This is a genomic window from Vibrio sp. S9_S30 (genome assembly GCF_014694455.1).
In the GTDB taxonomy this organism is placed as follows: Bacteria; Pseudomonadota; Gammaproteobacteria; order Enterobacterales; family Vibrionaceae; genus Vibrio.
This window is the reverse complement of the sequence record NZ_JAAUWT010000003.1, coordinates 230,686-288,356: the sequence shown is the minus strand read 5'-3', so window position 1 is coordinate 288,356 and position 57,671 is coordinate 230,686. Positions and strand designations below refer to the sequence as shown.

At 46.5% G+C, this 57,671-nt stretch carries 45 protein-coding genes (2 of these 45 only partly in view); 21 read left to right on the top strand and 24 right to left on the bottom strand.

What is annotated here, in order from left to right; all coding sequences use genetic code 11:
* Window positions 1–629: the 5' portion of a carbohydrate ABC transporter permease gene (locus HC752_RS05275; RefSeq protein WP_190334074.1), read on the bottom strand. 268 nt of this gene lie to the left of the window's left edge; 629 of the gene's 897 nt are visible here — the first part of the coding sequence; its start codon is at window positions 627–629; its stop codon lies beyond the left edge, outside the window.
* Between the two features lie 295 nt (window positions 630–924).
* Here HC752_RS05275 and HC752_RS05270 point away from each other — a divergent pair, with 295 nt between their 5' ends.
* From HC752_RS05270 to HC752_RS05240, 7 genes are all read left to right on the top strand, one after another.
* Complete coding sequence (locus HC752_RS05270; RefSeq protein WP_190334073.1) at window positions 925–1,677, top strand: glucose-6-phosphate isomerase; 753 nt, start codon at window positions 925–927, stop codon at window positions 1,675–1,677.
* The gene (locus HC752_RS05265; protein ID WP_190334072.1) at window positions 1,674–2,657 is read left to right on the top strand and encodes a shikimate dehydrogenase family protein; all 984 of its coding nucleotides are present in this window, start codon (window positions 1,674–1,676) and stop codon (window positions 2,655–2,657) included. Before HC752_RS05270 ends, HC752_RS05265 begins: the two co-directional genes overlap by 4 nt.
* Window positions 2,644–3,588: a phosphoglycerate dehydrogenase gene (locus HC752_RS05260; RefSeq protein ID WP_190334071.1), complete on the top strand. Its 945-nt coding sequence runs from the start codon at window positions 2,644–2,646 to the stop codon at window positions 3,586–3,588. The genes HC752_RS05265 and HC752_RS05260 overlap by 14 nt, the downstream gene beginning before the upstream one ends.
* Before the next feature lie 32 nt (window positions 3,589–3,620).
* The gene (locus tag HC752_RS05255; protein ID WP_190334070.1) at window positions 3,621–4,625 is read left to right on the top strand and encodes an MBL fold metallo-hydrolase; all 1,005 of its coding nucleotides are present in this window, start codon (window positions 3,621–3,623) and stop codon (window positions 4,623–4,625) included.
* Entirely contained in the window at window positions 4,592–5,464 is an 873-nt protein-coding gene (locus HC752_RS05250; RefSeq protein ID WP_190334069.1) for an SIS domain-containing protein, read from the top strand. The genes HC752_RS05255 and HC752_RS05250 overlap by 34 nt, the downstream gene beginning before the upstream one ends.
* A gap of 200 nt (window positions 5,465–5,664) precedes the next feature.
* Complete coding sequence (locus tag HC752_RS05245) at window positions 5,665–7,713, top strand: prolyl oligopeptidase family serine peptidase (protein WP_190334068.1); 2,049 nt, start codon at window positions 5,665–5,667, stop codon at window positions 7,711–7,713.
* 223 nt (window positions 7,714–7,936) lie between these two features.
* The gene (locus HC752_RS05240) at window positions 7,937–9,949 is read left to right on the top strand and encodes a methyl-accepting chemotaxis protein (RefSeq protein WP_190334067.1); all 2,013 of its coding nucleotides are present in this window, start codon (window positions 7,937–7,939) and stop codon (window positions 9,947–9,949) included.
* 100 nt (window positions 9,950–10,049) lie between these two features.
* On the opposite strand, the gene HC752_RS05235 is transcribed toward HC752_RS05240, so the two are convergent.
* From HC752_RS05235 to deoD, 11 genes are all read right to left on the bottom strand, one after another.
* Entirely contained in the window at window positions 10,050–11,417 is a 1,368-nt protein-coding gene (locus tag HC752_RS05235) for a YjiH family protein (protein WP_190334066.1), read from the bottom strand.
* 253 nt (window positions 11,418–11,670) lie between these two features.
* On the bottom strand, window positions 11,671–12,054 hold the full coding sequence (locus HC752_RS05230; RefSeq protein WP_190334065.1) for a thiol-disulfide oxidoreductase DCC family protein: 384 nt from the start codon (window positions 12,052–12,054) through the stop codon (window positions 11,671–11,673).
* A gap of 232 nt (window positions 12,055–12,286) precedes the next feature.
* Window positions 12,287–14,458 (bottom strand): prolyl oligopeptidase family serine peptidase, encoded by a 2,172-nt coding sequence (locus HC752_RS05225; RefSeq protein ID WP_190334064.1) that lies wholly within the window; start codon window positions 14,456–14,458, stop codon window positions 12,287–12,289.
* A gap of 293 nt (window positions 14,459–14,751) precedes the next feature.
* On the bottom strand, window positions 14,752–15,060 hold the full coding sequence (locus HC752_RS05220) for a ribbon-helix-helix domain-containing protein (RefSeq protein WP_190334063.1): 309 nt from the start codon (window positions 15,058–15,060) through the stop codon (window positions 14,752–14,754).
* A gap of 332 nt (window positions 15,061–15,392) precedes the next feature.
* A complete protein-coding gene (locus tag HC752_RS05215) occupies window positions 15,393–15,956 on the bottom strand; it encodes a DJ-1/PfpI family protein (protein WP_190334062.1) in 564 nt (187 codons plus the stop codon).
* A 307-nt stretch (window positions 15,957–16,263) separates the two neighbouring features.
* Window positions 16,264–17,808: a sensor domain-containing diguanylate cyclase gene (locus tag HC752_RS05210; protein WP_190334061.1), complete on the bottom strand. Its 1,545-nt coding sequence runs from the start codon at window positions 17,806–17,808 to the stop codon at window positions 16,264–16,266.
* Window positions 17,809–17,951: 143 nt separating this feature from the next.
* On the bottom strand, window positions 17,952–19,304 hold the full coding sequence (locus HC752_RS05205; RefSeq protein ID WP_190334060.1) for a sensor domain-containing diguanylate cyclase: 1,353 nt from the start codon (window positions 19,302–19,304) through the stop codon (window positions 17,952–17,954).
* Window positions 19,305–20,251: 947 nt separating this feature from the next.
* A complete protein-coding gene (locus HC752_RS05200) occupies window positions 20,252–21,835 on the bottom strand; it encodes a GGDEF domain-containing protein (RefSeq protein ID WP_190334059.1) in 1,584 nt (527 codons plus the stop codon).
* Window positions 21,835–23,307 (bottom strand): hypothetical protein, encoded by a 1,473-nt coding sequence (locus HC752_RS05195; RefSeq protein WP_190334058.1) that lies wholly within the window; start codon window positions 23,305–23,307, stop codon window positions 21,835–21,837. The genes HC752_RS05200 and HC752_RS05195 overlap by 1 nt, the downstream gene beginning before the upstream one ends.
* A gap of 205 nt (window positions 23,308–23,512) precedes the next feature.
* On the bottom strand, window positions 23,513–24,982 hold the full coding sequence (locus HC752_RS05190; RefSeq protein ID WP_190334057.1) for an IS1 family transposase: 1,470 nt from the start codon (window positions 24,980–24,982) through the stop codon (window positions 23,513–23,515).
* Between the two features lie 339 nt (window positions 24,983–25,321).
* The gene (gene deoD / locus HC752_RS05185) at window positions 25,322–26,032 is read right to left on the bottom strand and encodes a purine-nucleoside phosphorylase (RefSeq protein WP_190334056.1); all 711 of its coding nucleotides are present in this window, start codon (window positions 26,030–26,032) and stop codon (window positions 25,322–25,324) included.
* Window positions 26,033–26,449: 417 nt separating this feature from the next.
* Between deoD and HC752_RS05180 the strand changes: the two genes are divergently transcribed.
* From HC752_RS05180 to HC752_RS05135, 10 genes are all read left to right on the top strand, one after another.
* Complete coding sequence (locus HC752_RS05180) at window positions 26,450–27,481, top strand: LacI family DNA-binding transcriptional regulator (RefSeq protein WP_190334055.1); 1,032 nt, start codon at window positions 26,450–26,452, stop codon at window positions 27,479–27,481.
* Window positions 27,482–27,869: 388 nt separating this feature from the next.
* Complete coding sequence (locus HC752_RS05175; protein ID WP_190334054.1) at window positions 27,870–28,955, top strand: ABC transporter substrate-binding protein; 1,086 nt, start codon at window positions 27,870–27,872, stop codon at window positions 28,953–28,955.
* Between the two features lie 222 nt (window positions 28,956–29,177).
* Window positions 29,178–30,044: an ATP-binding cassette domain-containing protein gene (locus HC752_RS05170; RefSeq protein ID WP_190334053.1), complete on the top strand. Its 867-nt coding sequence runs from the start codon at window positions 29,178–29,180 to the stop codon at window positions 30,042–30,044.
* Complete coding sequence (locus HC752_RS05165; RefSeq protein ID WP_190334052.1) at window positions 30,041–31,300, top strand: sugar ABC transporter permease; 1,260 nt, start codon at window positions 30,041–30,043, stop codon at window positions 31,298–31,300. The genes HC752_RS05170 and HC752_RS05165 overlap by 4 nt, the downstream gene beginning before the upstream one ends.
* Before the next feature lie 52 nt (window positions 31,301–31,352).
* Window positions 31,353–32,084, top strand: a complete 732-nt coding sequence (locus HC752_RS05160; protein ID WP_190334051.1) for an SDR family oxidoreductase — start codon at window positions 31,353–31,355, stop codon at window positions 32,082–32,084.
* Window positions 32,085–32,139: 55 nt separating this feature from the next.
* A complete protein-coding gene (locus tag HC752_RS05155) occupies window positions 32,140–33,783 on the top strand; it encodes an FGGY-family carbohydrate kinase (protein WP_190334050.1) in 1,644 nt (547 codons plus the stop codon).
* Between the two features lie 172 nt (window positions 33,784–33,955).
* On the top strand, window positions 33,956–34,909 hold the full coding sequence (locus HC752_RS05150; RefSeq protein ID WP_190334165.1) for a YbgA family protein: 954 nt from the start codon (window positions 33,956–33,958) through the stop codon (window positions 34,907–34,909).
* A gap of 12 nt (window positions 34,910–34,921) precedes the next feature.
* Entirely contained in the window at window positions 34,922–35,758 is an 837-nt protein-coding gene (locus HC752_RS05145; RefSeq protein ID WP_190334049.1) for a MerR family transcriptional regulator, read from the top strand.
* Between the two features lie 7 nt (window positions 35,759–35,765).
* On the top strand, window positions 35,766–37,211 hold the full coding sequence (phrB, locus tag HC752_RS05140; RefSeq protein WP_190334048.1) for a deoxyribodipyrimidine photo-lyase: 1,446 nt from the start codon (window positions 35,766–35,768) through the stop codon (window positions 37,209–37,211).
* 68 nt (window positions 37,212–37,279) lie between these two features.
* Complete coding sequence (locus HC752_RS05135; protein ID WP_190334047.1) at window positions 37,280–38,179, top strand: L,D-transpeptidase family protein; 900 nt, start codon at window positions 37,280–37,282, stop codon at window positions 38,177–38,179.
* 84 nt (window positions 38,180–38,263) lie between these two features.
* Here the strand turns inward: HC752_RS05135 and HC752_RS05130 are convergent, their stop codons facing one another.
* A complete protein-coding gene (locus HC752_RS05130; protein WP_190334046.1) occupies window positions 38,264–38,554 on the bottom strand; it encodes an Lpp/OprI family alanine-zipper lipoprotein in 291 nt (96 codons plus the stop codon).
* A gap of 381 nt (window positions 38,555–38,935) precedes the next feature.
* On the opposite strand from HC752_RS05130, the gene HC752_RS05125 reads away from it, so the two are divergent.
* Window positions 38,936–40,282, top strand: a complete 1,347-nt coding sequence (locus HC752_RS05125) for a DEAD/DEAH box helicase (protein ID WP_190334045.1) — start codon at window positions 38,936–38,938, stop codon at window positions 40,280–40,282.
* Window positions 40,283–40,620: 338 nt separating this feature from the next.
* Here the strand turns inward: HC752_RS05125 and HC752_RS05120 are convergent, their stop codons facing one another.
* The 4 genes from HC752_RS05120 to HC752_RS05105 form a co-directional block, all read right to left on the bottom strand.
* A complete protein-coding gene (locus HC752_RS05120; protein WP_190334044.1) occupies window positions 40,621–41,574 on the bottom strand; it encodes a protein phosphatase 2C domain-containing protein in 954 nt (317 codons plus the stop codon).
* A 24-nt stretch (window positions 41,575–41,598) separates the two neighbouring features.
* Window positions 41,599–43,287 (bottom strand): ABC transporter permease, encoded by a 1,689-nt coding sequence (locus HC752_RS05115; RefSeq protein ID WP_190334043.1) that lies wholly within the window; start codon window positions 43,285–43,287, stop codon window positions 41,599–41,601.
* The gene (locus HC752_RS05110; RefSeq protein WP_190334042.1) at window positions 43,284–44,369 is read right to left on the bottom strand and encodes an ABC transporter ATP-binding protein; all 1,086 of its coding nucleotides are present in this window, start codon (window positions 44,367–44,369) and stop codon (window positions 43,284–43,286) included. Before HC752_RS05110 ends, HC752_RS05115 begins: the two co-directional genes overlap by 4 nt.
* An 80-nt stretch (window positions 44,370–44,449) precedes the next feature.
* Window positions 44,450–45,442 carry an extracellular solute-binding protein gene (locus HC752_RS05105; protein WP_190334041.1) on the bottom strand — a complete coding sequence of 331 codons (993 nt, stop codon included), beginning with the start codon at window positions 45,440–45,442 and terminating at the stop codon, window positions 44,450–44,452.
* 218 nt (window positions 45,443–45,660) lie between these two features.
* Here HC752_RS05105 and HC752_RS05100 point away from each other — a divergent pair, with 218 nt between their 5' ends.
* Window positions 45,661–46,803: an ROK family transcriptional regulator gene (locus HC752_RS05100; protein ID WP_190334040.1), complete on the top strand. Its 1,143-nt coding sequence runs from the start codon at window positions 45,661–45,663 to the stop codon at window positions 46,801–46,803.
* Between the two features lie 393 nt (window positions 46,804–47,196).
* Here HC752_RS05100 and HC752_RS05095 read toward each other — a convergent pair whose 3' ends face one another.
* The 6 genes from HC752_RS05095 to HC752_RS05070 form a co-directional block, all read right to left on the bottom strand.
* Window positions 47,197–48,918, bottom strand: a complete 1,722-nt coding sequence (locus HC752_RS05095) for an ABC transporter substrate-binding protein (RefSeq protein ID WP_190334039.1) — start codon at window positions 48,916–48,918, stop codon at window positions 47,197–47,199.
* An 80-nt stretch (window positions 48,919–48,998) separates the two neighbouring features.
* Window positions 48,999–49,271: a DUF2160 domain-containing protein gene (locus HC752_RS05090; RefSeq protein ID WP_190334038.1), complete on the bottom strand. Its 273-nt coding sequence runs from the start codon at window positions 49,269–49,271 to the stop codon at window positions 48,999–49,001.
* A gap of 11 nt (window positions 49,272–49,282) precedes the next feature.
* Window positions 49,283–50,083, bottom strand: a complete 801-nt coding sequence (locus HC752_RS05085; RefSeq protein ID WP_190334037.1) for a carbohydrate ABC transporter permease — start codon at window positions 50,081–50,083, stop codon at window positions 49,283–49,285.
* A gap of 11 nt (window positions 50,084–50,094) precedes the next feature.
* Entirely contained in the window at window positions 50,095–50,958 is an 864-nt protein-coding gene (locus tag HC752_RS05080) for a carbohydrate ABC transporter permease (RefSeq protein ID WP_190334036.1), read from the bottom strand.
* A complete protein-coding gene (locus HC752_RS05075; RefSeq protein WP_190334035.1) occupies window positions 50,955–52,058 on the bottom strand; it encodes an ABC transporter ATP-binding protein in 1,104 nt (367 codons plus the stop codon). The genes HC752_RS05080 and HC752_RS05075 overlap by 4 nt, the downstream gene beginning before the upstream one ends.
* Before the next feature lie 5 nt (window positions 52,059–52,063).
* Window positions 52,064–53,152 (bottom strand): ATP-binding cassette domain-containing protein, encoded by a 1,089-nt coding sequence (locus HC752_RS05070; protein WP_190334034.1) that lies wholly within the window; start codon window positions 53,150–53,152, stop codon window positions 52,064–52,066.
* Window positions 53,153–53,517: 365 nt separating this feature from the next.
* Between HC752_RS05070 and HC752_RS05065 the strand changes: the two genes are divergently transcribed.
* On the top strand, window positions 53,518–55,416 hold the full coding sequence (locus HC752_RS05065) for a sigma-54-dependent Fis family transcriptional regulator (protein ID WP_190334033.1): 1,899 nt from the start codon (window positions 53,518–53,520) through the stop codon (window positions 55,414–55,416).
* A gap of 118 nt (window positions 55,417–55,534) precedes the next feature.
* Here the strand turns inward: HC752_RS05065 and glpD are convergent, their stop codons facing one another.
* Window positions 55,535–57,133 (bottom strand): glycerol-3-phosphate dehydrogenase, encoded by a 1,599-nt coding sequence (glpD, locus tag HC752_RS05060; RefSeq protein ID WP_190334032.1) that lies wholly within the window; start codon window positions 57,131–57,133, stop codon window positions 55,535–55,537.
* 294 nt (window positions 57,134–57,427) lie between these two features.
* Here glpD and glpK point away from each other — a divergent pair, with 294 nt between their 5' ends.
* Window positions 57,428–57,671 carry the 5' end (the start) of a glycerol kinase GlpK gene (glpK, locus tag HC752_RS05055; RefSeq protein ID WP_190334031.1) on the top strand. 1,247 nt of this gene lie beyond the right edge of the window, so 244 of the gene's 1,491 nt are visible here — the first part of the coding sequence; its start codon is at window positions 57,428–57,430; the stop codon falls past the right edge of the window.

Genomic DNA, 57,671 nt, shown 5'->3' with positions numbered 1-57,671 from the left:
GTGATGTCCCAGAATTGTCGCCACGGCGGCACATTTTCGAGCGCCGCCGCTTCATACACATCCCTTGGCAAGCCTTGTAGCCCAGCCAGCATCAGCAGGGTGACAAAAGGGGTCCACTGCCAAACTTCAACAGTAACCAACACGCCTAGTGACCAACGGGTTTCCGTTAGAAAGGGAAGGTTTTCAAACCCGATCAAGCTAAAGAAATCGTTCACAGGGCCCAGGGCGGAATGGAACATCATTCGGGCGACCAGAGCGACAGCAATAGGCGCCATAAACATAGGCAGTAAAAAGACGACTCGAAACAGCTTTTCACCCGGGACTTTTATGTACAGCGCCAGCGCAAGTAGAAAGCCCACAACGTATTGAATAAATACAGAGGTGAAAACGATAAAAAGGGTAGTAAAGACAGACTGCCAAAAGCGAGAAGACTCCAGCAGAGTTTGATAGTTGTCGAAGCCAACAAACTTGACGGGCAAGGGGGGGATCAAACGCACAGATTGAAAGCTGACCGTTAGCGCATAGATCAGCGGGAACAGTGTGACCAGCAGCACGACAAATAATGCCGGCCAGACAAACAGATATTTGATTGAATCCGTTTGTTTGGGATTTCTTGCCCTTATCGACATTCACCACTCCTTTGTATGAATCGGCCCTTTGGTCGTTTTACTTTCCAATTCATCATCATGAAATAGGAATAAATGTATTTTTAATACATAAAATCACAATGTCAATCTAAAATATCACAGTTTATTAACATTATTTGATTAAATTAGCGTCAATTTTTGTCTTTAAACCGGTTGATCTTTTTATTTTGTGTAGTATTAATACTAAATAAGCCGAACCTTTAGGTCACACAACGGGTTAAAAAACGGGGGTGCTCTGAACAAAGCGTAGGCAATCAAAATGGAGAGTGAGGGAACAATGATGCCACTTATGGATCCAGTAAGCTGCCAAGTTGACGTGTTTTCAGGCAGCTTGGTAGGGAACGGTCAACATTACGAAAAACGCTTTAATGATTTAAAGGGATTGTATTTGGATGCGAAAGCATTTGAAGCCTTAAACCGCGAAATGGGGGAAGAGGTCGTCTACGAAGTGACGGATTATCACCCTGGGAGCCGGTGTCAGGATATGATTTTTGGGGTGACGAATATGAAGCCAGGTAAGGTTGGGGCGGAGTATTTTATGACACGAGGGCACATTCATGCCATTGCGGATCGCCCTGAAGTGTACATCGGGAAGAAAGGCAAAGGTTTGATGTTACTAGAGTCACCAGAAGGGGAAACCCAAGTGGTGGACATCTTGCCCAACACGGTGTGCTACGTGCCGCCATTTTGGATTCATCGAAGTGTCAATACGGGGGATGAAGAGTTAGTGATGTTCTTTTGCTACCCCGCCGACAGTGGGCAAGACTACGGCATTATTGAGCGCGCTGGTGGTATGCGTTATCGCGTGATGTCGGAAGGACAAGGTGGCTGGAAGCTTGAAGAAAATGCCCATTACCAACCTCGTAGCCAAGCCGAGGTGTCCCGTTTATACGGCAATGAAAATAGAGATGGCAATAAGCATAGGGTTGAGGAGAGAAAAAGGGGGGGCGAGAAAAATAGGGGGGGCGAGAAAAATAGGGTTGAAAAGAAAAAAGGGGATGACAAGAAACACGAAGGGGAGCGGGAATGAACCTTGTACCGGCTAACAAGCCCACGTTTTACTTTATTGGCGTGTCTACGTTGCAAAGTTCGATCATGACTGTGTTCCCTGCTTGGGCGGAATTTCTGGGGTTGGGCGACGTCCAAATCCGAGGGATCGATTTGCCTCTAAATGCGCCAGCAGAGCAATACCAGCTGGTGACCTCCTTCATAAAGCATGATCCTCTATCGCTTGGTGCACTCGTCACAACACATAAAATTCACCTTTACCAAGCCTGCGTCGACCTGTTTGATGAGGTGGACCCGCATGCGCGAAAAATGCACGAAACCAGTTGCCTTTATAAACGCGAAGCCAACTTCTGTTGCAGCGCGAAAGACCCGATCACTTCGGGTTTTGCTCTGGAATACATCGTGCCTCCTCATTTTTTTTCGACGCACCGTGGCAATGTCTTTGTCATGGGGGCGGGTGGCAGCGCGACGGCCATTATTTGGTTTCTCTCGCACGCCGAAAAACAAAAAGATCGTCCAGCTAAGGTCGTGGTTTCAGATGTCTCTCAGTGTCGGCTTGATGAATTGGATAAAGTATTAAAAAGATACGGCGTAGACGTCGAGTGTGAGTATGTATTGGTGAGTACCGATTCAACCAACGATGAAGCTTTGGCATCGCTGCCTCCGTATTCGTTGGTCATCAACGCGACTGGACTCGGAAAAGACGCACCGGGATCGCCGTTGTCGCAAACCGCACAATTTCCTAGGCACAGCGTCGTTTGGGAACTCAATTATCGAGGTGAGCTGGAATTTTACCAGCAGGCGAAAGCCCAAGAGGCGCGTTCACATCTGTCGATTCATGATGGTTGGGTTTATTTTCTTTACGGTTGGACACGAGTGATGGCGGACGTCTTCGATGTGGACATTCCGGTCAAGGGCGAACGTTTCGAAGCCATGTCGCGCATTGCTGCTCGTTCCGGCAAGCCGTTAAGCCATAAGAGTGGAAGCGATGAAGAAAGGTAAGATTTTAGTGACGCCTCGATCATTGTCTTTACATGGTCACCCCGTTTTCGAATCCCTTACACACCTAGGGTATGAGATGGTGTTTTGTCAGCCTGGAAAGTCACCGACAGAAGAAGAACTGCTGGCCATTGTGCCCGAATGCGTAGGATGGATTGCTGGCGTAGAACCCGTGTCTGAAAGGGTGATCAGCTCAGCCAAGCAGCTGAAAGTGATCAGCCGAAATGGCACCGGCGTCGACAACTTGCCTCTAGCTTGTATTGAGCAAGCAGGGATCGTGGTGTGCCGAGCGGAAGGGGCGAATGCTCGTGGTGTGGCGGAATTGGCGATCGCGATGATGTTGGCGGGGCTGCGCCATATACCCGAAACGGCAGAAGGGCTTAAGTTGGGTCTGTGGCCCCGTGCATTAGGTCAGGAAATACAAGGAAAGCGAGTGGGCGTTATCGGCATGGGGGCGATTGGTCGGCAGGTGGCTCAGATGGCATTGGGGTTGGGGACGCAGGTGTTGGCGTTCGACCCAATATTGAAAGGGCAATTGGTGCTCAATGATGACTTTCAGTTTACCGAAGTCAGTCGGTTACTTGCACAGGCGGATATTGTTACGTTTCACTGCCCCGCTCCGTTAGATGGCCGACCCATAATCTGTGCAACCACGCTTGAATCGATGAAAGACGGGGTGGTTATCATCAATACAGCCCGAGCATCCTTGGTGGACCACGATGTGATTTATAAGGGCTTATGCAGCGGAAAAATCTCGGTGTATGCGGTGGATGTGTACGATACCGAGCCCCCTGCCAGCCACCCGCTTTGGCAACATGAACGGTGCATTGCCACCAGCCATATTGGCGGCTTCACCCAAGAAAGCGTCAATAAAGCCACTCTTGCCGCGGTCAGCAACCTGTTGTCGATATTAGAACACGGCAACACTCAATGAGCCTTTATTCAAACATCGGGGATTCAAAACGTATGGCTTCTACAACCACGCTCGCAGAAAGCCAAACCTTGCCTCGTGTTTGCGTAACCAGCATCGACTTTAATGGTCAGTTGGTGGATAGGATTTCTGCACAGCCACCATCGAGTGATGACGTGTTGCTGTATTGGTTGGGGCAAGCGGGCTTTTTGGTTCGAACAAAACAAGCGAGCTGGCTCATTGACCCGTATTTGTCGGATTCACTGGCAGAGAAATACCAAGGTAAGCACTACCCTCATATTCGTATGATGCCAGCGCCGATCACTGTTGAGGATTTGGCTTTTGTTCATGGTGTACTTTGCACGCACAAGCATACCGATCACATGGATGCCAGCACGCTGATTCCCCTGTTCCAACACCCCTTAAACGCGCAAGCGTTCATGCTGGCACCCCGAGCAGAGAAACAAGAAGCCCTCGCTCGAAGCGGGCTTCCGAACGAGCGTATCCGGTGGATTTCGGACGGTGAAGAGGTTGATTTGTCAGAGTCTCTTTCTGTTCACGCCACGCTGGCGGCACATGAAGGGGTTGAACGCGATGATCAGGGAAACAGCCGTTTTCTGGGGTACATTCTTAAAGTGGCATTGCAGGCGGACAGTCAAGAAAAGCATGCGAGCACTCAAAATAAGAAGACGCTGACCATTTGGCATTCTGGCGATTGCGTGCCTTATGACGGGTTAGTTGATACCTTGATCGAGCATCAACCTGATGTGGCATTGCTTCCGGTCAACGGACGGGATGAACGTCGTGCCAGCCATGGCATTCCGGGGAATTTCCATTTAGAAGAAGCGGTGTCTCTGTGCAAGCAGACCGGAATTAAGCACCTGATCGCACACCATTTTGATTTATTTGAGTTTAATACGATTGATCCGCAAAAAATTCTTCTAACAGCTCAGCAAAACGCTGATAGTATTTCTATCGTCGCGGCGAGGTTACATGTCGAATATCGTTTGAGGTTAAGGAGTGAGTATTGCAACAGAAGCAACCTAATGTCATTGAGATGATCACCCGTTCACTGGATAAGCTTCGCAAATCCGACCGCAAGGTAGCGGAATGGGTGTTGTCCGATCCTCAAAAAGCCATCAACAGTACATTGGTGGAAACCGCGAAAGCGGCAGGCGTCAGTGAACCTACCGTAATGCGTTTCTCAACCGCGGTGGGGTGCGGTGGCTTTCAAGATTTGAAAATTCGCTTGGCGCAGAGCATTGCACTTGGGGTAACCCCGACCCACGCGGCTCTTCAAGATGGCGACAGCACTCAGGTGATTTCACGTAAGTTGTTTGATTTTACACTCACCAGTTTGGATTGGGCGCGTCAGCACGTCGATATTGACGTCATGGACGCTGCGGTGGAGGTGCTGTCCCATGCCCGACAAATCGATTTCTACGGTTTTGGCGCATCGGGCATTGTCGCGTTGGACGCGCAGCAAAAATTCCCCTTGTTCGGTGTGCCGTGCAATGCCCATATCGACGCGCATCAGCAGTTTATTGCGTCGTCGATGATGAGTGAAGGCAATGTGGTGGTAGCCATTTCCAATAATGGGGAAACCATCGATCTCATTGAAACGGTCAGAGAAGCCAAAGATCATGGCGCAACAGTGATGGCCATAACGGGCAGGCGAGGCTGTTCACTCAGCAAAGTGTGTGATTTAAGCGTGGTTGTCGAAACCCTTGAAAACACCGACCGCTACACCCCAACGATTTCTCGGATTGCAGCATTAGTCGTCGTGGATATTCTTGCAACCAGCGTGTCATTGAAAAAGGAAGAAACGCACCGAGATAAGATCACTGCAATGAAGGAGCGTTTGTCGCGCTTCCGCTCTAACCATTTTGATAAAGATTAAGCCATGATGGGATGTGTATCACTGAATCCTAAATCAGATTGCGTTTTAAAGTATCAAAATCTGGTGAGGTTAGGCCTATCAGATGAGCATTGTGTCACGATACTCCTTACATAATGAATGTGTGTGATGATATCCCTGCCCAATTGGCTTTAAGCTAAAGAGACTTGTGGATAGACGCATATATACGTAAGGAGTGCACCGTGCATAAATACCCAGAAACAAAACAATCGGATGTTGTTGATACCTACTTTTCTACGGAAGTCTCCGATCCGTACCGTTGGTTGGAAGACGATCGGAGCGAAGAAACCGCAGACTGGGTAACACGCCAGAACGACGTGACCTTTGCACATCTCAGTCAAATCGCTTTTCGTGATGCCATTCGTCAGAAACTTGAAACCGCCAATAATTTCGAAAAAGTATCCCTGCCATTCAAACAGGGTGAATACACTTACTTCTACAAAAACGATGGCATTCAAAACCAATCGGTGCTTTATCGCCAAAAAGAACAAGGCGAAGCGCAGATTTTCTTAGATCCCAATACGTTCAGCGAAGAAGGCACCACGTCATTAGACAGCGTTTCATTCTCTAAATCCAATACGGTTATCGCGTATTCGGTATCCGAAGGTGGCAGCGATTGGCGCACCATTTACGTGATTGATGCGGAAACGGGCGAGGAGCTTGAGACCCCAGTTCTTAACGCGAAGTTCACCGGGATTTCTTGGTTTGGTGATGAAGGCTTTTACTACGCCCGTTACGACAAACCAGAGGGCAGCGAACTTTCCGCCCGTACCGAGCAACATAAGTTGTACTACCACCAGCTGAACACGCCACAAAGTGAAGACGTGTTGGTCTTTGGTGGTTCAGATGCGGAAAAATACCGATACGTATCGGGTTATACAACGGAAGACGACGCCTTCCTTGTGGTGTCGGGTGCACAGTCCACATCGGGTAACGAGTTGTATGTTCGTGATTTACGCCAACAAGACGCGCCATTAACGCTGGTGACCGACAAAAGCCAAGCCGACAGTTACGTTGTCGATCACAACGATGGCGAACTGTTGATTTACACTAACTTAGATGCGCCATTAGGCCGCGTGGTAAAAGTGAACGCGCAGCAACCATCGGATCTTCATTGGGTGGATTTGATTCCTGAACAAGAGCAACAGCTCGATATTGCAACGGGCGCAGGCTATTTATTTGCCTCCTACCTTGTGGATGTCAATACCAAAGTGGTTCAGTACCGCTACAACGGCGAAAAAGTACGTGATATCGAACTTCCTGGGTTAGGGTGTGTGTCCGGTTTTAGTGGGCGCTTCGATTCAAAAGAGCTGTATTACAGCTTCACGAACTTTATTGTGGCGTCTTCAGGGTATCGGTTTGACCCAGAAACCGGCGTAACGGAGTTGTATCACCGCTCTCAATGCCAGATAGACAGCGATCGATTGGAATCTAAGCAGGTCTTTTATACTTCGAAAGATGGCACACGTGTTCCCGTCACGATTTGTTACCGCAAAGGGTTAGAGCGAAATGGCGACAACCCAACCATGTTGTATGGTTATGGTGGCTTCAACGTTAGCTTAGAACCAAGGTTTAGCCCACTGGTGGCAACGTGGATTGAAATGGGCGGTGTTTATGCGGTTGCGAACCTGCGTGGTGGCGGTGAATACGGCAAAGCGTGGCATATTGCGGGCACCAAACTGCAAAAGCAGAATGTGTTCGACGATTTTATATCCGCCGCAGAGTACCTCATTGATGAAGGGTATACCTCGCCTGAGAAGCTCGCTATCCATGGCGGTTCAAACGGTGGTTTGTTGGTAGGCGCGTGCATGACTCAGCGTCCCGAACTGTTTAAAGTGGCGATTCCCGCGGTTGGCGTGTTGGATATGCTGCGTTACCACACCTTCACCTCTGGTGAGGGGTGGGCATACGATTACGGCACGTCGGAACAGAGTGAAGAGATGTTCAATTACTTGAAACGGTATTCTCCGGTTCATAATGTCACCGAAGGTACGCATTACCCTGCAACGCTCGTTACCACCGCTGATCACGATGATCGTGTTGTCCCCGCACACTCATTTAAGTTTATTGCCGAGCTTCAAGCTAAGCATAAGGGCGAGAATCCTGTGCTGATTCGAGTGGATACCAATGCGGGGCATGGTGCGGGCATGCCAATGAGCAAGGTATTGGATTTGTATGCAGACATGTATGCATTTAGCTTCCATCATATGGCTTTTGAGCCAAAGATATAATCTTCCAGCGCCCTCCTTCAGTATGTATTCTAAAAGCCTCCTAGTGAGGCTTTTTTCATATTAGAGACAGCATGCAACATGCTCACTATTTCGAGATGCTCGTTCATTCTTAATGTGTTGTTCATTGAATCACGTCAAGCCAAGCGCATACTCCGCTAGGAGTCTATCAAAGGTAACCACCGCGAAGACATCACCATCCCTACAGAAGTGCTTTGGTATCAAAATGAATTTAAAACTCACTCAAATGCTGTATGCAGGATTCGCCTTCATACTTCTCACCACGCTTGTGCTTACGTATATTGTATGGTCTGCCGTTCAAGACTCAGCTGAGCTCGCAGAGCAAATCGAATCTGATAACGTGCCTGGCGTACTGGCCTACTTGAGCGTAAACGACAAAGTGGCCGATCTTCAAACCTTTGCCTTGGAATACCTCAATGGAGAGCAAAGCGAAGCCGAAGGCTTTAGACGGAACGTGAAGCTATTGGAAGACGACTACAGAGTACTCTATTCGCTTGAATCAACCACTCAGGCTGAAAGGGATAAAATGAGTAAGATTCGGAAATTAGCCGATCAGTATATTCACTCAATAGAAAGTGAAGTATTTGCGAAATACTCACCCACAACAGAGTCGAACGCAAGGTCTTGGGTTCGAGAGTTAACACAAAATGTGGGCAACCCGCTTGAAGATCTTCTCGACAAAATGAAAGAGGAAGAATTTGCTGATGCTTATCAAACGACGGATCTGCACGAGGCTTTAAATGATGATCTCCCTGGTGTTCGATATTACCTCGAAATGATTGACGAAGCTGGAGATATGCTCGCTTCACTGAACGCTTATATGATGGGGGATGTGGCGGCTCGCGAGTCATTCGAAGGGGACTCAACATCGTTTTATACCTACCTCAATAAACTGAAGCCTTTAAAGAGACGTGCTGAAGAGGTAAAAGCGATATCCCAAATTGAAGCCTACTACGCTGACATTCAAGAAACAGCCGCCAAAGTATTTTCAAGCTATGATCCCGCCGCGAAGCAAGCCGCGATTATGCTCGTCGATGAGCTTGAAGGTTCCGTGGTGTTGCCATTAGAAGAAATATTGGATCGTTCTTCGAAAGAAGAAAAGAATGATGTGACTGACGACATTGCATCAGTCAATGAAAAAATGAACCTGATTGTGATGTGGCTTTCGGTTAACGCGCTAGTTGTGGTTACCGTAGGTACAGCGGTTGCCGTGACGATTACCCGAGTCATTAACCGACGCATTTACGCGATTTCAGAAAAAGCGAATCAAATCGCCGAAGGGAACCTCACTTCTCCTGCGATCAACGAAACCATAGAAGATGAAATCGGCTTGCTCGCCAAATCGATTGATGGCATGCAAGCCTCGCTAAAGGATTTGGTTTCAGGCATTTCCGGTGTGGCAAGCGAAGTCACCTCCAGTACCAAGCAAGTGGATAGCATCAGTAAACAGGTGGCGGGCGATATTCAATTGCAAGCAGATAAAGCGGCATTAATTGCCAGTGCTGTTGAGGAAATGAGCAGCACGGTACGTGAAGTTGCCATGCAATCGTCCGATGCAGCAAAAAGCTCTCAAGAAGCGGGCAATGTGGCCAGTGAAGGAGGCAAGCTGATGCAAGAGACAGTGCATGGAATGCAAAGAATTGCCGATGTGGTGAACGAATCCGCCGCGACTGTCGATAGCCTTGGTCGAAAAGGGGAAGAAATCGGGAATGTGATTAAAGTTATCAACGATATTGCTGAACAAACGAACCTTCTTGCTCTGAATGCCGCTATTGAAGCTGCACGTGCGGGAGAGCTAGGTAGAGGGTTTGCGGTGGTTGCGGATGAAGTTCGAGGCTTAGCAGAACGAACCTCGAAAGCGACAGAGGAGGTCAGTAGCCTTATCACTTCAATACAAAGTGAAACTCGCACGGCGGTCGAAAGAATGAGCGAGGGCACTCAACTGGTTACGGAAGGGGTACAATTGTCGAATTCTGCTGGCGACGCGTTGGAACTCATTGTTGAACGTGCAAATGATGTGAACAGTATGATTCATTCAATCGCGACCGCAGGAGATGAACAATCGGCCGCCACTCAAGAAATGGCACATGATATCGCCCAAGTTAGCCAAATTGCCTACTCTTCTGTAGAGAAAACACAAAGAAGCTCCGAATCGACACGAAATCTTTACAAAAAAGTGAGAGAGCTAGAAGGCATGGTCGCTCAGTTCCGAGTATAGCCAGTAAAGATGATAGGAGAGAGACACCGATCCCTCTGAACAGACAGGGGGATCTTTGGTGAGAAGTTGAGTCGTGACGGTTTATTCAACGACTTAAAGTTTAGAAGATTAAATGCGCGACGCCAGCAATGACTGGAAGCGTAATCAGAGTACGCAAAATAAAGATGATGAACAGCTCGGCGATGTTCACCGGAATGCGGCTTCCCAATAGTAGCGCGCCCACTTCAGACATGTAGATCAGCTGTGTAACAGACATAGCCGCGATAACGAAACGAGTCAGATCGCTCTCAATGGATGCGGCCAAAATGGCGGGAATGAACATGTCTGCGAACCCGACCACGATGGTTTCGGAGGCTTTCGCTGCTTCAGGAATGTTCAGCAGTTCTAGAAACGGCACAAAGGGTTGACCAAGAATCGAAAAGACCGGTGTGTACTCGGCGATAACCAGCGCTATTGTTCCTAACGCCATAACGACAGGCAGCACACCAAATACCATGTCTGCCGCATTTTTTAGACCTTCAATGCACACTTCCTTAGCCGACTTCACTTTACTTGCTTTCGTTAAAGCCAGGTGCAAACCCCACGACCAGCTATTGTATCCTTCAGGGATAGTGTTGTCCGACACATCTGGCGCACTGCCATCAATATACAGATCTTGTTTATAGCTTAAAGGAGGAAGGCGTGGAATGATCACTGCTGCAACCAAGCCCGCTAAGCAAATGGCACCGTAAAAAGGCAGGAACATATGCTCTAAGTTGACCTGTGCCAATACGACAAGGCTAAACGTGATGGACACAGCGGAAAAAGTGGTACCAACCACAGCGGCTTCGCGTTGGGTGTAGAATTTTTTCTCGTATTGTTTGCTGGTGAGAAGGATACCGACACTGCCGTCACCAAGCCACGATGCCATACAGTCGATCGCACTGCGTCCAGGAAGGTTAAATAGCGGACGCATGATTTTGCTTAGCAGCGTACCAAACAACTCTAGCAGACCAAAATTCAGCAGTAATGGAAGCAGTAAGCCAGCAAAAATGAACACGGCAAAGAGGGTTGGCATTAAGCCTCCCAGTACAAGTCCCCCTGTATTTTCTTCCCAAATGGATTTCGGACCCAATTGGAAGAACGTCATCAAGACCGCGAGACCACCAATCGTACGCACCGCAAACCAGAGCGGAGAAGGGTCAAATAAACCCGTTAGGAATGTATTGTTTGCCACAAACGCAGGCTTAATAACTTTATTCAAAATCGTTGCCACAGACATAAAAGCAATCACAACGGTAATGATAGGGACGATCAAGTCGCCCAGTAAATTTTTGAGTGATCCTGCGAGAATAGCGACAGGAATGGTTATTTCACCTTGGAAACTGACGGGTGCCATGAAAAGAAAAAGACCGAGCAAGGAGGGGATCAAGAAGATCCACAAGTTCTTTTTGCTCTTAAAAGAGTTGTTCACGCTTACGTTATCCATCTTTATTATACTCTTGTTACCGCTAGTAAATAATTATTCACTAAACATTAGTATTCATTCATTATTGCGAAGAGTAACTGCTTTTGATTGTTCTCGCAATACTATTCAATATTTAATGTTAATTATTCAGATTAAACGGCGGTAAATGGGTTTTAGGGTAGAGTATTGTAACAATAATGTTATGGTTAGGTAGCGAGATGTGCAAAATTGATAACTACATCAACATTTGTATTGAGGCATAGCGAATGTAGGGTTATCGGCACTGTTTGCAATCGCTTCGTCGCTTGCCCGTTAGCAACCAAGAGATCGTGTATCTGTGTTTGGCAAACTTTAGGTAAATCCAATCAGCAACTGGACGGATGTAGGGTTTTCGCAACCCATTTACCCACGGCTTTCTGCCTACGGCGTTCCAGGCTGCTTGAGTCACATCAAGCCCCAAGAGTAGTTGGTTATTATCGTCGAGTGCATGAAGAATGCGGTTTGCTTCTGCAACAGGAATATTTGGGTATTTAAGTGAAAAGTCGGGTTGATAGAGGTCTTCTAGAATAAGGCGTTGATGGACGTCAAAGCGTTTGAGCTGATCCATCTCGGCTTTGCATAAAGGGCATGTTCCATCGTAGAAAATAGTGAGCGCCATAATATGATTACTATCAGATTTGTTGTGATTACTTTCAGCTTTTTATTATTGTACGAAAGAATGTATAGAACGATCAAAATATAAAAAGCGCTCAAAATATAAAAAGCGCTCTTGGCTAAATGCCGTTTCATAACCGCTTTGGCATGATTGACCTTTGAAGCGGTCCGGGGGAGTATAAAACGTTAAGGGAAGTTAAGCCGCCAAAACACATGACGGCTTAATGATGAGAGGCTTAAAGCTCAGTTACCCCCATGTTAAATAAGGTGAAGCTATACATATCGACATACTTCTCAATGCGCTTACCCGTAGGTTGAAAATATCCATGCCCCGTGTTTTTTCCCATTCTGAGTAATATAGGGTGACTACCTACTTGCTTAGACTGAAGCTCAGCCGCGAATTTGTAGGAATGCGAGGGAACAACTCGGTCGTCACCATCGCCTGTCATTATCAGGGTTGCTGGATATTTCGTGCCGGGTTTCACATTGTGGAGCGGAGAATACCCAGACAAATACTGGAACATTTCTTGGCTTTGGTCGGCTACGCCGTATTCCTGCATCCAGCCATTGCTTACTGTGAAGTTGGTGTAACGCAGCATGTCAAATACCCCAACCTCAGGTAACGCAACTTGGAAAAGCTCTGGGCGTTGCATCGCCACCGCCCCAACCAATAACCCGCCATTCGAGCTACCGTTTATCGCCAGTTTGTTGCTTGAGGTGTAGCCTTCCTCAATGAGGTATTCTGCTGCGGCGATAAAGTCGTCGAATGAATTTTGCTTTTGTAACTGAGTTGCTGCTTTGTGCCACGTTTTCCCGTATTCGCCACCACCACGAATATATGCAATGGCATAGATCCCCCCCATTTCTAGCCAAACGGCTTTCTCTGCCAGGTAAAAAGGTTTTTCAGTACGGCCAAAACCACCATAGCCATACAAGATGGTAGGTGTCGTGCCATCCATTGGGGTGCCTTTCTTATAGGTGATGAGCATTGGAACCTGAGTGCCGTCTTTAGATGAATAGAAAACTTTACGAGATTCGTAAGCGTCCGATTCGAACGGCGATTTTGAACCGCGGTACAATGTGCTTTCACCTGATTCAAGGTTTAACGAGTATATCTGGTTCGGTGTTTTTATGTCGGTGAAGGTGTAGCGCAACACACCAGGCTTCTCTTGTTTGCCCGAAAACCCAACTGCGGTGCCAATTCCAGGTAATTCGACTTGGCGGATGAGTTTACCCTGCATATCGTATTGCATCACTTTGGATGCGGCGTTAATCGTGTAGCTGGCAAATAAGAAGTTTCCGACGGTTGAAGCAGTCAGAGGGTGTTGGGTTTCAGGGATCACCTCTTTCCAATTTGCTGGCAGAGGCGCATCGGCACTGACGCTAACAACGCGCCTGTTTGGCGCATCTATGTCGGTCTCCAAATACAGTATGCTGCCATCGTTGTGGATTACTTTTGTACGGCTTTCCTCGGTATCCAAGATAGTTATCAAGTCGGAATTTGGTTTAGAAAGATCCTTCAGGAACAGCTTATTGCCTTGGTTTGAATTCGTGGTCGAAATAATAAGGTAACGGTAATCTTTTGTCGTGTAACCCGATACGGATTGATGTTTTTCAGCGTCTGTGCCACCAAAGATTAGTGTATCTTCGCTTTGCTTTGTTCCGACTTTATGGAAATAAAGCTTATGATGTTCGGTTTTGGCAGTAAGCTCACTGCCTTCAGGCTTGTCGAAGCGAGAGTAATAAAATCCTTCGTTGTGCAACCAAGATATTTGAGTTAATTTGACATTAACGAGGGTTTCTCCCACTTGTTCTTTGGTTTCAGCATTCAGCACAACCACCTTATTCCAGTCTCTGCCACCCTCAGAAATTTGGTAGCTGACAAAGGAACCATCTTCCGAGAATTTGACATCCGTTATGGCTGTTGTCCCATCGTCACTTAAGGTATTCGGGTCAAGGAAGACTTCTTGCTCATTATCGCCGATTTGTCTATAAAGAACGGACTGATTTTGCAGACCGCTAATTTTGTATACATACGTGTATTTCCCCTCTTTAAATGGTGGGGCGACTCTATCAAAATTTATTAGGTTGGAGAGACGATCTGTAATTTCTTGTCGATAGGGAATTTGATTTAGGTAATCAGACGTTACCTGATTTTGAGATGTTACCCATTCGGCGGTTTCAATGCTTTGATCATCTTCTAACCAGCGGTACGGGTCGCTTACTTTTACGCCAAAATACTCATCAACCACGTTGTCTTGCTTAGTAGCAGGGTAATCAATCGTTATATTTTGGGTGTGTTGAGTAAACGGTTTCTGAGTATCATTCGCTGGTTCAGCAGACAAATTGCAGGCAGTAACAGCGATAGCTGCCGTAATTGCAAATATATTGTTTTTCGTAGTCTTCATAGTCTTCCTTAAAATAATTATCTGTTCTTAATTTGGAATGTACTATAAAGCTCTGTTCATATGTTGTTTGAGTTTTCGTGGTTTTATATTAATTGTGGCAGGATCCGCCGATTAATATTGAACCTGGCTAGTCTCGACAGTCGTTTTGGAAGCGCATACACATGAGCAATAGAGAGTGAAATAATGGAATAGCGAGAAAATGATGTCGGGAGAAAAATGAGGAATAGGCAGCAAGCAGATTTAAGCGCTTGCTGCGCGAGTTCCGTCAATAATAACAGTGTTATCTAAATGGGTTATACCATCTTTTTTTTTGCAATGACGTTTGAGAAAAGCGTCATTCTTTCACCATTGTTTAGGTGAGTTGTACAGGCTACGCGGAGCAAAGACGCAAAATTCTTGATTTCTCCACGTTTTTCTAACACTTCTTTGTAAATCTGCGTAACGAAAGCTCCGATGGATAATTCGGATTTTTTCGCAATATCTTCAATGATTTGCCAAAAAATGGCTTCGAGCCTAATACTGGTTACTACGCCATCAATTCGGATAGAGCGAGTCTTTAATTCAAACAGTTCTTCTTCCGCTCCGGAGTATATTTCACACATGATCGTCTCCCGTCTGTGAGATGGTTATCTAGCGAGAATCTTTACGATTCTTAAAGCAAACGGATCCTTAAACTTCCTGAAAAGGTGACCTTTTGCTAATTTCTGTCGTTGTGTGTCCGATGATAAAACAAAAACAGCCAGAATAAAGCCTGGCTGCAGATTCGAAGTGTTAAGTACGCCGCGTAATCAACGCACAGACCACTTATTTAACGGCTATTTTTGCGAGATAGCGACGCTTTATTAAATTCAGCGTTTTTTCGCAGATAATCGATTTTTGCTCTATTGTGCATAACATGCTCGCCCATCGTCCCTAGTAACGAAAGAGCAATGGTTTAGAATGACAGAAGCTTGTTTAACTGCGCTAGCCATGCTGGGTGAGCGGGCCATGCTGGTGCCGTAACTAACTTTCCATCTGTGTAGGCTTCGTCCATACCAATGTCTTGGTAGTGACCACCTGCTGATGTTACTTCCGGAGCACAAGCTGGATAAGCTGATACCCTTTTACCTTCAACCACATTGGCCGCGGTAAGCAGTTGGGCACCATGGCAAATGGCGGCAATAGGTTTGTCTTGCTGGTGGAAGGCTTGAATGAGCGAAAGTACTGCTGGGTTCAGTCTTAGGTATTCTGGCGCTCTGCCCCCCGGAATGACAAGGGCATCATAGTTTGCTGCGTCGGCAGCAGCAAAAGAGGCATTTAGCGAAAAGTTGTGTCCAGGCTTTTCTGTGTAAGTTTGGTCGCCTTCAAAATCGTGAATGGCGGTTTTGATGGTGTCGCCCGCTTCTTTATTTGGACAAACGGCATCAACGGTGTGCCCAACCATTTGAAGCGCTTGAAAAGGGACCATGATTTCATAGTCTTCAACGAAATCACCTGCAAGTAAAAGTATTTTAGCCATGTTGTTTTCCTCATATTTAGTAGGGGCTATATCTTACAAAATTCATTTTGACAAAAGACGACTCGAATAACCGAGGAGAGGCTTTTGTTCGGATTATGTATGCAGGATTGCTGATGAAAGAGAGTGATGGGTAATAGCTGAATACTACAGACGAGATGTCACTCACAATGTCGTTTTCTTGTTGAGAGCGGGGGGGTTTTAAAAGCGTGGGTTTAGATCATAAGTGACCCTGTGGTGCATAAGATAAGCTATCAAGGGAAGTTTGTTTGCATCTCGGTTGTTTTTCGTGTCCATCGACAGCCCTTTGTTACTCTTCATTGTCACAATGAATGGTCGTTTGGTCTTTTCCTTGATGTTTCGACGTATACAGCGAGCGGTCGGCATGGCGAACCATCGTATTGAAGTTGGACTGGGTTTGCCCGAAGTAACCACCAATACTCACGGTGATAGGAAGAGAAAGATCGCTGTGTGGCATGGCTTTAATTTGATGGCGTATTTTTTCTGCAAGCTCTTCTAATTCTTCTACCGAGCACGAAGGATGGAAAATCATAAACTCCTCTCCTCCCCATCGGCACAACGACGAGATGTCAGGGAGCACATTGCTGATCCGGTTTACAATTGAAATTAAAACGTCATCGCCCACTAAGTGCCCATAGGTATCGTTGATTGGTTTAAAATTGTCGATGTCTAAGATCAGTAGCCCTACTTCACGATGGTTATTTACGTAACCCGGATAGGCACTGTTCAATTCATCAAAAAAACCCCGTCGATTCTGGATATTTGTGAGAGGGTCTATACGCATGAGTCGTTGATTTCGACGAAATGCGATATATAGGAAATGAGCACTAAAACTCAGGACCATCCCCATCAATAAAAGAGTCCACACGGTTATAGAGTGCTTGATGCCTTTCTCTCGAAGCTGCTCTCTGCTGACGAAGTGCACAAGATTCAATTCATTTTGAACAACCTGCCGCCACAAATAAAACCCATTATTATCCTCGATCCAGTTCATACCATCGGAAGGGGAAGGGAAATCGATTTTGTCTCCGGCGACAAACTCAGATACCGAAGACACAATCTTACGGTTCTCATCGACCAAATATGACTGTCCCACAGAGCTGCTGACTTGGAGCAAGTCAATTAAGCTACTCATACCAACATCAATCGCGACGACGCCAATAAATTCACGATGCACCCAGATGGGATCAGTGATGGTCACTATTAGCCCTTGTCCCCCGCCATCTTCGTACAAATCAGAGATAAACTGCCGACCGGATGGGTTCTCAGAAGGCTGTGCTTGAAACCAAAATGGGCGTTCAAAATCTGCTTTTCTGATTTGGAATTCTGTCACGGGCAGTTCAGGGGATAGGAACACATATTTGTTTGCAGAAATGTAGTAAGACCATACCGCGACATCGAGCTCTCGTACTAATGTGCTGATTTGTTCATTCAAAGACAACACCGCTGTCATTTCAAAGCGTTGTTTATCGTTTTTCGGGTTGAACGGCTCTAGCATGGTCAGCGTCCCTTTTAGTGTGGACGCTTGGTTGGGGTGATCAAACGCAGAGAGGCCATAGAGGTCGAATTCGGGAAAATACTTAATACTGTTGATCCACTGAGGCAGGTTAATCTTTCCCTCTTCAGCAAAGTGGTAAGAATGGATCATGGTGTTTCTAAGACCAGTATTGTGTGCAGCAATCAGTTTAAAGTACTGTTCGAAAAGCCCTGCGCGGACATTTACAGTATTGATAGAGTCACGCCTAAGCTCATCGATTTCTGACTCGTAGTAAATATAACCGACCACAACAAGCAGTGCTGAAAAAAGAGCAGGAATGTATAAGCTTTTCTTCATTAAACTCAAATCCGTTCATGGCTTAGTATTTGGCATATTGGCTACTATTAAACAGTGGCGTGGTTGCATGTTTCCTTTAAAGTTAGCCGAAACAGACAAGCTTCTCCATCCTAGTCTCTGATTTCTTAAAAAATGATTCGACGCTAAGCGATAATGGTTTGGTTACGCCCCATTCTCTTTGCTTCATAGAGCGCCATGTCGGCATTTTTCATCATATCGTCGATTTGAACATCTGGTGAACTGACGGTAAGACCAATGCTGACGGTTACTGTGAGGGACTTTATGCTGTGCTGGTTTTTAGCTATAGCAAGGTGAATTTTTTCGGCGACCCAATGCGCCCGATCGAGGTTGGTGTCTTGAAGGAGTACAACAAATTCTTCTCCCCCCCAACGGCAAGTCACGGGCGAATGGCTCGCAACTTTTTTAATGGTACTGGCAATGGAACGAATCACTTCATCGCCGATATTGTGGCCAAAATTGTCATTAATCTTTTTAAAGTGGTCAATATCGATCACCAATAGTCCGCATTTTTGCTGGTTGCGCAGCGACTGTTGGAATATAGGTTGAATAAAAGAGTAGAAGCCGCGTCGGTTATAGAGACCAGTCAAAGGGTCAACCAACATCAGTTGTTTGTTTTTCTTCGCTGAGACATACGTAAAGAAGGACAAAATACTAAGGACACACCCCACCATCAATAGAGACCATACCGTTGATGAAGCTTTCATGGCTTCTAGCAGTAATGTGGTTCTTTTTAATCGATGAACTAAAAAGAGCTCTTGGCTAATGGTGGGTGTGAAGTAATACCACCCTTCGTTCGATTCTTTCCAACCTTGGTTCGTATCTGACACCAAAATGGGTAATTTGTCGCCCAGAGAAAATTCACTCAAGCTCGCCGTTAATTGCAGATTTTCGTCCACTAAGTATGACTCGCCAGGCGCTTCGCCTACTTTCAGCAAGGAGGTCATAAGATCCATGCCAATATCAATGGCAACGATGCCAAGAAACTCGTTACCGCGATAAACCGGATCTGAAATCGTGATCATAAAACCTTGTCCTGCCGCGTCATCATACAACTCAGTGACAACCTGCTTTCTTTCAGAGTTGCTGGTGGGCAATAAACTCGTCCAAAATGGTTTTTCATACAAAACCTCGCTGAACTGAAAGGACTCAACAGGAAGCTTTGGGGAGAGAAACAGAAATCGATTCTTGGATAAGTAATAGGCCCAAACGGTCATTTTAAGGTCATCAATGACGGTACCTGCCTGCTCATTGATGGATAACACTGCTGCGATTTCTTCAGCAACGGGATCGGTCGGTGACTGGATAGGCATATCCATCGTCAGTGTGCCTTTAAGCCAATTGCCTAATTCGGGTTGATCAAATGCAGAGAGAGCATAAGTATTGTACTCGGGAAAGTACGTGATTTCTTTAATCAGATCCGCTCTCGCCTTAAGAATGGATTTCTGTTGGACATCTAATTCAATCGAATTTTTCATTGCCGTATTCTTCGTCGACATTAACCGAACGTAAAGGCGTAACAAATTCGACCTCACCTCCAAAGTGGATAAGGTGGATTGGCGGATATTTTCAGCCTGATGGTGAAAATGAGCCAGACCAAGGGCCAGAAATACGACTATGAGAACAATAGGGTATAGAGTGAGTTTTGACATCATAGTTTCTTATTGTATTACCATTAGGTTTGATGAGGTAATTAAGATGAAAAGCAATCTGGGTTCAGATAGTTAGGCTGTACTTTAGACAGTCACTAAACCACTGACAGATCATACCGGACGCAAGTACTATACGAGTTTGATTTTTAACTGATAGTTTTATTGTTTCTTATTGAGGCTGAGCTAAAAATACGAGTGTTTGAGGTTTAGTTATACATCGATAATATTAGCTAAATGGTTTTATATATAAAAAATGTCTAGAGTTTTGATATTTAATACTAAAAAATTCTACCAAATTGGATATATAGCATTGTAGTACGTTTTGCACATATTATTAGGATATATGTGTTTTGATTCACTTGTTTGGGGTTGGCTCAGACCTGAGACGAACCCCAATCCTCTTACAGGAAAAGAAGAAAGGAATCTCATGGTTGATTCCTGCGTCTACAATCTAGCGATGGATGGAATCTGTCGTTGAATCGAGATGGATCTTTAATTGTATTATATTGAATCATTATAAAATTTAGCGATTATCTCTACTCGTTTAACCCTATGTCATGCATAGATGTGGGGGATGTGTTCCGTTATTGCTTCGCTTCGCAGTTTGGGGATAGAAAGCGGATATCCAGCCCCAATAAGCTGGGATAGTGATGTAAAAAAGCGGAGGAGGCGATAGAGGAAACTTGAGGTGGCGATGAAGGAAACTGAGAGGAAAGCCAGCCTACGTCGTTGTAGAGTGACTGGCTTTTCAATGACGGGTATTTATAAGGAAACTAAACCTCGTAGCAGACTTGGTTTCGACCTTTTGCTTTCGCCCGATACAGTGCTTTATCGGCGCGGTAGAAGGTGCGTTGTGTGTTTTCACCTTCTCGATGATTGGTGACCCCCACACTTACCGTTAACCCACGCTCGCCCAAAATATCGTGCCAGCCAAACTGGAAAATACGTTCTCGATAGTGCTCGGCATGCAAGACAGCTTGCTTGATATTGGTGTTTTCCAAGATCACTAAGAATTCTTCACCACCAAATCGCACACAGGACGCACCACGGAACCGGAAGTGTGCGGCCAGCTCATGGGAAACATTCACAATGGCTTTGTCGCCCACTAAGTGGCTGAGTTCATCATTGATCGACTTAAAGTGGTCAATATCGATCACCATCAAGGTGAACGGCGTTTCATGCAGTAAAAGATCTTTGAGTTTTACATCTAGCCAGCGTCGGTTGTGTAAGTTGGTTAATGGATCGGTAAATACGTCTTGTTGCAATTGTGCCACTTTGTCTTTCTGAGATTCGGTGGTCTCTTTCAACTCTTTGTTTTCTTGTTCAGAAAGAATCAGTTTAAGTTGGAGTTCAAATCGGGACAGGCGGCGAAGCTGAAACCCAGCCAAATCACTGATAGGAATGTTTTTGACTAAGTCGGTACCAATTCTGAACGCTTTCTTCTCAAAGGCGAGCGCTTGTTTGTAGTCTTTTTGCGAAGCAAATACATCACTGAGCGATTCATACAAGCTTTTTAGCAAAACTGGTGAGTTGTTCGATTGGATGCGTTTTATGGCGCTATTGAGTGTGTATTCTGCAAGTTCGGTTTTACCGATGGCGTTCAAACTTCTTGCCAACTCCAACCGCATCATGTTTGAAAGCCAGTAAGCGCTCACATTGTTTAACGAGTAACGCGCTTTAGCCAATACTTCTAAGGCTTCTTGAAACAGTTTTTGTTTACGAAGAATTCGAGCTTGGTAAAGAATGATTTGCCCTGCCAGCACCTTGTCTGAAACCAGAATGCTGAGTTCTTCGCATTCATTAAGCAGATCGTTCGCGTTGGCTATGCGCCCTAAAGATATCAGGCAAGATACGGTGTACAGCTTGCATCTTAAGCGTAAAGAGCGGCTGCTGATGGCGTGATCAATACCATCGATTTTTTGGTAATACTTGAGTGCCCGATTATGGTCACCATAGGCGTCACACAAATTCCCCATGCCCAGCACGGCAATAACGTAGTAATCAATATGACCAAATTCAACGGAAATGTTCGACAATTCTACACACTCTTTCAATGAGAGGGCATAGTCACCATTTTCATAGAGGCGATCAGCCAGTGTTGCCTTAATGGTGAGAATGTCTTCCACGTCTCTGGGAAGTGAAAGCAGAGCGACCGCTTCACGAAGCTCGTCCAAACTGGATTTGGGTTGGTTCAGCTTGTCTCGGTATTCGGAGCTGATCAAAAAGCAGTGAGAGCGTTCAAGGTTGGTCGTCGCGATGTGCTGGCGAACGTGGTCCCAAAATATAATGGCATCTTCACCCGTAACGGAAGACGGATCCAATCCGGCTTCAGAGACTTTGCTGAGTAACGCTTCCATTAGCTTGCTCCGGTTTCGGTGGATTTTTCGACCAGTTGATCGAGCGTGAATGGGAACGTCAAAATATCATGCAGCGACGTTTTTGGTGTGTCGCCTTTTAAGCCTCGGCGCTCCCATGGATACATAGCGATCATTTGGCTGAAGACATCAAACAGTTTATTGGCTTCATCACCTTTTTCAGAAATGAGCATACCGACACGAGTTTCATCGAGCTGAGAAATCAAGTCACTCCTTCCACATAAGCAATGGGCAAGCTCAATGCAGATTTCTAGGTAATTGCTGTCGTCGTGTTGAACCACGATAACCGCGTGATTGGACTTTTTCAGTTCTGATTTAAACAGAACCATTTGTTCCCACCAATAGGTTTCTGACACGACATTGGAATAACGCTTTTCTCGGTTAAATTCGATTTGCCCGCGAATTCGGTTAATCAATTTACGTGCACGTTGTTCGAGTTGTCGTTTTGAGCCTCGCGCTTTGTCCATTCCTAGGCGGTTCGTTTGCTCTTTCAGCATATGAATGGAATACTGGCGGTATTTTTTGAACGCTTGAAGGGCTTGCTCATAATCGGCACTTTCTTCGGCGACGACCGATTGTTGAAAGCAAATCTGAGACAGCAGTTCGCCGTTATCAAACGGTTTCGCGGCATCTTCGGCTTGTTGTAAAAGCTCGCCTGCAATTTTGAAGTCTTTACGTATCAGCTCTAGCCTTGCTCGGCTAATAAACGAATGCGCTTTCATCCACGTTAGATCGTGTTTCACGGCAAGGGTATGGGCTTCCATTGTCGAGCTTTCGGCATCTTCTAAACGCTCTAACCCAATGAGGGCCAAACCACGGAAATCGCATATTTCAGCGCGCCAGGTCGGATCTTGGTGATACTTCAAGGCTTCTTCTGCACCATCCAATATCGACAGCATTTCAACGTAGTTGTTCAGCAGATAATAGTCCCATGCCAGCAAAATTCTCGCCTTGCCTTCCAACCAGTCGATACGGGCATTATTGGCCACTTTGACGGCCAGTTCATGGGTTGATTTAGCGAGATGGACATCTTCCGTAATCCGCCAGACGTTACCCAATCCGATAAGGGATTCAATTTCAATCGTGGACTCACCTACCAAAGCAGATTGTTCTAGTGCGTTGATCCAATATTGTTGGGCTGAATAGTATTTGGCTTGTCCCCAAAACTGCAGGGCATGAATATGAAGAATTTCAGGGAGGTAGTTATCGTTGTCTAATCGGTTTTGACCTGTTAGTGCTTCTTTAATGGCTTTCATGCCTTTCTGGTAACTCATTAAGCTCCAGTAACAGCGTGAAATAACGATATAAGCTTGAATAACACCTTCGTGATACAGGATTTGTTCTGCACGGGTTAAACATTGCTTCGCCTGGAGCAATACCCCTTCGGGTTCACTTTCAATTCGAGCACGCAGTTGCTCTAGCTCGTTTTCAATTAATATCTGGGCTTTATCCAATGTTTAGTCCAAGCAGTTACGTATCTTAGTTTCAACTTTGCTATTATATTGTGCCCTCAATAAGAATGGCACTACCAATACAATGATAATATCCACATTTTCTCAATGAAGTACAACCTTTGTAGCAATTTGCCGTTTATCTCAATGATGAATAGGTTCGTTTCTTCATGGATTATTTAACGCAAGACAACAAAGATTATTAAAATCAAGACAACAAAGTTCGTAATGTCAGCGGTTTGTCTGCCAGTTTAAGAAGCTGTGCTGGCGTCATACCGTCCTTATCTTGGTAGCACAAATTGTGCCAAGCTCGGAAAATGTCCAACAGAGGAAGTAACCCTCCAGGGCGTAATTTGCGGCGAGGTTCATTGATGAAGCTTTCAAATAATAATTGAAAACGTTGCTGGTAATACTGTGTTTGTGTCGTGGTTGCAAGGTTTAGCCAGTGTTCGTGGTCGGCATTGTCGCCTGCAAGATAACAAATCCCTTTTGCGTGATTATCGTTGTTTCGAATGGCCCAGCGATCGCGCCACCACCCCATATGGACAATGTCAATTTTTTGAGCCATCGCATTTTCTTGTTCGTTGGCGTCTTCTTCTACGTACATCAAGTCAATATTATGGCGCTGTATTCTCGGTAAGCAAACCGATAACGCAGCGGAGCGCAGAATAGGGTCTTGCGGCATAAATATCGAGACGCGTTTTTCGTCCTCACACATATTCAAAACATGAAGGTAGTGCGCATAAGAGGTATAAGGGGGGCGAATTAATGCGCCCTTTGACGGGTAATTAAATGTCAGCATATTACCCATTGGGTCTTCGACATTCCCGCGCGCCAAAATTTCTTGGTACTTGTTATCGATTTTTTCACGCAGAGAGGTAGCGGGGCGCGTAGCAGCCTCAAAAGATTCGGGTTGATAGTCTTTCGAAACGAATCTCGCGGGGATGTCGTAGGGGTTGTGATCAACGTTACCTAGCGGTTCCTCATCGAATGAGTAATTGATGTGCTGTGACAAGGCATAACCCGAATCCGCATCGGTGGTCACAATCCAAAATACACCATTTTGGCTACGAGGTTGAAGTACGGTGTAATGCGAGGAGAGATGATATTGCTCGGCATGGTTCATCCAGCGTGCATCAAACATTGCCAACTTGCGACGGCAACGGCTCGCGATTTGATCAACGTGATCGTAAAACGTCTTGGGGTTGATTTCGAGCTTACGACAAATTTCACGCACGGAATATCCGGTAAACAGATGGCCGAGTAAGTGCTCTTGAAATTCAATTTTGGTGTTGCTGCCAGACCATCTATCAACGAAAGTCGTTTGACAGCCTTTACAGCGATAACGTTGTCTATCGCCGCTGTAGCCGAAGGCATGATAAAGGTGTTTATGGGTATGGACGGTTTTGCCCACATTTTCACAATTGGGGTTACGACACGCAGGCAAGCCGTCACTATGGACGGCTCTAAGTCTGTTTAGTTCGTTAAGAACTTCGCGATTATTAAGTAAGGGGGGGAAAGCACCACACTCACGGCACACCATCGCAGGACGTTTAGGGTTTGCATGCTGCAAAACATACCGATTTGCATCACTCAATCCAAAGTTGTCACACGCCAATGTTTTACAAAAGTTGAGTTGCAACCCATCTGCATCCTTTGGCAGTTTACCGTCTGACACGATCGCCCCCTCGGGAATAAGCTAGGGTCTGTTGACCTTTCGCGGTTAAATTTTGTTCGAGTTCTATGTGTGTTAATCGAGGTGCAAGGTCTTTAGCTTAGTGATGTTAAGCCAATACCTTGCAACAAAGAGTAAAGCGCATAAAACCGAACCCTTTGGGCAGCATTGGTGGTCTCTTTCTACTGCGCTACCGCTTATTGATGTCGTGTGGCGACACCGACACCGAATAAGCGCTGCGTTGTATCAAAAACCCACACATGGCTGCAAAAATCATGGCTGCAAAAATCATCTCGAAAGGTCAACCGACCCTATTCAACCAGCAATGCTGGCAGCAATACATTACAAGTTAACGGCCGTTTCTAGAGCAACGGTCATCATGTCATTGAATGACTTCTGACGATCTTCTGCGGACAGTTTTTCACCACGAATGATGTGGTCTGAAACGGTTAGAATGGTCAGCGCTTTGGCCCCCAGTTCTGCCGCCACACCATAAATGCCTGCCGCTTCCATATCGACCCCTAAGATGCCTAGCTTTTCCATTTTTTCGAAAATGCCGGCTTCCGGTGTGTAGAAAAGGTCGGCAGAAAATACGTTCCCCACTTTAACAGGGATTTGGTTTGCACGTGCTTGTTTAACCGCTTCTTCCAAAAGACCATAGTCGGCAACGGCGGCAAAATCGTGGTTGGCAAAGCGAATGCGATTGACTTTCGAATCTGTCGACGCACCCATGCCGATAACGACATCCATTAGATTCACGTCGTCTTTTACCGCACCGCAGCTACCGATACGGATAATGTTTTTCACACCGTATTCAGAAATTAACTCGTGAGTGTAGATACAAGCGGAAGGAATACCCATTCCGTGGCCCATTACCGACACTTTCTTCCCTTTATAAGTCCCTGTAAAACCGAACATGTTTCTTACATCACAAACTTGCTTTGCATCTTCTAGGAAGTTTTCTGCAATGTACTTAGCACGCAACGGGTCACCTGGCATAAGAACCGTTTCTGCGAAATCGCCCGCTTGCGCGTTAATGTGTGGGGTTGCCATAGTGATACTCTCCAAAGTGAGTTTTGGTAATTCGCAGGCAATGATGCGACAACAATTACCAAATCTGTTGAACAGGGGGTTACTTCTTGACAGCAATACTAGCGCCGTGCTTGGTTTTAACTTGTGACTCAAGTCACATTAAAACCCAAATTTTAGCAAAGAAGGAGTGTTGATAACGAAATATGTTGAAATCGGGAATGCAATCGATTTGCTAGCAGGCAAAGCAAGCGTTTTCTTTCTTTTAAGCTCGATGCTTGAGTGCATTACACCTTTCTTACTAATCCCCTAATCCTTTATTAACAACCTCTTAATTCTTGCTAAACAAATTATCAACAATGCGCTTGATTATTGACCATTTATTCAGTATCGTAATTTGAGTTAAACGTTTTACAGTAGGTAAACAAAGGATTTGGTCGCATGAAGAAACCTTCAATTCGAGAAGTGGCAAAACTGGCTGGCGTCTCTACGGCGACGGTTTCTAACGTGTTTTCAGGAAAGAAACCTGTGAACACCGATCTTAAAGAGCGTGTTCAACATGCCGCGGAGTCGCTTGGGTATCAGGTAAACCGAGTGGCATCTCAGTTGCGTTCTCAACACAACAACGTGGTGACGGTGCTGGTTCCTAATATTACGGATACATTCTTTGCCACCATAGTGACGTTATTGGAAAGCTTTGCGTATGAGCAAGGCTACGATGTGATAGTGGCAAGCGCACACGACCAAACGGATATAGAACAATCGCGTATTCGGACCTTACTAAGTTGGCACCCTGCGGGCATGATTGTGATTCCATGTTCGGGGAGCCTTCCAAAAATATTGTTCGATAAAGCCGATGCTTGCCCTGTTGTGCTGGTCGACCGTGTTGCAGTCGATGAGTTGTCGCTGGATTCCATCACCATTAACAACCGAGATTCCGGTGAAATGGCGTGTCGATATTTGGTCGAAGCAGGGCACAAGAAAATTCTAACCATTGCGTCTGACTTGTCTTTTCCTCCGATCAATGAACGGGTAGAAGGCGGCAAACAGGCGGTGAGTGTTTTGCTAAAGAACCAAAGTGACGCTACTCACGATGTGATCGAAATTGGTGCGGATCTGGATGCTGGGTCGATAAAAGTCGGGGAATGGCTAGACGCAAACCCCCACCCAACCGCCATATTTTCGCTGACTAACGTGACCACACTCAGCACACTGACGGCGCTGGCAGAGCGAAACATCAAAGTAGGGGAAGACATTTCTCTATTGGTGTTCGATGACTACGCTTGGATGTCGGCAAGAAGTGTCAGTTTAACGGCAGTTCGCCAACCTGTTGAGGCAATAGCCAAACATGCGTGGGACAGGCTAATGCTGAGGATCAACGAAGAGGCTGAACAAAACGTGAAATTGTCGACGGTATTAGAAGCAGAATTGATCGAGCGGGCGTCGGTTTTGCATTTAGTGGAAGAGAAGTGAGTGTGAAAGAGAAATGAGTGGCAGTCCGCGCCTGAAAAGCCCGTATTTAAAGCCAATTTGGGTATTTTAAATGGCACCGTCACTAAGTAATAACGTCACTATTTAATAACCGTCACTATTTAATAAAAGAAGAAAGAAGGAACGAAAATGTAGAACAAACTTATATGGAAATAGACGTTACCAAAGAAAATCGACCCTACACTTTCGCTGGTTGTTAGAACTTAGGACAGTTCTAAAGTCTTTGCTTGTTGCAGCAAACAAAAGACTTTTGCACTTTAGTATACCCAAGTTTTAAAAGCAATACGGTGGAGGGATAAAGGAAAGGCAGCTGTCGGACGGCTGCTGAAGGTACAGCTGTACCTGACATATCTTAAATGGAGTATTAACTATGAAATCCTTAGCCACGAAACGAATCGCAAGCAAGCTAAAATCAGCAAGAAAATTGAGTGTTTCTGCTGCGTTGCTTGTCTCTTTTGGTGCGGCATCTACTCAAAGTATTGCTGCCCCTTTGGTTGCATTTCTTATGCCCGATCAAGCCTCTACTCGTTATGAAGAGCACGATTATCCGGGCTTTAAGGCAGCGATTAGCGAACTCTGCTCGGATTGTAAAGTGATCTACCAAAATGCCAATGCGGATGTCGCGTTGCAACAGCAACAGTTCAACTCCGTGATTACCCAAGGTGCAAAAGTGATTGTATTGGATCCAGTGGACTCAAGTGCTGCCGCATCATTGGTTGGCTTAGCGCAAAGCCAAGGAGTCAAGGTCATTGCGTATGACAGACCCATTCCTGATAAAGCGGCGGACTACTATGTTTCTTTTGATAATAAAGGCATTGGTAAAGCCATTGCCGACAGCTTGGTTGAGCATTTACGAATCAACAAAGTGTCGAAAGATTCCGGTGGCATACTTCAAATCAATGGCTCACCAACGGATGCCGCAGCGGGTCTTATCCGAGATGGGATCGATCAGGGTTTAGATGGCAGTGAATACAGCACGCTAGCCGAATACGCAACGCCAAATTGGGCACCACCAAAAGCGCAGTCGTGGGCGAGTGGTCAAATTAACCGTTTTGGTTCGAAGATCATCGGGGTCGTCGCGGCGAATGACGGTACGGGCGGCGGTGCGATTGCCGCGTTTAAGGCAGCCGGTGTTGACCCTGTGCCACCAGTAACGGGTAACGATGCGACACTGGCAGCGCTGCAATTGATCATTTCTGGCGATCAATACAACACCATTTCCAAACCTTCCGAAATCGTGGCCGCAGCGGCAGCAAGAGTCGCGGTCGCGATGTTGAACGGTGAAACGCCGGAAGCCAAAACCACCCTCTACAACACTCCCTCTGAGCTCTTTGTCCCAGAAGTGGTCACGCGTGGCAACATCAAAAAGATCATTTTTGATTCGGGCATAGCCTCCGCTGACGAGGTGTGTACGGGCCGTTATTTAGCGGGCTGTAAAGCGCTTGGGATTAAGTAACGCTTTGTCATCAAACTGGTTTTTTTAAGCAGTTTGAGTGTGAGTGCCACTGGGTCTTTCTCTAGTCATAGGGTCTTCCTCTAGCCATAGAGTCTTTCTCTAATGGTGGCACTCTCCTATCAGATTTTTCATTACGTTGTGAAAACGAGTCTCGAAGTGCAGATGGAAACAGCGTTAAACGAAAAGTGTTGAATAGAAAACGCCTTGAATGGAGTAAGTGTTATGGCGTCGAACAGTTCAGTTCAAGAACAAGTCCAAGGACAGTCAAATCAAAACGAATGGGGCCCAGCAGGGGACATACAGCCCATTTTAAGCTTGCGTAACGTATCTAAAAATTTTGGTGCGGTGGCCGCGTTAACCAATATCGATCTTGATGTTTACCCTGGTGAAGTGGTGGCACTGGTGGGCGATAACGGGGCAGGGAAATCTACCCTCATTAAGATCCTTGCAGGTGCACATGCATTAACCTCAGGCACGATTACGTTTGAAGGAAAAGAGGTTGATTTCAATAAACCAAGCGATGCGCTGGATCTGGGGATTGCCACGGTTTTTCAAGATCTCGCCCTCTGTGAAAACCTCGATGTCGTCGCGAATATATTTTTAGGACAAGAGAGAAACAGCCTGCATCTGGATGAGACTGAAATGGAAGTCAAATCTTGGCAATTGCTCAATGAGTTAGCCGCTCGCATACCCAGTGTGCGAGATGTTGTTGCGTCTCTGTCTGGTGGGCAGCGTCAAACGGTAGCGATTGCGCGTTCGTTATTGCTCGATCCTAAAATCGTGATGCTGGATGAGCCCACTGCGGCATTAGGGGTCGCGCAAACGGCGGAGGTATTGAACTTGGTTGAGCGTATAAAAGCCAAAGGGTTAGGAGTGATCATGATTTCCCATAACATGCAGGATGTGCGTGCCGTTGCCGACCGAGTCGTGGTGCTACGATTAGGCAAAAACAATGGGGTATTTAAAGCGGATGCTTCCAACGAAGCGTTGATAGGAGCGATAACTGGCGCCACCGATAATGCCGCAATGGCGCGGGCGAATCGTATGGATAAGGTGTCCTCCGCAGAGAAAGAGGAGAAAAGAGCATGAGTCATTCCTCGAATACTACGCCAAACCCCCATCATTTACTGGATAGAAGCGATGCCCGCGTCACGCATGCTATTGGTGCGGCTGGATACCTTCGTCAATGTATCGATCAGGTAAAGTCTGGTGATTTAGGCTCGTTGCCTGTCGTGATTGGGTTAATTCTCATTTGGGGGATTTTTACCTACATCAATCCGATATTTTTGTCCCCTAATAACCTCGTTAACCTGCTTTTTGATAGCTCGACCGTTGGCATCATCGCATTAGGCATTGTTTGCGTTTTGATGCTGGGCGAAATCGATTTATCCGTTGGCTCGATGAGCGGCGTTGGATCAGCGATTTTGGGGGTGCTTTGGGTGAGCCAAGGTGTGCCACTGGGTATCGCCATCGGAATCAGCCTATGTTTTGGTGCCATGGTGGGCTTGGCATACGCGTCGCTGAGAAACAGTTTCGGTATGCCGAGTTTTGTTTCAACCCTCGCTGGATTGCTTGCGTTGCTTGGTTTACAGCTGTATTTGCTGGGTTCCACAGGATCCATCAATTTGCCTTATGGGTCTGCAATGGTGAATTTTGGGCAACTGATGGTGATGCCTGATTGGGTTTCTTATTCTCTGTCTGTTTTGGCGGGTGGCGTTATTGCTTTTTCTGAATGGACGCTTAGGCGCAAACGCCAGTCGGCAAACCTGTCCGCAAAGAGTGCCAAGTTCATCTGGATGAAAGCACTGGTGATAACGTCAGTGCTGCTCGCGGTTAGCGCGTATTTGAACCAAGGACGCGGCATTCCATGGATGTTTGGTTTGTTTGTTTTCCTTGTGGTCGCGCTCAACTATGCGCTCACTCGCACCAAATGGGGGCGGTACATGTTGGCGGTGGGTGGAAACGCAGAAGCGGCTCGCCGTGCCGGCATCAACGTTAAAGCCATCTACGTCAGCGCTTTTGTGACTTGTTCAACGTTGGCAACGTTAGGGGGCGTACTTGCGGCGGCACGTTTGGCGTCTTCAAGCCAACAGGCAGGAACCGGCGATGTCAATCTCAACGCTATTGCTGCGGCCGTGATTGGGGGAACCAGTCTGTTTGGTGGTCGCGGTTCGGCTTGGTCGGCGTTGCTTGGCATTATTGTTATTCAGTCTATCGCGAGTGGTTTGACGCTGCTCAATCTTTCTTCGGCCCATCGTTACATGATCACTGGCGCGGTTCTCGCCGTTGCTGTCATTATCGATAGTGTTGCTCGCCGAAGCCGTGTTTCTCACGGTAAAGCTTAAACCTCCGCACCGGTATCAAAAAATCGGTTGTGATGAATAAGGGAGAGAACCCATGAAAATGAACATTGAAGGAAAGGTTTACGCGATAACCGGTGCGGCATCTGGAATTGGATTCGCTTGCGCCAAGGCGTTGATTGATGAAGGGGCAACCGTTGTCCTGATCGATAGAAGTCAAGACGGTTTAGAAAAGGCCTGCGAAGAGTTGGGTACGTTGGCGTTGCCTTTAGTGGTGGATTTGATGGATCCGCATCAGGTCTCGGGCATGCTCGGAGGCATTCTCGCGCTGACCCAAGGCAAATTGAATGGGTTTCACGCCAACGCAGGGGCCTATGTTGGGGGGATCTTCGCCGAAGGGGATCCGGATGAATGGGATCGCATGTTGAATCTCAATATCAATGCGGTCTTTCGATCCATTAAAGCGGTGCTGCCGCATTTAATTGAGCAGAAATGTGGGGATATTGTGGTGACCAGCTCGATAGCAGGCTTTGTTCCCGTGGTTTACGAACCTATTTACACCGCATCCAAACACGCCATTCAGGCGTTTGTGCATTCGCTACGACGTCAATTGATCCCTCACTCGATACGCGTGGGAGCGGTGGCGCCAGGGCCGGTTGTGACCGCGCTTTTGGATGATTGGCCAAAAGACAAAATGGAAGAGGCGCTGGCAAATGGCAGCCTAATGCAAGCCGAGGAAGTGGCCGACTCCATTGTTTTTATGCTGACACGTTCACCGGGTGTCACGGTTCGAGATTTGGTTATTCTACCCAATAGTGTGGAGCTCTAAGCGCTTTGCTCAAGCGCATTGCCACAAATAGGGAAAGAGAAACGGAGTGCTATCAATGAAAGCAAGCAACGTGCAATTTGCAGACAAATACGTCGTTGGGGTGGATGTAGGAACAGGCAGTGCTCGTGCTGGGGTGTATGATCTCCAAGGAAAAGAGCTCAGTACCGCAAAGTACGATGTGCTGATGTTCAGCAATGAAAACGCGAGGTATGAGCAATCCTCAGATCAAATTTGGGATGCCGTAGGCGGTTGCGTTCGCGCAGCGGTGAGCAAGGCGGGCATCGATAAGCACCACGTGATTGGTATTTCATTTGATGCGACATGTTCTTTGGTGGTGATTGGTGATGAGGATCAGCCTCTGCCTGTGGGTAGTCACAATAATGCCGACAGAAACGTGATTGTGTGGATGGATCAACGTGCGACGCCGCAGGCCAAGCGCATCAATGAAGAAGGGCACTCAGTTCTTCATTATGTGGGGAACCGCATTTCACCCGAGATGGAAACGCCAAAGCTGTTGTGGTTAAAAGAAAATCTGCCAGAAACGTACTTGAACGCGAAGCACTTTTTTGACTTAACCGACTATCTAACGTGGAAGTCCAGCGGGTCGCTTTTACGCTCCATTTGTACCACCGTATGCAAGTGGACTTACCTTGCGCACGAAAACCGCTGGGATGAGACGTACTTTAATCAGTTTGGGCTCAACGAATTAACACACGGCAACTTTGCCAAGATAGGGAGCACAGCGGTCGCACCGGGTACACCGCTCGCACAAGGTTTAACACAAGACGCGGCAGCGCATTTGGGCTTACCAGTGGGGACGGCGGTTGCGGCAGGGCTAATTGATGCGCACGCGGGGGGCGTCGGTTCCGTTGGGGCGATCAATGAGCAAGGCATTTCGGATCCAACCGCTAGCCTAGCGTATGTGTTTGGCACATCCGCTTGCACCATGACCACGTCTTCAACCCAAACCTTGGTTGCAGGCGTTTGGGGACCGTATTATTCCGCGATGATCCCTGGAATGTGGCTCAATGAAGCGGGACAATCGGCGGCGGGCGCCGCTATGGATCATTTGATTCAATCGCATCCCGCGTTTCCTGAACTGAAAGCCATAGCGCACATTCAATGTTGCACGCCAGTTCAATATTTGTCTGAGCAGGCGAAAGCGCTTTGCCCGTCACTCAGCGATGCCGTTTTTCTTGCCAAAGGGCTGCATGTTCTCCCTGAGTTTCTAGGGAACAGAGCCCCTCACGCTGACCCAGATGCGCGGGGAGCCGTGCTGGGGCTCGATATGGACGACTCTATAGAGAGCTTGGTCAAACTGTATGTTGCAGGGCTATGTGGCTTAGCGTATGGATTGAAACAGATCATCGATGCGCAATCGGCAAAGGGCATTCATGTGCGGCAGGTCGTCGTCAGTGGTGGGGCAGGGCAAGATCCGCTTATTCGTCAAATATTGGCTGACGCGACAGCGTTACCTATTGTTGCGCCTGTGGCAGCGGAGCCTGTGATGCTTGGAAGTGCCATTATGGCCGCCGTTGCGGCTGGTGCGTTTACCGATGTGTTTGACGCAATGAAAACCATGTCGCATTTTGGTGAGCAATATGTGCCCGCGACAGGAGAAGTGGCGGATATCCACCGTCAGCGGTACGCTGCTTTCATTGAAATACAAAAAACAGTCAGCAATATTCGAGAGATATAATGGAGGTTAATCAATTCATTACACCAATAGCCACGGTGAGGATTTGGCGGAGTGACATAATCGATACAAAAATATTTTTTGTATCGATGTGATCGAAATGCTATAGATCCTTGTACAAGAAAAATACTTGTACAAAATAACCAAGCCGATGGCATCGGTTGGGGAGGAAACCATGGCAGCGAATGAAATTAAAATTGGTGTAAGTGCGTGTGTAATTGGAGAGAAAGTGCGCTTCGACTCTGGGCACAAAATCAATCACTTTTTAACTAAAGACTTTTCGGAGTACGTCAGGTTTGTTCCGGTCTGCCCCGAGGTTGGAATAGGGCTTCCGGTTCCTCGCCCGACGATTCGTCTTATCAGCGACGAAGAACGCATCGCGTTGGTCGAAACAAAGAATCCGAGCCAAGAATACACGCAACGCATGATGGACTTCTCAGAGAGTAAAGTGGAAGCGCTGATCTCTGAGAATTTGTGCGGCTACGTTGTGTGTGCAAAGTCGCCAACCTGCGGAATGGAGCGGGTCAAGGTGTACAAGAAGAACAGCGCCGAAAAAAATGGGGTGGGGCTTTACACCAAGGTGCTAATGGAAAAGATGCCGTGGTTGCCTGTTGAAGAAGACGGGCGATTGCATGATCAATTTTTAAAAGAAAACTTTATTGCGCGTGTGTATGCCCTGCACGATTTTTACCAGTCCATGGGTGGCAAACCGACACCGGGGAAAATCGTTCAGTTTCATTCACGGTACAAACTCAGCTTAATGGCGCATCACCCTGAGTCCTATCGTTCCATCGGGCGTTTGGTGGCCAACATTAAGCATTACGATGCCCAAGCTTTCTACATTCAGTATCGTAACGAATTGATGAACGCGCTTAAGCACCGAGCAAGCCGTAAAAACACCACCAATGTTTTGATGCACCTTCAGGGGTATTTCAAGCGAGATCTGGATAAAAGCCAAAAGCAAGAGCTGGCGGAGACGATCCAAGATTATCGCCAAGGTTTATTGCCATTGCTGGCTCCGTTAACGTTGATTAAACACTACTTGAATTCGTACCCAGACCAATATTTAGCCACGCAACGCTTTTTGGATCCTTACCCGCAAGAACTGAGATTAAGATATGGACTGTAAGAGCTTTTAAGTATGAAAGATCTTAACGACGATAGCCCTCGATATGCGATTCGAGAGGTCTCTGAGATGACCGGAATCAAACCGGTCACTCTACGCGCATGGCAAAGGCGTTACGGTTTGATACAACCCAAGCGAACTCAAAAAGGGCACCGTCTTTTTTCGCAGCAAGACATTGATGCCATACGTGAAATTCAAGGCTGGATCAACAAAGGGGTTCTGATAGGGAAAGTCAAAGAGCTGATTCGTGGTGGGTCACAACCGGATCAATCGGAAGGCAGTGAAGCCCCCTTAAAAGAAGTGGACCTCCTGCTGGAATCCATTGCCAAGATGGACGCTCAGAAAGGCGATAAAATGTTGTCTTCTTTGTTCAAAGAATACCCAACTCCACACATCGTGAATAAGGTGATATACCCCGTTCAAGATGCATTGGAAGCCGTTAAAGGAACACAGCGTTCGCTTCAAATGGCCTTGTTTCGTTCATTAATGATGTCGGTATCCAACCGGATTATCGACGCTGAAAACAAATATTGTCAGAGCAAAAAAGTACCTCAGAATCAAAATGCGTTACTTGTCAGCTTCGATGCGCCCGGAAGCGTGGACACGCGAATTCACGCACTTTTGCTGTCAGATACTGGGAAGCGCGTCACCATACTGGAAGGGGTAGAAGAGGTGAGCGGGTTGCCAGATATGTTGGATGCGCACGCTTTTTCTCTGGTTTATTTTCATTGCAGCAAAAACATCAGTAGCAAAATAGCGAGCAATATTAAGGCACTCTCTTCGTTAGATTTGTATGAAGTGGGGTACTCTCCTATCATTCAACAAGTGTATTTCAATCAAATTGAAGAATAACAATAGTATGCAATTGGTTTGGTTTCGTCGTGATTTAAGAACATTGGATAACACGGCTCTTTCTCAAGCCGTCGCGACGGGCAAACCCGTCATCGCGCTGTATGTCGCGACACCTCAGCAATGGGCCTCCCACCATCTTGCACCGATTCAAGCGGATTTGATTTATCGGCGTTTGTATGAATTGCAGCGGGAGTTGCATGAGCTGAATGTGCCTTTGGTGTACGCTGAAGTATCGACGTTTGCAGAACAAGCCGACTTAATGTGCAAGCTGCTTACCGACGACAACATTCAAGCCATACACGCCAATATCGAATATGAGTGGAACGAAAAGCAGCGAGACTCGTCCATCGAAAGCCGTTGCCCTTCCTCCAAAAAATTGCATCTGTATCACGACAAATGTGTTTTGCCTCCGCGGCGCGTATTGAACAAGAAAGGTGAATATTTCAAAGTGTTCACACCGTTTAAGCGTGCGTGGTTAAGTTGGATTTCACTCTCTGGCGTCTCTGTTTTTCCTCGTTTGAAAACGGGCAACATTGAAATGCCGGATATTGCGTTTCTTCAACCTTGGGTGCGCGAATTCAGTTCAACGTGTCATTTCAGCTACGCTCGGGCAGACAGCAGTGACTATGACGTTGATACGGAATCGCTCATTCATCAGCTTCGAGCGTTTTGCGCTGAAAACCCTTCCAGTGATGAGAAAAGCGTTGCTCGCTATAAAGAAGATCGAGACTTCCCCAGTATTGAAGGCACCAGCAAACTGTCTCCCTATTTGGCATTGGGCTTTCTTTCTGTTAGGCAGTGTGTGGCTCGTTTAGCTTATCAACGTAATATCAAAGATCTGAATGAAGGGGAGCAAGCGTGGTTGAGTGAGTTGGTGTGGCGAGAGTTTTATCAACATTTGCTCGAATTTGAACCAAAATTAAGCAAAGGCTTACCGTTTGTTGACTGGGCGCTTGATCTTGAGTGGCATAATAACGAGGCGTGGTTTGAGCGTTGGAAAAAGGGGGCCACCGGTTATCCGATCGTGGACGCCGCAATGAGGCAACTCAATACGACGGGTTGGATGCATAATCGGCTTCGAATGATTGTGGCAAGCTTTCTCACCAAGGACTTGTTGATCGACTGGCGTTGGGGAGAAGATTATTTTCTGTCGAAACTCGTAGACGCAGATTACGCCGCAAATAATGGAGGCTGGCAATGGTCGGCTTCAACAGGATGTGATGGGCAGCCGTATTTTCGAATTTTCAACCCGATTGCTCAGGGAGAAAAATTCGATGCTCAAGGTGAATTTGTTCGCCATTGGGTTCCAGAGCTCAAACAGGTGCCATCGAAATACATTCATCAGCCTTGGACTTGGCCGGAAAGTCACACTCTGGACTACCCCGAGCGTGTTGTTGACCATAAAACCCAGCGTGTTCTGGCGTTAAGTATGTATAAAAAAGCAAAAGGGTAGGTATGTTGGCGAGGTACATGTATCGCTGACATGCCGCCGATTGAACGAAATTAAGGTAAAAAATAGGAATGAAGAAAGCAGTTGTTGGTGTTTGGTTAGTGTCCTTGGTTGCATCGTCGGTTTCAGCAGCCACCTTTCCACTGCCTATTGAAGGAAGCAACTTGGCAGGGACAGTGCAGCGGCATGTGGTTCAAGAGGGAGAAACGTTCGCGCTTATCGCTAAGCAATACGATGTTGGCTTTCTTTCACTTATGGCGGCGAATAAAGGTTACGACCCGTTCCTTCCCCCAGAAGGTTCAGTGCTGGAGATTCCAACCCGCTTTATTCTTCCTAATGTCCCCAGAAAGGGCATTGTGATCAACTTGCCAGAACTTCGATTGTATTATTACCCCAAAGGCAAAGACATTGTGCACGTGTTCCCGGTGGGCATTGGTCGAGTAGGGCGAGATACACCCGAGATGGTCACGAGGATTTCGAGTAAAATTCCAAACCCAACATGGACGCCCCCGGCATCGATCCGTAAAGAATACGCTGAAAAAGGCATCAGCCTACCAAGAGTGGTTCCCGCGGGGCCCGAAAACCCTTTGGGTGATTACGCCATGCGTTTGGCTTACGGATCGGGTGAATATCTGATTCACGGCACCAATAAAGATTTTGGCATTGGGCTACGTGTGAGTGCAGGTTGCATCCGAATGGAACCCCGAGACATCGAGTGGCTGTTTAATCAAGCCAGTGAAGGTGAGCAGGTGAGGGTCATCAATCAGCCGATCAAAATGTCGCTGGAACCCGACAGAAGTGTGTTCATTGAAGTTCATGAACCATTAACCAACAGCAAAGGCGTTCAAGCCAGGCTCGAGTTGCCAAGGGAATTGAGCTGGTGGATGGATGAGTTTAATATTTCAGATGCCAAAGCGAAAGCAGCGGTTCAAGTACAAAACGGCGTGCCAATCGAAATTGCCACGCCGTAGGTATTTGGGTTTCAGCCGTTTATAGCCAGCTGCAAGCGAAGGTATCAGGGGGGTAAAAAACGCCCCCCATCTGAGTCTCTGCGCTTACTTGGTGTAAGACTGCGCGATGTTATCGATACGGCTGTTTGCACGTGCCGCTTCTTGTTGAGCTGACATCGCAGCATTCTTCGCCCCATTCGCTGCCGAAGCGGCTTCTTCTGCTTTCATGCTCGCTCTTTCTTGGGAAGATTGAAGCGAGGAAACTTGCTGACTGAGCTGCTGAACTTGATTAGTCAACTCATCCAGTTTGTTAGAAGTCGTGTCTGGCGTGCCAGAACAACCTGCCAAAAACAATACTGAAGAAATACCCGCTGCTAAAAGTAATTTGTTGTTCATAAGAACTCCTTGTTGGACATTTTTTTTGTAGCTTGTTTTATTCCCTAAATTCCTGCACATAAAGCACTTTTATAAATGACTCTAAAAAAGGCTCTAATTGTTTAGGTATGAAAGGTTGCTACTCAATCATAGTGCTGCATGTGACAAAACGTAAATCCGTATATCTCACATGTCGTTACGAGTCTCTAATATGGCACAAAAATCCGCTATCTGACGGCATCGTTCTAAAATCTAACATGAAAATGACAAAGTTGTAGATAGCGTGACATAATGATTTATCGAGAAGCTGAGCGGAAGAGTCAGTCTAGCGACTATTTTTTGTGATCTGGTCCTTAAAAAGAGTTATCATACGGCGCTGATCAAATACCTTGTACCACCTTATTGGAGAATCCTTTGCAATTTAAAGACTTAGGGCTAGATAATCGCTTATTGAAAAACCTGAAGCATTACGACTTCAAGCAAGCAACGGATATTCAACGTCAATCCATTCCCGTTGCAATCGCAGGTAAAGACCTGTTGGCATCGTCTAAAACCGGATCGGGTAAGACGCTGGCATTCGTATTACCATTGCTTCATAAAGCGCTTAAAACCAAAGCTTTCTCTGCGAAAGATCCAAGAGGGGTGATTTTGGCGCCAACCCGTGAACTTGCCAAACAGGTTTACGGTGAACTTCGTGCCATGTTAGGCGGTTTGTCTTACGACGCGACCCTTATTTTGGGCGGTGAAAACTTTAACGATCAGGTTAAAGCACTTCGTAAATACCCTAAATTTATTGTCGCCACACCAGGACGCTTGGCCGACCACTTAGAGCACCGCTCTCTGTTTCTTGATGGTGTGGATACGCTGATACTCGATGAAGCAGACAGAATGCTGGATTTGGGCTTTGCCCCAGAGCTTCGCCGAATTCACAATGCCGCAAAACATCGTCGTCGTCAGACGCTCATGTTTTCAGCAACGTTGGATCATGCGGAAGTGAACGACATTGCGTCTGAAATGTTGAATGCACCAAAACGCATTTCGGTTGGCAGTGCGAACGAAGAGCACAAAGACATCACTCAAACGTTCTACCTTTGTGATCATCTTGATCATAAAGAGGCGATCATGAATCGCATCTTGGAAGAGTCTGAATACCGTCAGGTTATCATCTTTACGGCAACGCGTTCTGATACCGAGCGATTGACGAATGAGTTGAATGAGAAACAGTTGAAAGCCGTTGCGTTGAGCGGCAACTTAAACCAGACCCAACGCAACACCATCATGAGCCAGTTTGAGCGCCATGTATTTAAAATATTGGTGACGACGGATGTCGCCTCTCGTGGGCTCGATATTGCGAGTGTCACTCACGTCATTAACTTTGATATGCCCAAGCATACAGAAGAATACGTGCACCGCGTGGGTCGTACTGGTCGTGCGGGGAACAAAGGAAATGCCGTATCGCTTGTTGGTCCTAAAGATTGGGATAGCTTTAAGCGCGTAGAGAACTTCTTACAACAAGATCTTTCTTTTTCTGTGCTGGAAGGATTGGAAGGCAAATTCAAAGGCATTAAGCCGCGTAAGCCAGACTTTCGCAAAAAGGCGGGCGACGCCAAGAAGCAACGCAAGCCTCAATCGAAGAATGGCGCTAAGAAGCCAGCTCAGCGTGATAAAACCTTCCTCACGAACGTGGCGGTGGGTGATCAGGTGTTTATGCCTAAGAAGAAAAAGCCAGTGCCGCCTAGCGACGATTAACAGAGTGTATGAATGAAGAAGAAAGCCCAGCGATTGACGCTGGGCTTTTTGCTTTTTCGGTCTCTGGATACGCCTATCTATGTTTCGGTTTATTCTTATCGGTATTTATGTTTAGGCATAGATTATTGGCAAAGGTTTAGCCAGCAGCCCCGCGTTCTAAAAAGGACGTATTACACCGTTTGTCGTGCATTCAATGGGTGATGTGCTTTTATTTAAAGCGGAGGTTAAGTAAGAATTCATTAAGTAAAGAGCCATCAAGTAGCGCTCATAAAAAGGGTCGCTATAAAAATAGGGGGAGGGGGAGATAGCGACCAAAGCTTGGCACAAGGCGATGGGGTTTAGTGCATTGGCATTTCGACAGAAATAACAGAACGATCGTCAAAGAATTCTGTTGATGTGGAACCTTTGATATTCTTGAAGCTAGACACTTTAGCCAAATCAATCTTTTCTACACGAGCATGCTCTTTTTCCCAATCCTGGGCTTTTGTACCATTCGGTAAGGTTAAGTACCCGTCGGTGAAAAATTCCAACGTTTTAACCTCTTCCAGATTCAAAGTGGCCTCAATGACGTCATCCATCAGAGGGACATTGCCATTTAGCGTACTAAATCCAAGCGGGTGACCCTCTCGGTTGGCGTAAACTTTCTGGCTGATAATCCCCTTAAGAATAAACTGTTCGATATCTTGGTGTATTGCAGGTTGACCGTGTTGGTTCAGCACATCTGCAAGTATGTTCTCGACATCATGCTTGTTTATAAACTGGCACTTCAACCCACGTTCCAATCCATGAAAAGAGATTTCCCGTGTTATTTGTTCCAAAGAATCGTGCTCTGAGATCGTTTTCTTTAGGCATTGGTATATCGCAACTCTTGCTGTTGTTGTGATGGCATCGACAGGCTTGTGATAGCAATACACATCGGTACCGTTGACTCGAATCCCCGAATCCCCAATGTTAATCACTCGAACCTGTTGATCCATGAAGAAAGCCAGCGACAAGGTTGTGGAGGGGCCATAAACAAAGCTTTTCCTTTTCAACTGTTGAGCAAAGTGGCTGGAGATAGCCCGTAAAATGGATTCAGAGGACGATTCCATCATTCGCTTGTCACTGAAAAGACGGGCGCAAATCTCCCCAATGGAATGGGATGCGTATCGACCCGAACTCTCCTGCGCCGTATATGGGTCGGTTGCGCCATCCAATATCGCAATGATCTTGCCAGGAATGATGAGCATGGCGTCATCACCCGAGTGTTGATTATTACGGTATTTCGAATGTGAAAAGGCACTTATATTCATGGCTGTACTCTAGATGAAAAAGGGTTAGACAAAAGAGGATTCACTGTCATCAGAGAATTTGAAAACGGTATAGACACAGAGTCCAGTGCTCACCAATAGAATGGTTGATAGCGCAGCGGCAAGACCAAATTCCCCATCCAAAACGGAAATGTAGATTTTAATTGGCATGGTCACCGTGCCGGAGTTGTATAGAATTAAGGTCGATGACAACTCGTTAATGGCAGTGATAAAGCTCATTAATGACCCGACAATTAGCCCCGGTAAAATCAATGGGACCGTTACGGTAATAAAGGCTTTTAAAGGATTGGCTCCTAAGTTTATGGCCGCTTCTTCCAGTGATGGTTTGACTTGTCTTAGGCTGGTCGTGGTTGATCTGACGCCATAGGGAAGCCGTCTTATAAAGTAGATCATGACGATAATTGCCGCCGTACCCGTAAGGTCGAAAAGCCCAGTTCTGAATGTTGTTACGAAGCCAATGGCGATAACAACACCGGGGACAAGGTAGGGCACCATCATCAATAAATCTATCATACCGGACGTTTTGGTATCTCGGCGGACAATGAGGTAAGAAATGAGACCGGAGAATATGGCGATGAGCGCGACGGCTATAAGCGCAAAAGAAAAGCTATTCACAATGGCCTCTGGCGCATCGTTGATTACTCGGGCATAACTTTGTAGGCTAAATCCTCCAGTGAATACGGGTCCACTGGTTTGTAAAAATGAGGTATAAACGACCACCATTGTAGGTAACATGGCGATCAACACCACGGCATAACAAAACACATGAATCAATAGGTTTGGCAACCCTTTCAATGTGTTCACGACTGGTCGATTCGTCAACGCACTGGCATACCGACGTTTAGCCAATATTTTACGTTGAGCCAAAAGTGCAAGCATGGAAATCGCCATCATCACTAAGGAAATGGTGACGGCCATTGTTGGCTTTCCGCCCAATTCAGAGGTGTATGCCGAATAGGCAATGGTCGACAGTGTTCTAAAACCACGACCCAGAATGGCGGGTGTCCCAAAGTCAGCAATAGACAGAACGAAACATATAATGGCGCCCGTACTCACTGCTGGAAACACAAGTGGTAACGTGATTTTAAAAAAACGTTCAAGCGCGTTGCACCCCAGATTCTCTGCGGCATCTTCAAAAGATTTGTTCACGGACTTAAGGGCTGTTTGTGTCATCAAGTACACAAAAGGAAAGAACTTCAAAGTGAAGACGAGTATGACGCCGCCTGCTCCATATATTGTGGTGGTTTCAATTCCAAATTGAGCAAAAAAGTTGGTGACAAAGCCATTGGATCCAAACATCATAATCCACGCGTAAGCCCCAATAAATGGAGGGGCTACCAGCACTAAAATGGCCAGTGTGGATATCAATTGCTTTCCTAAAATGTGAAATCGTGCCGTAAAGAAGGCAAGGGGTACGCCAAGTAAGCATGCGCCAAGCGTTCCCATAAAGCCGACATAGAGTGAATTTTTCAGTCCGGTCAGATAATAGTTTTTGGTAAAAACCTTAATGTAATTATCAAGCGTAAACGCACCGGTATTGGCATCAAAAAAACTCACAACAAATACGCTGAAGATCGGCAATATGAGTAAAATGAACAGTATGGCTACGGTAGCTATTGACACAAATGACCAGAAGTCCAATTGTCGGACTTTGAAGAACATTCCGTCCGTTGAAGCACTGTGTGAGGCACTCATTGTAATCTTCTCCCCATCTCAGTATCTTCAAACAAGGAAACGTCTTTCCGGTCAAAGGCCATAAAGACTCTGTCCCCTTCTTTGATATTCATAATGGTTTCTTCTGGACGCGTTACGGCTTTGATGGTTTCGCCATCACTTGTTCTGCCATGCACTTCCATTTCTCGGCCAATAAAGCTCACTTGGTCAACCGTGACTGTGATAACAAAACCGCACTCGTTAGTTGGCGTTGTATGTACCGTGATCGCTTCAGGACGTATGGCTGCCACAATGCCCATCGACGAATTAAAATCCGCAGGGTAATCCCCAATCACTTGATTATTGCTCACCAACGTAAGTTGGCTGGATTGATTGAATGTTCTAAGAAAATTGTTTCCCCCAACGAAATTGGCAACAAAGCGATTGGCAGGGCGGTTGTACACCTCAAACGGAGGCGCGGCTTGTTGAATGATGCCTTTGTACATAACACAAACCGTGTCCGACATCGCCAGAGCCTCTTCCTGATCGTGTGTCACGTATACCGTTGTCATGCCCATTCGTTGCTGGATCTTACGGAGTTCAGCGCGCAGTTCGACCCGAAGTTTGGCGTCTAAGTTGGACAGCGGTTCATCCATCAGCAATACGGTTGGGTTAATAACGATGGCTCTGGCCAGTCCAACACGCTGTTGTTGCCCACCACTGAGTTCATGGGGCATGCGTTTGGCAAACTCAGAAAGTTGAACCATTTTCAATGCGTCTAAAACACGAGTGTCTATTTCTCTTTTTGCCACTCTGCGTTGCTTAAGACCAAAGGCGACATTCTCTTCCACACTTAAGTGAGGGAAGACCGCATAATCTTGAAAAACCATACCAACATCCCGTTGGTGCGCTGGCTTATTCTCTATTGATTCGGAGTCCACAAAAATGGTTCCAGAATTTTGACGATGGAATCCTGCAATGGTGCGAAGTAAGGTTGTTTTCCCACATCCACTTGGTCCAAGTAATGTGTAAAAAGAACCCGATTCAATAGAAATATCGATATTGGACAATGCGACAACGTCACCATACTGCTTTCTTATTCCATTAATTTGTACGGCGGCCATAGCAGCACCTCTTTAGTTTGATTGAAAGGGGCAGTGACTCTTTCTTAAGCCACTGCCTAGCAAGTCGTTATTTGAAAAATTTACTGAACGTCTAATACCCAGTCAGCCCAGTTTTCAATAAGGCGAGCGCGGTTTTCTGCGGCCCATTTAAAGTCGTAGTCCATGACTGGAACGGAAGATAACGGCATCAGAAGCGGATTGGATGCCACATCACTGCGTACTGGTCGGCGACCAAGAGAAGCGACGATTTCTTGACCTTCTTTCGAAAGAATGAAATCAATGAATCTTTCGGCCCCTTTCCCATTTGGGCTACCAGCGACTTTTGCTATCGCATCGGGTGCTAGCGCGGTGCCTTCTGATGGATAAACGATGTCTACTGGACCCCCGCCTTCTTTGTATTGCAGAGCCGCATCTTCCAATGTGATCCCGATTGGAGACTCGCCATCATTAACAAATCGAGGAACGGCGCCAGAGCTGTTGGAGAGCACAAAATTTTTCAGTGCACCTTTGTAAACTCGCGCGGCTTCTTCTTCCGTTGAAAAGATTTGCATCACCGTCGCATATTGAATAAAGGCGGAACCAGAGCGATCAGCCCTTGCTGAGGAAATTAAGTTCTTATAGTCAGGCTTAGATAAATCTAGCCAACTTGTAGGAGCCTTAAGACCTTTGAGTTTCGCTTTATTGACGATGAATACCATGACCACAGCGGTAAACGGTGACCATGCATCACTTTTCACCAAACCTGGAATGAGGCTTTCGGCATGCACCGATTTATATGGGCTAAACAACGTTGGATTGAAATCGATTACTGTGCCATCAACACTCCATAAAACATCAGCAACAGGCTTGTCACTTTCCGCTGTAAGGCGGTTCAGTAATTCTCCTGATCCCGCTTTAATTACTTGCACTTCCATGCCAGTTTGTTTTTCAAATTTGGGTACTAAAGCATCGACAAATTTCTGAGGTGCGGCTGTATAAACCGTGATGACTTCTGCCGCGTGTGAACTAAAAGTCGCAAGCCCCACCACAGCCATAGACAGTATTTTTGACGCAAATCTATTACTAAAACGCATATTGTTTACTCCCTTTTATACCATTGAATATCGCTACATCCTTGTTGATGAAAATGATAATATATATTAATTTTCATTATGTAAAATAATATTTGAAACATATTCTTAACATTTAAATTGATTTGAAGTGGATCAAAGTTTACTGATCTTCGATTTCATCGGGAGGCTGTCAGTGCGATTATCCAAAAAACCAATAAAATGAAGTAAATGGTATAAAAATGGTGGTAAACATTTTTGCAAAACTGAACATTCGCCGGATAGTGGCGCATATTCGTAGGCACGGACCACAAACTCGGGCGACGTTAACCAAAAAGCTGAGCGTTACACCTGCAACTATCACCAGATTAACCAATGAGTTACTTGAGCATGGCGTCGTGGAAGAGATCCCAGATCCTTCCAAAAAAGGTCAAAAAGGTTTTCCCTCCAAATTATTAAAACTTAAATCAGAAAGTTTGCTGACGACTGGCGTTTATTTTGACCCAGATACTTTGTTTACTTGCGTGGCAGATCTGGAAGGGAACATCCTTTCTCAGGAGCAGATGCCGATTGAAGATAGGGGATTTCATACGATTTTGACGAAGGCGAGCGAAAGCATACATCAGCAGCTGTCGAAGTCTGGGCGTGATGTGTCTCGAGTGGTCGGGTGCGGGGTGAGTTACCCTGGTCAACATACCGATACACCGGGAAGAACCCTGAAAACTCAACAATTTTCTGAGTGGCCTTCCATCGATTTTCGAAACGAGCTTGCCAAGTATTTTGAATTTCCTGTCTACCACATCAATGATGCTAAGGCCGCTTGTCTCGCGGAACTTTATTATGGTGCTTGTAAGTCCTATCAACATTATTGCTACATCTGGCTATCATATGGAATTGGTGGCGCTGCTGTTATCAATCAGAGCCTTTATTTGGGGCATAGCCAAGTTGCTGCGGAGTTTTCAGGATTATTTCCAAAGTCGAAGCCAAGGCCATCGGGCCAGAACCTATTGGACACGTTAGTGAGGGAAGGTTATGACTTGGATCGATTGGACCAACTAACGGAAGAACACCTAGAAACCCCTTGCGTAAAACAGTGGGTAGTGCGTTCGGTAGAGCAGATAACTTGGCTTTGTTTAGTGATTGCTCGAACCTTTGCCCCAGATGCGATTGTGATTGGTGGAACATTGCATTCTAGTCTGATCAATCAAATCCAAAAAGCGGTGAGCAATGAGAAAGAATTGGGTGAAGATTTTTCCATTAAGCCGCCTAAAATATTAAGAGCAACAACGGATGAACAACCTCAACTAGGGGCAGCAGTATTACCTATAGATGAGCTTATAAATCCGGCAAGATACCAAGGAAGAATTCATAAAACCGACCGTTAGATCAATAGGGAAAACAACATTAATGTATAAAGGGGGTGGGGGGAGCGGAACTTTCCTCGATAATCTGAACGTATATTCAAGTTCTGATATTAAATTTAATGGAAAGCCTTGTGGTGATGAGGCTACTGGAGACAACAGAAGAATAATGATTGAGCATTCGATTGAAATAGAAAATGCCAGGCAAGCTTTAGGCAATTTATGAATCACCTATAGTCTTTGATTGTTGGATTTTAAAACGTATTTCGGTAAATGGTGAGCGGACTTCGGCTCTCATTAATCGGCAAAAAAAGCCAGCAATGCCCTACACATTGCTGGCGGGTTTGCTTCTGGATTCCCTGAGCCAGAAGCAAATAAGGTGATCTGAACTTCTTATATAGAATCTAATGACTTAGATTACTTAGAAGCGATCAGATCTTTGTATGCCATGGTTTTACCCTGAGGTTTCTCGTTGGCCAATTTGGCTTTTGGAGAACCCGGCTGAGCGAGCCAGTATTCCGCGCCTTTTTCAGGGTTGAGCTTAGGACCACATTCCCCCTGAGCTTTACTGCGCTCTAGGCGTTGAAGTACTTTGTCTTGCGCTTTCGCCAAGCCATCCATTGCCTCTTGTGGGGTTTTCTCACCACTGGCCGCTTCAGACACGTATTGCCACCATAACTGAGCCAGTTTTGGATAGTCTGGTACGTTTGTGCCCGTTGGTGTCCATTGCTTGCGTGCATCGCTGCGATAGAACTCGACCAGGCCACCTAAGTTAGGTGCAGCGTCGGTCATCGCTTGTGAGTTGATGTCCGATTCACGAATTGGCGTTAGACCAACCAGCGTTTTCTTCAAACTCACAGATTTAGAGACAACAAACTGCGCGTACAGCCATGCTGCCTTACGGCGATCAAGTGGTGTGCTGTTCAAGAAGGTCCAAGAACCCGCATCTTGGTAACCCAGTTTCATGCCGTCTTCCCAGTATGGGCCGCGTGGCGAAGGTGCCATGCGCCATTTTGGTGTGCCGTCTTCGTTCACCACTGGCAATCCAGGCTTCGTCATATCTGCAGTAAAGGCGGTGTACCAGAAGATTTGCTGCGCGATAGAACCTTGTGCCGGTACAGGACCTGCTTCACCAAAGGTCATGCCTTGAGCTTCTGGTGGCGCGTATTTCTTCAACCAATCCACGTATTTCGTTGTCGCGTAAACGGCAGCGGGGCCATTGGTTGCACCACCACGAGATACATCGGAGCCAACAGGTCGACAACCTTCAATACGAATACCCCATTCGTCGACAGGTAAACCATTTGGAATGCCTTTGTCACCCGCACCGGCCATGGAGAACCATGCGTCGGTGAAGCGCCAGCCCAAAGAGGGATCTTTCTTACCGTAGTCCATGTGGCCGTATACTGGCTCGCCATCGATGGTTTTGACTTTGTCGGTAAAGAACTCAGCGATGTCTTCATAAGCAGACCAGTTAAGGGGCACCCCCAGCTCATAACCGTACGCGTCTTTAAACTTCGCTTTCAAATCTTCGCGTTCAAACCAGTCGGCACGGAACCAGTAAAGGTTAGCAAACTGTTGATCTGGAAGTTGGTATACTTTGCCGTCGGGCCCTGTTGTAAAGCTCAGACCAATAAAGTCCTTCAGATCCAGCATGGGGTTGGTGACGACGGCACCTTCGCCCTCAATGAAATCACTGATGGGCACCACTTTGCCATAGCGGAAGTGCGTACCAATCAAGTCGGAGTCATTCACGTACGCATCGTAAATGTTACGACCCGTTTGCATTTGGGTTTGCAGTTTTTCTACGACGTCACCTTCTTGGATCAAATCGTGGTTAACCTTGATACCTGTGATTTCAAAGAAAGCTTTCGCCAAGACTTTCGATTCGTACTCATGAGTGGTAATGGTTTCGGAAGCCACATTGATTTCCATGCCTTTAAAAGGCTGGGCCGCATCAATGAACCATTGCATCTCTTCCTGCTGTTTATCAACAGAAAGGGTCGATGGCGTAAATTCTGATTCCAGCCATTTTTTCGCTGCGGCCATATCGGCAGACGCCATCGGTGACACGGCTGTCATCAGCAGAGCCAGAGCCATACAACGACCTAAGTAGGTTTTCTTCATATCCTTTTGCATTACTAATAACTCCTGTTATTTATCCATTTCACGTTATAACGTTATGTTTTAAAACACGATTTAGTGTTCTTAGTGCGTCATCATCCCCATTTCAGTACGGTACATAGCCAAATTACAGAGACAGTAAAAGGCACCCAAATATTGATTTCACTGAGTCCAATGAACCCCAAATGAATGAAAGCTCCGCTCAGTAACCCAATAAAAAGCCGATCGCCACGCGTGGTTGATATAGGCAAAAAGCCTTTGCGTTCTACACACGGGGACTTGATTTCCAAAATCGTCATGGTGACAAGGATCAAGGCGATCCCTGTAAAAAACAGTGCTGATGGAGTAGTCCATGCCATCCAATTCATGATGTGTCTCCTTAAACTCGTCCGAGGGCGAAGCCTTTCGCCACGTGGTTACGCACAAACCAAATTACTAAGATGCCCGGTAGAATGGTGAGCACACCAGCCGCCGCCAATACGCCCCAATCAATACCCGAGGCACTGACGGTTCGAGTCATGACCGCGGAAATCGGTTTGGCATCGACTGAGGTGAGCGTTCTGGCTAAGAGCAGCTCGACCCAGCTGAACATAAAGCAGAAGAAAGCGGTTACCCCAATGCCTGAGCGGATCATCGGCAAGAAAATTTTGACGAAGAATTTCGGGAAGGTGTAACCGTCGATGTAGGCGGTTTCGTCAATTTCACGGGGTACGCTCGACATAAACCCTTCCAAGATCCACACCGCTAAAGGCACATTAAACAAACAGTGCGCAAGGGCGACGGCAATATGGGTGTCAAACAGCCCAACCGATGAATACAGCTGGAAGAAGGGCAACAAGAACACCGCAGGTGGCGCCATTCTGTTGGTGAGCAACCAGAAAAACAGGTGCTTGTCGCCGACAAAGCGATAGCGCGAAAACGCATACGCAGCAGGCAGTGCGACGGCCAGCGTGATGACCATGTTCATCACAACGTAGATGATGGAATTCACATAGCCCATGTACCAGCTTGGATCTTCAAAAATCACCTGATAGTTGCGGAACGTCCAGCTCTCTGGGAAAAAGCTCAAGCCACTCAGAATCTCCTGATTCTCTTTGAACGACATATTAAGAAGCCAATAAATCGGCAGCAGCAGAAACACCACGTAAGCGGTGAGGCCGAATAGTTTTGATTTTGTCATGATTCAGTCCTCTACTTGTTTTCTGTGTGCGTCATTGCGGTGTAGAACACCCAACAAACCAGCAAGATGATTAGGAAATAGATGATGGAGAACGCCGCAGCGGGACCAATATCGAACTGACCGATGGCCATTTTGGTGAGCGCTTGGCTAAGGAATGTGGTTGAGTTACCGGGGCCACCACCCGTAAGAACAAACGGTTCGGTATAGATCATGAAGCTGTCCATAAAGCGGATCAGCACCCCAATCAACAGAACATTTTTTAACTTCGGCAGTTGAATAAAGCGAAAAATAGCCCAGTTGGAGGCACGGTCGATGCGAGCTGCTTGGTAGTATGCGTCTGGTATGGCGCGCAGACCGGAGTAACACAGCAACGCAATGAGCGACGTCCAGTGCCATACATCCATAAGGAGCACAGTGAACCAAGCATCAATGGGGTCACCCGCGTAGTTATAGTCAACGCCTAGGCTGTTAAGAGCCCAGCCAAACAAGCCGATATCGGCACGGCCAAATATCTGCCAAATGGTGCCCACGACATTAAGCGGGATGAGCAGGGGCAGCGCGAGAACGATCAAGCAAAAAACGGATCCTCTGCCTTTTGCTGGCATCGCGAGTGCCACCATAATCCCAAGTGGAACTTCGATCAGCAAAATGGCGAATGAAAACCCAAACTGACGGAATAAAGCCCCTTGCAGGCGTTCATCATTCAGCATTTCCTTGTACCATTCTGTTCCGACAAAGTAGGCGGTGTTGGCATCAAAAATGTCTTGCAATGAATAGTTCACGACCGTCATTAAAGGCACGACCGCACTGAACGCCACCAGAAGGAAAACGGGTAGCACTAAAAACCAGGCTTTGTTGTTATTCACCTTGTTCATGAGTTATCCCTCTCACCAATTAAAAATTCATCCAAATACACCATGGTCCATTGCTCTGGAAAGCTGATGTAAGCAACATTTACTGGAACGGGTTGGTCTTCTTGTAAACGCGCTTTGATTTCCTGTTTGCCGACTTTGAGTGTCAGGATTTTGTAAGTGCCAAGGTCTTCCACATGGGCAACGTCGCTTCTAATGGCGGAGCTGTTTTCTTTCTCCCACACATGCACAAATTCAGGGCGAATGCCGATTTTGATGTTGTGGGTATTGGCGCTTTGCACCTTTTCTTTAAGGGAGGCTGAAAGCGGAAGATCAACGTCGTCGAAACGCACACCACTTTCCGTTGGGATAACGTTAATGAGGTTCATGCCGGGGCTGCCAATGAAATAGCCCACAAACGTATGGTTGGGTTTTTCGAACAGTTCGCGTGGCGTACCAAATTGCACGATTTGCCCTTCGTACATCACCGCAATTTTGTCGGCAAAGGTCGAGGCTTCGAGCTGATCATGGGTCACGTACACCATGGTGATGTTGAATTGCTGGTGGATCTGTTTAAGCTTGCGGCGAAGTTTCCACTTCAGTTGCGGGTCGATCACCGTGAGCGGCTCATCGAACAAAATGGCAGAGACGTCATCGCGGACGAGCCCCCGACCCATCGACACTTTTTGTTTCTCATCAGCCGTTAGGTGTTCTGCCCGTTTTTTCAGAACAGGGGTAAGTTCTAAGATCTCAGCAATTTCGGTCACTTTTGAGTGAATTTTGGCGCTGTTGACCTTCATATTGCGCAGCGGAAACGCCAAGTTGTCGTACACCGACATGGTGTCGTAAATCACTGGAAACTGGAAAACCTGCGCGATGTTTCGGTCTTGCGGGGGAATGTCGTTCACCTTCACTCCATCAAAGAGCACTTCGCCGTCGGATGGGCTCATCAAACCAGAGATAATGTTCAATAACGTGGATTTTCCACAGCCCGAAGGACCCAGTAAGGCAAAAGCGCCACCTTGGTGCCAAGTGTGCGTCATTTCTTGGATCGCGTAGGTTGAATCCGGTCCTTTCTTTTTGTCGTATGTATGCGCTAACGCATTTAGAGTTATCTGAACCATTTCAATTACCCCAGAAGATGATGACTAGGGGCATGGATCAATTCTTCATCCATGCCGAACACGTAAAACTTATGAATGGGGATGTAAATCTTGATGGATTCATCAACGTCATAACTGTGTACGCCGGGTAAATGCAACACCATCTCAAAGTGGTTATTGCACACGTGAAGGAAGGTTTCCGACCCGCTGATCTCCGCCACTTCAACCTGAACGGATAACTCGATATCGTCATCATGTTTAGGCAGTAAGCTGAGATGGCTTGGGCGAATCCCAAAGATGTATTCCCCTTGACCAAGGTGTTTCAAAGACTGGTTTAATGGGAAGTGGGCTTTCTCATCAAAGCACACTTCACTGTCCGTGACTTTGCCGTACATAAGGTTAATGGGCGGCTCGCTGAACAAGGTGGCGGATTCAACCGAACTTGGCTTGTGATAGACCTCGGCGGTGTGACCCGATTGAACCACGCTGCCTTCATGTAGAATGGTGGTGGTGCCGCCTAGCGCAAGGGCTTCGTTCGGTTCGGTGGTGGCATAGATCGCAATGGTATGGCGAGTTTGGAAAAGCTCTCGCATCTCTTGACGCAGTTCTTCACGCAATTTGTAGTCTAGGTTGACCAAGGGCTCATCAAACAAAATGATCTCAGCGTCTTTCACCAACGCTCTTGCCATCGCCGTGCGCTGTTGTTGCCCCCCAGAAAGTTCTAACGGTACGCGCTTTAAGAAGTCGGTAATGCGCAGCATGTCGGCGGTGGCGTAAACGCGTTCCTGAATCTCCTTTTCAGCCATGCCAGCTAAACGTAAGGGAGAGGCAATGTTTTCAAATACCGTTAGATTGGGGTAATTAATGAATTGCTGGTAGACCATAGAAATATTGCGCTCACGCACAGGCATGCCTGTCACGTCGACACCATTCACCAGAATTCTTCCAGAGGTGGGGGTATCTAAACCTGCGATCAATCGCATCAATGACGTTTTGCCGGCTAGCGTTCGCCCCAACAGGACGTTAAACGACCCCGGTTCAAACGTGAGGCTGGCTTCATTGATGTGGACTTCGTTGTCCACAATTTTGCTTACCTGCTCAAGTGTTAATGACACTAAGTTCTCCTTAACTTCGAAATTATGTCTAAATCTTGGGTACAAAAAATATCTTGAGTATAAAAATTTTCGATAATGTTCGTTATTGCCAAAACTGTGCCAATGTGTTGTTAAACGAAAACATTGATCGTTTTCGACACGTTAACTCTTGAATAAACAAAGAATTAACAGAAGTATCATTTTAACTTTATGAGATGGCGGGGATTTTAGGGTCAACAGTGCAAGATCACACTTGTTAACAAAATGTGTTCAAAGTGTTCATTTTGTGCTAATTTTAGTTGAACACCGATTGAACATTATTTTCGTTTTCGAACATTTTTCACTCGAACTTTCGAGATGACTTTTGCTGTAAGTATGTGGTTTTCATGGACGAATATAACAACAATGATCGTTCCCATCAGTCGATCATAGAGAGCTCATGGCGACGTTGCCGCGATGCTGGGCTGGCGCACACCAGCACCCCTCAAATTGAAATGAGCAGTGAGTCAGACTTTGGTTTGTCGCTGGATCAACATCATGGGTTGTTGCAAACGACGCAGCAAAAAGTGCTGCCTTTTTACGACAACTTATTGTCAAACAGCAATTGCCTAGTGATGTTGGCAGACACGTCAGGGCAAGTGCTCAGCAGCTGGGGAGAGCAACGTTTCTTCCAAGAAAACCAGCCTCATGTGTTTGATCATGGTGTGCATTGGCAAGAAGGGCTGATTGGGACGAATGCGATAGGCACGGCATTGGAAACGGGCTCGATTGTTCAAATTTTTCATGATGAACACTTCCTCGCATCAAACCGTTTTATGACGGGCTCTGCCGCGCCTCTGTTTGATGCGGATAGGCGGATGACCGGAGTGCTATCCATCTCCAGCGATACCTACATGCCAACCGCTCATACCCTTGGCATGGTGAAGCTGATGTCCCAAGCCATCGAAAATCAGCTGATTGTGTCACGCTTTCATTCCGATCATTTTTTGTTTTGGTTTAATACCAGTGAAGAGAACATCGACAGTCAATGGTCTTCGCTTTTGGTGTTCAATGAACAGGGGACCATTGTGTCGGCCAACCGACGTGCTGAAGTGGTGCTCGGTTGCGACTTAGCTTTACAAAATCTCGATCAGCTGTTTGACGTTCGTATGGATCAATTGCTCGCTCACCCTTCTTATACGCCTTTGGTATTGCGATCCAAACACAACTTCAATTTCCATGGCATAGTGATGCCCCCTAAAATTCCCAAAGGTCGTTCGTTGGATTTTCGCAACGTGCCCAAACCTTCCTCCGTCAAAGACGTCACGAAAGACGATGTGTTGGATTTGGAACGCCTGAATATGGGCGACCCAAGGTTGTCGAAGGCCATTACTCAAGCCAGTAAGATCCTGAACACCGACATTCCTATTTTGATCAATGGCGAAACGGGCGTGGGCAAAGAAGTGTTCGTCAACGCGCTTCATCTGTCCAGTGAGCGAGCGAGTGCCCCGTTAATTGCCGTAAACTGCGCTGCAATTCCTTCTGAATTGGTGGAATCCGAATTGTTCGGATACGAAAAGGGCGCGTTTACAGGGGCGCATACCAAAGGGTATATCGGGCTGATTCGAAAAGCCGATAAAGGTACTCTGTTTTTAGACGAACTGGGCGATATGCCGTTGAATGTGCAAGCGCGCTTGTTACGTGTGCTCCAAGAAAGAAAAGTGACCCCGCTTGGTTCAACCACGTCATACCCTGTGGATTTCAAACTGGTGTCTGCCACCAACCGACACCTTAAACAAGATGTGGAAACGGGATCATTTCGCCAAGACTTGTTCTATCGAGTTTCGGGGCTAAACATTACTTTGCCACCGCTGCGTGAGCGAACAGATAAAGACGCGTTAGTTCAATACCTGCTGCGAAAATTCTCCACCGGCGAGCAGCCTGGGAAGATCTCAATGGAGGTGTTGTCTTTGTTTAAATCTCACCCTTGGCCGGGCAACATTCGCCAAATGGTGAGTGTGATTCAAATAGCATTGGCTATGGCAGAGCCTGACGCGATCCAGGTCGATGACTTACCGGATGATTTTTTGGCAGACGTTCAAAGCCTGACGAGTCATGAATCCAATATTCGTCCATTTGTCGCCCCGACAATGACAAATCTTCAACCCCAAACGGCAGCGGAAGAAAAAGAAGCGTGGTTAGAAGCTTATGAACGAATGAATCGGAATATTTCAAAAACAGCGAAGGAACTGAATATTAGTCGAAATACGTTATACAAACGCCTAAGAGAAAGCGGCTTAAAGTGAGAGGGTCTATAAGTGAGAGTGTTTATAAGTGAGAGTGTCTATGTGAGAAAGGCATAAAGATACCGCCCCGTTAGCAAACGAGTCGGTATCCAATCTCAATGGCGTGGTATTGACATGATCATCCTGCTCGTTGAATCGGCATGGCGTCGGCATGTTTTGCTAAGTATTGAGCCAATTTTTCCACGTCAAGTTCATTAAACTCCATACCAAGTTTGGAACGTCGCCACAAAATGTCATCGGTCGAGATAGCCCATTCGTGTTGAACTAAGTAATCCACTTCCGCTTGGTACAGCCCATGACCAAAGTCGGTGCCCATTTCTTCAACGCAAGTCCGTTGTCCAATAATACGATGGCTTAGTGTTCCATAAGCACGTACCCAGCGACGGATAATGTCTTGGTCTAGCCACGGATAGCGATGACGGAGCGCAGTTGAAAGCTGTTCTCGATTTGAAAAATCGCCACCAGGCAGGACAGCCGATTGAGTCCACTCGTCTTTCATATTAGGGAAAAACGGAGCAAGCTTATTCACTGCGGCTTGGCCCAGTTTTCGGTAAGTGGTGAGCTTGCCACCGAAAATAGACAGCAAAGGCGCGTCATCAAACATGTCATCGAGCTCGATGGTGTAATCACGGGTTACCGCTTGCGCGTCTGAAGATTCGTCATCGCAGAGTGGGCGTACACCCGACCACGTATTAATAGCATCGTCAGGCGAGACTTTTTCAACAAAGTGCTGGTTCACGATGTTACAGAGGTAGGTGACTTCTTCTTGGCTGATGGTCACTTTTGAAGGATCACCCTGATATTCCACATCGGTGGTACCAATGCAGGAGTACTTATCTTGATAAGGGATAACGAACACAATGCGATTGTCTTCATTTTGCAAGATAAACGCATGATTTTCTGGGTATAAACGAGGAACGACGATATGGCTGCCCTTCACTAATCGAATACCTCTAGGGGACGGCATTTTCAGTTGACGATCGAAAAAGCGGTCCACCCACGGTCCGGCGGCGTTCACTAATGCTTTTGCGGTCACGGTTTTTACCGATTGGTTCTGTGTGTCTTCGATCTCGATTTCCCAACCTTCGGCACTTCGTGTCGCGCCAATGCACTTAGCGCGAGTTTCCACGGTGGCACCAAACTGGGTCGCCATTTGGGCGTTTGCAATCACTAGACGCGCATCATCGACCGCACAATCCGAATATTCAAAGCCCACTTTCATTTCTGGCAATAAAGGGCTGGATTGAGAAAAGTTCACACGGTGGCTGGCAGGCAGAGAAACCCTTTTGCCAATGTGATCGTAAAGAAACAAACCGGTACGGATCATCCACGCAGGGCGAAGGTGAGGGCGGTGAGGCAGTTGAAAGCGCATTGGGGCAACGAGGTGAGGCGCACTTTTTAACAGCACTTCACGCTCGGCCAGTGCTTCACTTACCAAGCGAAATTCGTAATGTTCGAGGTAGCGTAACCCACCATGAATGAGCTTGCTGCTGGCAGACGATGTCGCCGAGGCCAAGTCAGACATTTCGTAAAGCCCCACTTTTAATCCACGACCTGCGGCGTCCGCGGCGACCGCCACGCCATTGATTCCACCACCAATGACTACGACATCATATGCATCATTCGTGTTTGAATGATGACTCTCACTTAAATGATGACTCTCACTTAAATAATGGTTAGCAGAAGTCGTTTTATCGAATTCAGCTTGCGTTGACATAGTTCTCTACCTTCGTAAATGTTCGTTTGTTTTCGTTATTGCTCAGTATATACACAAACGTATAAATAGGTCGAGTAAAAAACCAACAAAATATTTCAGCGAAGCCCTTGTAACCTGTCTAATACTGACCTTGAATGGTAATGTTAACCTAGCACAGCCGTTATAATGTTTAGGCTTAACCAAGCTCACAGTTATGCATTTACATTGAGTTAACCTTTGAGTGATTTATTGCGAAAACGAACATTTGATGGAAGAATGCAGTGTATTTAATCAAACAAGAGTTACGGAGCCATCATGGAAGTACGCAACAAAGTCATCGTTGCCTTGGATCAGGGAACCACCAGCTCTCGCGCTATCATCTTTGATCAGAGTGCTAACATTTTGAGCACGACGCAGCGTGAGTTTAGCCAGATCTATCCGAAAGGGGGTTGGGTTGAACACGATCCAATGGAAATTTGGGGAACGCAGCGTTCTTCCTTAACCGAAGTATTGGCGCAGTCAGACATTGATAATGAGCAAGTCGCCGCGATAGGGATAA

Bases quoted from the DNA above. Each gene is read 5' to 3' on its own strand.
- HC752_RS05100 (WP_190334040.1), top strand. From the start codon at position 45,661: ATGGTGGTAAACATTTTTGCAAAACTGAACATTCGCCGGATAGTGGCG.
- HC752_RS05085 (WP_190334037.1), bottom strand. From the start codon at position 50,083: ATGACAAAATCAAAACTATTCGGCCTCACCGCTTACGTGGTGTTTCTG.
- HC752_RS05180 (WP_190334055.1), top strand. From the start codon at position 26,450: ATGAAGAAACCTTCAATTCGAGAAGTGGCAAAACTGGCTGGCGTCTCT.
- HC752_RS05260 (WP_190334071.1), top strand. From the start codon at position 2,644: ATGAAGAAAGGTAAGATTTTAGTGACGCCTCGATCATTGTCTTTACAT.
- HC752_RS05210 (WP_190334061.1), bottom strand. From the start codon at position 17,808: ATGAAGAAAAGCTTATACATTCCTGCTCTTTTTTCAGCACTGCTTGTT.
- HC752_RS05205 (WP_190334060.1), bottom strand. From the start codon at position 19,304: ATGAAAAATTCGATTGAATTAGATGTCCAACAGAAATCCATTCTTAAG.
- HC752_RS05150 (WP_190334165.1), top strand. From the start codon at position 33,956: ATGGCAGCGAATGAAATTAAAATTGGTGTAAGTGCGTGTGTAATTGGA.
- HC752_RS05225 (WP_190334064.1), bottom strand. From the start codon at position 14,458: ATGAAGACTACGAAAAACAATATATTTGCAATTACGGCAGCTATCGCT.
- HC752_RS05065 (WP_190334033.1), top strand. From the start codon at position 53,518: ATGGACGAATATAACAACAATGATCGTTCCCATCAGTCGATCATAGAG.
- HC752_RS05090 (WP_190334038.1), bottom strand. From the start codon at position 49,271: ATGAATTGGATGGCATGGACTACTCCATCAGCACTGTTTTTTACAGGG.
- HC752_RS05130 (WP_190334046.1), bottom strand. From the start codon at position 38,554: ATGAACAACAAATTACTTTTAGCAGCGGGTATTTCTTCAGTATTGTTT.
- HC752_RS05120 (WP_190334044.1), bottom strand. From the start codon at position 41,574: ATGAATATAAGTGCCTTTTCACATTCGAAATACCGTAATAATCAACAC.
- HC752_RS05175 (WP_190334054.1), top strand. From the start codon at position 27,870: ATGAAATCCTTAGCCACGAAACGAATCGCAAGCAAGCTAAAATCAGCA.
- HC752_RS05200 (WP_190334059.1), bottom strand. From the start codon at position 21,835: ATGGAAGCGTTACTCAGCAAAGTCTCTGAAGCCGGATTGGATCCGTCT.
- HC752_RS05255 (WP_190334070.1), top strand. From the start codon at position 3,621: ATGGCTTCTACAACCACGCTCGCAGAAAGCCAAACCTTGCCTCGTGTT.
- HC752_RS05075 (WP_190334035.1), bottom strand. From the start codon at position 52,058: ATGGTTCAGATAACTCTAAATGCGTTAGCGCATACATACGACAAAAAG.
- HC752_RS05145 (WP_190334049.1), top strand. From the start codon at position 34,922: ATGAAAGATCTTAACGACGATAGCCCTCGATATGCGATTCGAGAGGTC.
- HC752_RS05080 (WP_190334036.1), bottom strand. From the start codon at position 50,958: ATGAACAAGGTGAATAACAACAAAGCCTGGTTTTTAGTGCTACCCGTT.
- HC752_RS05115 (WP_190334043.1), bottom strand. From the start codon at position 43,287: ATGAGTGCCTCACACAGTGCTTCAACGGACGGAATGTTCTTCAAAGTC.
- HC752_RS05220 (WP_190334063.1), bottom strand. From the start codon at position 15,060: ATGTGTGAAATATACTCCGGAGCGGAAGAAGAACTGTTTGAATTAAAG.
- glpD (WP_190334032.1), bottom strand. From the start codon at position 57,133: ATGTCAACGCAAGCTGAATTCGATAAAACGACTTCTGCTAACCATTAT.
- phrB (WP_190334048.1), top strand. From the start codon at position 35,766: ATGCAATTGGTTTGGTTTCGTCGTGATTTAAGAACATTGGATAACACG.
- HC752_RS05105 (WP_190334041.1), bottom strand. From the start codon at position 45,442: ATGCGTTTTAGTAATAGATTTGCGTCAAAAATACTGTCTATGGCTGTG.
- HC752_RS05170 (WP_190334053.1), top strand. From the start codon at position 29,178: ATGGCGTCGAACAGTTCAGTTCAAGAACAAGTCCAAGGACAGTCAAAT.
- HC752_RS05240 (WP_190334067.1), top strand. From the start codon at position 7,937: ATGAATTTAAAACTCACTCAAATGCTGTATGCAGGATTCGCCTTCATA.
- deoD (WP_190334056.1), bottom strand. From the start codon at position 26,032: ATGGCAACCCCACACATTAACGCGCAAGCGGGCGATTTCGCAGAAACG.
- HC752_RS05155 (WP_190334050.1), top strand. From the start codon at position 32,140: ATGAAAGCAAGCAACGTGCAATTTGCAGACAAATACGTCGTTGGGGTG.
- HC752_RS05230 (WP_190334065.1), bottom strand. From the start codon at position 12,054: ATGGCGCTCACTATTTTCTACGATGGAACATGCCCTTTATGCAAAGCC.
- HC752_RS05215 (WP_190334062.1), bottom strand. From the start codon at position 15,956: ATGGCTAAAATACTTTTACTTGCAGGTGATTTCGTTGAAGACTATGAA.
- HC752_RS05270 (WP_190334073.1), top strand. From the start codon at position 925: ATGATGCCACTTATGGATCCAGTAAGCTGCCAAGTTGACGTGTTTTCA.
- HC752_RS05095 (WP_190334039.1), bottom strand. From the start codon at position 48,918: ATGCAAAAGGATATGAAGAAAACCTACTTAGGTCGTTGTATGGCTCTG.
- HC752_RS05160 (WP_190334051.1), top strand. From the start codon at position 31,353: ATGAAAATGAACATTGAAGGAAAGGTTTACGCGATAACCGGTGCGGCA.
- HC752_RS05165 (WP_190334052.1), top strand. From the start codon at position 30,041: ATGAGTCATTCCTCGAATACTACGCCAAACCCCCATCATTTACTGGAT.
- HC752_RS05235 (WP_190334066.1), bottom strand. From the start codon at position 11,417: ATGGATAACGTAAGCGTGAACAACTCTTTTAAGAGCAAAAAGAACTTG.
- HC752_RS05135 (WP_190334047.1), top strand. From the start codon at position 37,280: ATGAAGAAAGCAGTTGTTGGTGTTTGGTTAGTGTCCTTGGTTGCATCG.
- HC752_RS05265 (WP_190334072.1), top strand. From the start codon at position 1,674: ATGAACCTTGTACCGGCTAACAAGCCCACGTTTTACTTTATTGGCGTG.
- HC752_RS05110 (WP_190334042.1), bottom strand. From the start codon at position 44,369: ATGGCCGCCGTACAAATTAATGGAATAAGAAAGCAGTATGGTGACGTT.